The sequence below is a fragment of the Streptomyces canus genome, from assembly GCF_030816965.1.
GTDB classification, from domain to species: domain Bacteria; phylum Actinomycetota; class Actinomycetes; order Streptomycetales; family Streptomycetaceae; genus Streptomyces; species Streptomyces canus_E.
The window spans coordinates 7,533,808-7,590,912 of sequence record NZ_JAUSYQ010000002.1 but is presented as its reverse complement, the minus strand read 5'-3'; the positions used below and the strand labels follow the sequence as shown (position 1 = coordinate 7,590,912).

Sequence of the window (57,105 nt, the reverse complement as noted above, 5' to 3'; positions counted from 1 at the left end):
AAGGGGCTCTACGCCCGGCAGGCCGCTGGGCAGCTGACCGGCCTGACCGGCGTCGACGACCCCTACGAGCCGCCGGCGGACCCCTCACTGGTCCTCAAGACGCAGGACCAGACGCCCCAGGAGTCGGCGGCCACCGTGTACGCGGCGCTGGCGGAACGGGGGCTGGTGTGACCGGATCCGGTCTCTCCCACCCGGACGCACTTCAGTGAGGCGATGCACATCGGCGGCAAGAACTCCATCGTCATGCCGCACCTCGCGGCTGTACGCCCTCAAGTCCCCAGCGTGAGCCGCGGCTTGGGGGCATCGGTGCGTCCGGTCTGCGGTCGGCGGCTGCCCGCGCGGTACGGTTCCGGCCAGACGACGCCGGGACCGTCGTACCCCTGCTCGGCGGCCGCGTGCAGGGTCCAGTGCGGGTCGTAGAGATGCGGGCGGGCCAGCGCGCACAGATCCGTACGCCCGGCCAGGATCAGCGAGTTGACGTCGTCCCAGGAGGAGATGGCGCCGACCGCGATCACCGGGACACCGGCCTCGTGACGGATCCGGTCGGCGTACGGCGTCTGGTAGGACCGCCCGTAGTCCGGGTGTTCCTCGGCCACGACCTGCCCGGTCGACACGTCGATCGCGTCGGCGCCGTGCGCGGCGAAGGCGCGGGCGATCTCGACGGCGTCCTCGGCCGTGTTGCCCCCCTCGGCCCAGTCGGTGGCGGAGATGCGGACGGTCATGGGCCGTTCCTGCGGCCACACTCCCCTGATGGCGTCGAAGACTTCGAGCGGGAAGCGCAGGCGCTTCGCGAGCGAGCCGCCGTAGGCGTCCGTGCGCCGGTTGGTCAGCGGGGAGAGGAAGCCGGAGAGCAGATAGCCGTGCGCGCAGTGCAGTTCGAGGAGGTCGAAGCCGGCCCGGGCGGCACGCCAGGCTGCCGCCGTGAACTGCTCACGGATGTCGGTCAGTTGGGCACGGCCGAGCTCGCGCGGGATCTGGTTGGAGGGCTTGTACGGGATCGGGGACGGCGCCACGACCGGCCAGTTGCCCTCGGCCAGCGGCTCGTCGATGCCCTCCCACATCAGCTTGGTCGAGCCCTTGCGGCCGCTGTGGCCGAGCTGCACGCCGATCGCGGTGCCCGGCGACTGCGCGTGCACGAAGTCGGTGATCCGTTTCCAGGCCGCGGACTGCCTGCCGTTGTAGAGGCCGGTGCAGCCGGGCGTGATGCGTCCCTCGGGCGAGACGCACACCATCTCGGTCATCACCAGCCCGGCGCCGCCGAGAGCCCGGGCGCCCAGGTGGACCAGGTGGAAGTCGCCGGGGATGCCGTCGGTGGCGGAGTACATGTCCATCGGCGACACCACGACCCGGTTGCGCAGGGTCAGACCGCGGAGCCGGAACGGGGTGAACATCGGGGGCGTGCCCGGCGCGCAGCCGAACTCGCGGTCCACTGCGCCGGTGAAGCGTGGGTCGCGCAGGCGCAGGTTGTCGTGGGTGACGCGGCGGCTGCGGGTGAGCAGGTTGAAGGCGAACTGGCGGGGCGGCTGGTCGAGGTAGAGGCCGAGGTTCTCGAACCACTCGAGGCTGGCGCGGGCGGCGCGCTGCGTGGAGGCGACGACGGGTTTGCGCTCCGCCTCGTAGGCCGCCAACGCCCTGTCCAGCGAGGGCTGTTCCTCCAGGCAGGCGGCCAGGGCGAGGGCGTCCTCGACGGCGAGCTTGGTGCCGGAGCCGATGGAGAAGTGGGCGGTGTGGGCCGCGTCGCCGAGCAGCACGGTGTTGCCGTGCGACCAGTGGTCGTTGACCACCGTGCGGAACGTGGTCCACGTGGAGTTGTGGGAGCGCAGGGGGCGGCCGCGGAGGGCTTCGGCGAAGATCTTGGCGCAGCTCTCCGTCGACTCCTGTGGGCTGACCTCGTCGAAGCCGGCCGCCCTCCAGACCTCCTCGCGCATCTCGATGATCACGGTGGACGCATCGGGGGCGTAGGGGTAGCCGTGGAGTTGCATCACGCCGTGTTCGGTCTCGGCGATCTCGAACCGGAAGGCGTCGAAGGGGAAGTCGGCGGCGAGCCAGATGTAGCGGCAGTGGTGCGGAGTCACATGGGGGCGGAACACATGGCTGTGGCGTTCGCGTGTCGTGCTGTTGACTCCGTCGGCGGCGATGACGAGGTCGTGCGTCTCTTCGAGGCCGGCCGGGGCCACCGTACGGAAGCGGAGGTCCACGCCGAGAGCGCGGCAGCGGTCGTGCAGTATGCCGAGGAGTCGTCTGCGGCCGAGTGCGGCGAAGCCGTGGCCTCCGGAGGTGTGCCGTACGCCCCGGTGCACGATGTCGATGTCGTCCCAGCGGATGAAGTCGGACTGCATCGCCTCGTGGACCACCGGGTCCGCGTGCTCGATGCCGCCGAGGGTCTCGTCGGAGAGGACCACGCCGAAGCCGAAGGTGTCGTCGGGGGCGTTGCGCTCCCAGACGGTGACCTCGCGCCCGGGATCAAGTCGCTTCAGCAGAGCTGCCGCGTACAGCCCGCCGGGGCCGCCGCCGATGATCGCGATGCGGGGGACGGAGAGGGACATGATCACCGTCCCTGCCATTTCGGCGGCCGTTTCTCCGTGAACGCGGCGTGGAACTCCCGGTAGTCCTCGCCGTTCATCAGGAGAGCCTGCGTCGAGGCGTCCAGTTCCACCGAAGCGGCCAACGGCATGTCCAGCTCCGCCGTCAGCAAGGCCTTCGTCTGGGCGTACGCCAGTGCCGGCCCGTCGGCCAGACGGCGGGCCAGGCGCGCGGCGGCCTCGTCCGCGCCGCCCTCCTCGGTCAGTTCGCTGATCAGGCCGATGCGCTCGGCCTCGGGAGCGCGGACCGGTTCGCCGAGCATGAGGAGCCGGGTGGCATGGCCGAGGCCGACCACGCGAGGCAGCAGATAGGCCGCGCCCATGTCCCCGCCGGACAGGCCGACCCGGGTGAAGAGGAAGGCGAAGCGGGTCGAGGGGTCCGCGACCCGGAAGTCGGCCGCCAGGGCGAGGACCGCGCCCGCGCCCGCCGCCACCCCGTGCACCGCCGCGATCACCGGGAACGGACACTCCCGTACGGCCCTCACCACCTGGCCCGTCATCCGGTTGAAGTCGAGGAGCTGGGCGGTGTCCATGGCGAGGGTCGCGCCGATGATCTCGTCGACGTCACCGCCGGAGCAGAAACCGCGGCCCTCGCCGGCCAGGACCAGGGCGCGGACGGACCGCTCGCGGGACAGTTCGGCCAGCAGGTCGCGCAGGTCGGCGTAGGCGCCGAAGGTGAGCGCGTTGAGTTTCTCGGGGCGGGCGAGGGTGACGGTGGCGACCCCGTCGGCGAGGTCGACGCGCAGGTGCCGCCAGTCGGAGGTGCGGGCGGCGGAGCCGGTGAAGGGACTCATGGCGTGCGGCCTCCTCGTGCTCGGACGAAGTGCGAGTGGCGAGGTTCCGGCGCATCCAGGTGCGCTCTCCCCTCGAAGCTATCACTCCTCTTTGACTGTCGTCACGAGTGCGCGATAGAGCACCCTGGTGTGACCTGGCCCGGTCACATCCGTCACGGCTCGTCGACAGACCGGCAACGGCGGGATCAGCGGCGGGAGGCAAGCCGTTGCTACGGGTAAGCCGCCTGCCAACGGGGCCGAAGGTCCCGTACGGCGCCCGCCGGACGACTCTGTCGACGGCGCCGTACCATTCATACGGTTGAAAGCAGGACAGCCTGCTCATGAACGGACCCGCCTTGCAAGATCGCCCCCCGGCCTCCGCCTCCTGGCGCATCGCGCTGCCGCACTCCGCCGCGGCCGTGCCCGTGGCGCGCGCTCTGGTCCGCACCGCGCTGGCCGAGCTGGAGCACGGGGCGGACTGCGACACCGCGGAGCTGCTGACAGCCGAGCTGGTGGCGAACGCCGTGGAACACACCTCCGGCGACACCCCGATCGAGCTGGTCGTGGAGTTGCTGCCGACCGGCTGCCAGGTGGAGGTGCACGACCCGGACCCGGCGCCCCCGGGCCATCTGACCCACCCGGACACCAGGGACCCGGATCCCTGGCAGGAGCACGGCCGGGGCCTGCTCCTGATCCGGGCGCTCAGTTCGTCGTGCGGGCACCGCCCGACCGAGACCGGCAAGGCGGTGTGGTTCCGTCTGCCGGTGGTGCCGCCGCAGTGGCACCCGGCGTGACGCTCAGGCCAGTGTCGCCACCAGGACCGCCTTGATCGTGTGCAGCCGGTTCTCCGCCTCGTCGAAGACCACCGAGTGCACCGACTCGAACACCTCGTCCGTGACCTCCAGGGACTCCAGGCCATGGGTCTCGAAGATCTCCTGCCCCACCTTCGTACCGAGGTCGTGGAAGGCGGGCAGACAGTGCAGGAACTTGACGTCCGCGTTCCCGGTGGCCCGCAGCACGTCCGTGGTCACCGCGTACGGCGACAGCGCGGCGATCCGCTCGTCCCACACGTCCTTCGGCTCCCCCATGGAGACCCAGACGTCGGTCGCGACGAAATCCGCCCCCCGCACACCCTCCTCCAGCGACTCGGTGAGGGTGATCCGCGCCCCGCTGTCCACGGCGAGCGCGCGAGCCTGCTCGACGACGTCCTGCGCGGGCCAGTAGGCCTTCGGCGCGACGATCCGTACGTCCATACCCAGCAGCGCACCGGTGATCAGATACGAGTTGCCCATGTTGAACCGCGCGTCACCGAGGTAGGCGAAGACGATCTCCCGGACCGGCTTCGCGGTGTGCTCGGTCATCGTCAGCACGTCGGCCAGCATCTGCGTGGGGTGCCAGTCGTCGGTGAGCCCGTTGTACACCGGCACCCCGGCATACGCGGCCAGCTCCTCCACCTTCTGCTGACTGTCCCCGCGGTACTCGATCCCGTCGTACATACGACCGAGCACGCGCGCGGTGTCCCGTACGGACTCCTTGTGCCCGATCTGCGAGCCGGACGGGTCCAGGTACGTCGTCGAGGCACCCTGGTCCGCCGCCGCGACCTCGAACGCGCAGCGCGTGCGCGTCGAGGTCTTCTCGAAGATCAGCGCGATGTTCTTCCCGTTCAGGTACCGCGTCTCGGCCCCCGCCTTCTTGGCGGCCTTCAGCTCGGCTGCCAGCTCGACCAGCCCGAGGAACTCCTGCTCGCTGAAGTCGAGCTCCTTGAGGAAGTGGCGGCCGGCGAGGGCGGTCGGGACTGTCGCCATGGGGGGCGCTCCAGAGGTGCGTGAACAGACGGACCTTGGAAGTCTATACGACTCTCAGCATTTATATACAGACTGCTGTACGACTATGCGATTGCGCGTTCCACAAGGGATCCCACCTATACGGCCTCCCGCTCCACCGGACAGCTCATGCAGCGGGGCCCGCCCCTTCCCCGCCCCAGCTCGCTGCCCGGGATCTCTATCACCTCGATGCCCTGCTTGCGCAGATGGGTGTTGGTGGTGGCGTTGCGCTCGTAGGCGACGACGACACCCGGCTCGACGGCGAGGACGTTGCAGCCGTCGTCCCACTGCTCGCGCTCGGCGGCGTGCACGTCCTGGGTGGCGGTCAGCACACGGATCTCGCTCAGCCCGAGCGCGGCGGCGATCGCGCGGTGCATGTGCTCCGGCGGGTGGTCGGTGACCTTGAGCTCCTTGTCGCCGACGCCGGGTTCGATGGTGTACGACCTGAGCATGCCGAGTCCGGCGTACTGGGTGAAGGTGTCGCCGTCGACCATCGTCATCACGGTGTCGAGATGCATGAAGGCCCGCCGTTTCGGCATGTCGAGGGCCACGATCGAGTGCGCGGAGCCCTCGGCGAAGAGCTTGTGCGCGAGCATCTCGACGGCCTGGGGCGTGGTGCGCTCGCTCATGCCGATGAGGACGGCGCCGTTGCCGATGACGAGGACGTCCCCGCCCTCGATGGTGGACGGGTAGTCGGCCTGCCCCTCCGACCAGATGTGGAACGTTTCGTCACGGAAGAGCGGGTGGTGGCGGTAGATCGCCTCGAAGTGGACCGTCTCGCGCCGGCGGGCCGGCCAGCGCATGGCGTTCACGGCCACACCGTCGTAGATCCAGGCCGAGGTGTCGCGGGTGAACAGGTGGTTGGGCAGCGGGGCGAGCAGGAAGTCGTCGAGGTCCATGACATGGAAGCGCACGGAGGTCGGTTCCGGGTGCGCCTCCAGGAACTCCCGCTTGGTCATTCCGCCGACGAGGGCCTCCGCGAGTTCCCCGGCGGGCAGCGCCTCGAAGGAGGCCCGGAGGTGGTCGGTGGCCAGCGGGCCGTACTCCTTCTCGTCGAAGACGCGGTCCAGGACGAGCGACCGGGCCGCCGGGGTCTCCAGGGCCTCGGTGAGCAGGTCGCCGAAGAGATGGACGGCGACACCGCGGTCGCGCAGCACGTCGGCGAACCCGTCGTGCTCGGCGCGCGCCCGGCGCACCCACAGCACGTCGTCGAAGAGCAGTGCGTCCTTGTTGCTGGGGGTGAGCCTTTTGAGCTCGAGATCCGGCCGGTGAAGGATGACGCGGCGCAGCCGCCCGGTCTCGGAGTCGACGTGGAATCCCATGCCTCCATCCTGACCAACGGGGGGCGTCTTGACCCCTCCGTTCGCCTTGCTTCTTGTTCTCGTCCCCTTGAGGAAAAGCGCCCCGCGCCGTTATCGTCCAACAGACGAAAAGAGGGGGTTCGATGGCCGACATCACCCGGCGCCTCGGCTGGCGCCATCTGCGCGGCGCGCCCACGGCGCACATCCGGCACCACCGCGGCGGCACACTGCTGCACGACGGTCCGGGGCTCAGCTTCTGGTTCCGCGCACTGACGGCCGCGCTCTCCGAAGTTCCGGTGGACGACCGCGAGTTGGCCATGACGTTCCATGCCCGTACCTCGGACTTCCAGGACGTGGCGGTACAGGCGACCGTGACCTACCGGATCGGCGACCCGGCGCTCGCCGCCGCCCGCCTGGACTTCTCGATCGACCCGGACACCGGGGTGTGGCGGGGCGCGCCCCTGGAGCAACTGGGCACGCTGCTCACGGAGACGGCCCAGCAGCACGCGCTCGACGTACTGACCCGGACGTCCCTGGCCTCCGCCCTGGTCGACGGCGTTTCGGCGGTGCGCGAGCGGATCGCGGCGGGCCTGGGCGCCGAACCACGGCTGCCGGCCACCGGCATCGAGGTGGTGGCCGTACGCGTGATGGCGCTGCGCCCCGAGCCGGAGGTGGAACGGGCGCTGCGCACCCCGGCCCGCGAACAGATCCAGCAGGAGGCCGACCGGGCGACCTACGAACGGCGGGCCGTCGCCGTGGAGCGGGAGCGGGCCATCGCCGAGAACGAACTGGCCAGCCAGATCGAACTCGCCCGCCGCGAGGAGCAGTTGGTGGAGCAGCGCGGTACGAACGCACGCCGGGAGGCGGAGGAGCACGCGGCGGCGGACGCGGTACGGGCCGAGGCGGAGGCGACACGCTCGGTACGGCTCGCTCGCGCGGAGGCCGAAGGAGCGCGCACGGTGGGCGACGCGAAGGCGCAGGCGCAGGCCGCCTGGTTGCGGGTGCACGCGGAGGTCGAGGTCGCCACGCTGCACGCCCTCGCCGGGACCCGGCTCGCGGAGAACCTGCCGAACATCGGCAGCGTGACGATCTCGCCGGACGTGCTGACGGGGCTGCTGGCGAAGCTGGGCGCACGGGAGCCGGAGTGAGTCTCGCACCGCGAGCGGTCCTGGTTCACCGCACCACGGAGTACGAGGAGCTGGTGGCCCACCACGGCACCCACGGCCAGGCCGCCTTCTTCCTCTCCTCCCGGCGCCGGGACATCGCGGAGGTCGCCGAACGCCATGAGCGCACCCGGCGGGCGCTCGCCGAGGTGACCTCCGCGATTCCCCTGACCTGGCGTCAGGCGCGGGTGGAACGAGCCGACCTGGACCGCTTCCTGTTCGCGCCCGAGGACGTCGTGCTCGTGGTCGGGCAGGACGGTCTGGTCGCCAACGTCGCCAAATACCTCTCCGGACAACGCGTGGTGGGCATCGACACCGACCCCGGCCGCAACCCCGGTGTCCTGGTACGCCACCGTCCCGCGCAGGCCGCGGCCCTGCTCCCGGCGGCTCTCGACACCACCGTGGACGAACTCACCATGGTCGAGGCCGTCGCCGACGACACACAACGGCTGGTCGCCCTGAACGAGATCTACCTGGGCGCCGCCGGACACCAGACAGCCAGATACCGCCTGGGCCTGGAGGACGACGGGGGTGTCGTCGAGGCCCAGGCTTCCTCCGGGGTGCTGGTGGGGACGGGCACCGGAGCCACCGGCTGGCTCCGCTCGCTCTGGCAGGAGCGGGGCGGCCGGCTGCGGCTGCCGGGCCCGACGGAGGACCGCCTCCTGTGGTTCGTACGGGAGGCGTGGCCGTCCCCCGCCACCGGAACGTCCCTGATCGCCGGCGAACTCCCCGCCCGCACCCGCCTCCGCCTCACCGTCGAGTCCGAACGGCTGATCGCCTTCGGGGACGGGATGGAGGGGGACGCGGTGGAGCTGACGTGGGGGCAGACGGTGGAGGTGGGGGTGTGCGGGGAGCGGCTGCGGTTGGTGGGGTGAGGGGTGACCGGCAGATCACCCCTCACGCCCGGCCCCGCGGCTCACAGCCGTGGGTCGACCGGCTCCGACTCCAGCGCCAGCACTCCGAACACCGCCTCGTGGACGCGCCACAGCGGCTCGCCCTCCGCCAGCCGGTCCAGGGCCTCCAGGCCGAGGGCGTACTCGCGGACCGCGAGGGAGCGCTTGTGGTTCAGGAACCTCTTGCGCAGCCGGTCGAGGTTCTCCGGGCGGGTGTACTCGGGACCGTAGATGATCCGCAGGTACTCCCGGCCACGGCACTTGATCCCGGGCTGCACCAGGCGGCCCTCCGGGCTGCGGACCACCGCGCCGAGCGGCTTGACGACCATGCCCTCGCCGCCGCGGCCGGTCATCTCCAGCCACCAGTCGACGCCCGCCCGCACCGACTCCGGGTCGCCGGTGTCGACGTAGAGACGCCGGGTGGTCTGGAGCAGGCCGGTGCCGTCGTGCTCCACCAGGCGGTCCAGCAGGGCCAGCTGCTCGTCGTGCGGGAGCGCGGCGAGGCTGCGGCCCTGGACCGCGAGGATCTGGAACGGCGCCAGGCGGACGCCGTCCAGACCTTCGGTGGTCCAGCAGTAGCGCCGGTACGCGTCGGTGAACGCTCCTGCCGCGTCGGCCCGTTCGCGCTGACGGGCCAGCAGGTCCGTCACGTCCACGCCCCGGTCGGCCGCACCCTGGAGCGCTGCCAGCGCACCCGGGAAGACCGCGCCGGACGCGGCGCCGACGGCCGCGTACTGCGACCGCAGCAGCCCGGAGGCCTTCAGCGACCACGGCATCAGCTCGGCGTCCAACAGGAGCCAATCAGTGTCGAGTTCGGACCACAGGCCCGCCTCGCCGATGGCCTCGCGTACGCGGTCCAGGATCGCCTCCGTCACCGACTCGTCGTCGAAGAAGGGGCGGCCGGTGCGCGTGTACAGCGAGCCGGTCGGGCCTCCCCCACTCTCGGCTGCGCTCGAGCGGGAGGTACCCCCACCGCCGAAGCGCCTGCGGGCCGTCTCCGCGTCCCGGCAGACCAGGGCCACCGCCCGCGAGCCCATGTGCTTCTCCTCGCACACGACCCGCTCGACACCGTCCTGCGCGTACTGCGCGAAGGCCTCGGCAGGGTGCTCCAAGTACCCCTCGAGGTGACTGGTGGCCGTCGGTGCCATGGTCGGCGGGAGGTACGGCAGCAGCCGCGGGTCCACCGCGAAGCGGCTCATCACCTCCAGGGCCGCGGCCGCGTTCTCCTCCCGGACGGCGACCCGGCCCGCGTGCCGGGTCTCGACCGCCCGGCGGCCGTGGACGTCGGCGAGGTCCAGCGGCCGGCCGTCCTGCCCGCCGGGCGCCTCCGACTTCAGCGGCTTCGTCGGCTCGTACCAGACGCGCTCCGCCGGTACGTCGACCAGCTCGCGCTCCGGCCAGCGCAGCGCCGTGAGCTTGCCGCCGAAGACGGCTCCGGTGTCCAGGCAGATCGTGTTGTTGAGCCACGTCGCCTCGGGGACCGGGGTGTGGCCGTAGACCACGGCCGCCCGGCCCCGGTAGTCCTCCGCCCACGGGTAGCGCACCGGCAGCCCGAACTCGTCGGTCTCTCCGGTGGTGTCGCCGTACAGGGCATGCGAGCGGACCCGGCCGGAGGTGCGGCCGTGGTACTTCTCCGGCAGACCGGCGTGGCAGACGACCAGGCGGCCCCCGTCGAGGACGTAGTGACTGACCAGGCCGTCGATGAACTCCCTCACCTCGGACCGGAACTCGTCCGAGACGCTCTCCATCTGCTCGATGGTCTCCGCGAGGCCATGGGTGTGCTGGACCTTGCGGCCCTTCAGGTAACGGCCGTACTTGTTCTCGTGGTTGCCCGGCACGCACAGCGCGTTGCCCGACTTGACCATCGACATCACGCGGCGCAGCACGCCGGGGCTGTCCGGGCCGCGGTCGACGAGGTCGCCGACGAAGACCGCGGTACGGCCCTCGGGGTGGACGCCGTCGGCGTAGCCCAACGTGCCGAGCAGCGACTCCAGTTCGGAGGCGCAGCCGTGGATGTCGCCGACGATGTCGAAGGGACCGGTGAGGTGGGTCAGGTCGTTGAAGCGCTTCTCGGTGACGACGGTGGCGTTCTCGACGTCCGCCACGCCGCGCAGGACGTGCACCTTGCGGAAGCCCTCGCGCTCCAGGCGGCGGATCGATCGCCTCAGTTCACGGATGTGGCGCTTGATGACCCGGATCGGCATGTCGGCCCGGTCGGTGCGGGCCGCGTTGCGCTCGGCGCACACCTCCTCCGGCACGTCCAGGACGATGGCGATGGGCAGCACGTCGTACTTCTTCGCCAGCTCGATCAGCTGCCGTCGGCTGTCCTCCTGCACACTCGTCGCGTCGACGACCGTGCGGCGGCCGGCAGCCAGGCGCTTGCCCGCGATGTAGTGCAGGACGTCGAAGGCGTCCTTCGTCGCGCCCTGGTCGTTCTCGTCGTCGGAGACCAGGCCCCGGCAGAAGTCCGAGGAGATCACCTCGGTCGGCTTGAAGTGCCGGCGGGCGAAGGTGGACTTGCCGGAACCCGAGGCGCCGACGAGGACGACGAGGGAGAGGTCGGTGACGGGAAGAGACCGTCCCGTGCGCTGGATCTCGGTCATGCCGCCTTCGCCTCCTTCTCGGTCCTGATCACCGCTGTGCTCAATTCGAAAACGGCCATCTGCGTGGGCGGTCCCACCTCCGGGTCGTCCGGTCCCACCGGCCTGAACTCCACGTCGTAGCCGTGCCGTTCGGCCACCGACGAGGCCCAGGCCCGGAACTCCTGCCGCGTCCACTCGAAGCGGTGGTCGCCGTGCCGGACGTGCCCGGCCGGGAGCGACTCCCAGCGGACGTTGTACTCGACGTTCGGCGTCGTCACGAGGACGGTCCGCGGGCGGGCCGCGCCGAACACCGCGTACTCCAGGGCGGGCAGCCGGGGCAGGTCGAGGTGCTCGATCACCTCGCTGAGCACGGCGGCGTCGTACCCCTTGAGCCGCTTGTCGGTGTACGCAAGGGAGCCCTGGAAGAGCTGGACGCGCGAGGCCATCCGCTCCCCCATGCGGTCCAGCTTCAGCCGCCGGGAGGCGATGGTGAGCGCCCGCACCGACACGTCGACGCCGACGATCTCGGTGAACTTCGGGTCCTTGAGCAGTGCCTGCACCAACTGGCCCTGTCCGCATCCGAGGTCCAGGACGCGGGCGGCGCCGGCCGCGCGCAGCGCCTCCAGGATCGCCTCGCGCCGCTGGACGGCGAGCGGGGTCGGCTTCTCCTCGGTCTCGGTCTCCGCCTCGACGGCGTTGTCGATGTCCTCGACCTCGCTGTCGTCGGCCTCGGCGAGCCGCACCAGCTCCAGGCGTTCCATCGCCTCACGCGTCAGCGACCAGCGGCGGGACAGGTAACGGCTGGTGATCAGTTTCTGCTCCGGGTGCGCGGGCAGCCAGCCCTCACCGGCCCTGAGCAGCTTGTCGACCTCGTCGGAGGCCACCCAGTAGTGCTTGGCGTCGTCGAGGACGGGGAGGAGGACGTACAGATGGCGCAGGGCCTCGGCGACGGTGAGCTGTGCGGACTCCAGTTCGAGGCGGACGTAGCGCGAGTCGCCCCACTCGGGGAACTCGGTGTCCAGCGCGACCGGTTCGGCCGTCACGGTCCAGCCGAGCGGCTCGAACAGACGGCGGACGAGTTCCGGGCCGCCGCGGGCCGCCACGGCGGGCACCTCGATGCGCAACGGCCGTGTCTGCAACGGGAGTTCGGGCTTGGCGCTGCACACCCCGCGCATCGCGCTGGAGAAGACCGCGCTCAGCGCCACCGCGAGCAGCGAAGACGCCGCGTAGGGGCGGTCGTTGACGTACTGTGCGAGCGCCGCGTCCGGGGCGCCGCCGCGCCCCTTGCCCTTGCCGCGCCTGACCAGCGCCACCGCGTCGACCTCCAGCAGCAGCGCCGCCGTGCAGCGCTGATCGTCCGCCTCGGGATACAGGACGTCCGCCCTGCCGTAGGAGGTGGAGAACACCTGCGCCTTCTCGGGATGCTTGTGCAGCAGGAAGCCGAGATCGGTGGCGGGGCGCTCGGGAGTGCCGGTGGTACTGATCGTCAGAAACATGCGAGTGGCCTCTCCGGCCGGTGGACGGGACAGGAACGCCGTACGTGCGAAGGCCCCCGAGGACGGTGATCCCGGGGGGCCGGCAGGACGACGTCCTCAGCTTCGCACGATCCGTCCGACCTGCGCCTTCGATTAATCGAAAGGCGCCGAACCGGTCACGACAACTGCGACTGGACCTGCGCGGAGATCAGCTCCAGGTGGTCCAGGTCGTCGAGGTCGAGGACCTGGAGGTAGATCCGGCGCGAGCCCACTGCGGCAAAGCGGCCGATCTTGTCGACGACCTCGGCGGGGGTGCCGGCCAGGCCGTTGGTCTTGAGCTCCTCGACCTCGCGGCCGATCGCGGCGGCACGGCGGGCGACCTCCTGGTCGTCCTTGCCGACGCAGACGACGAGCGCGTTGGAGAAGGTGATCGCGTCGGCCGCGCGGCCCGCCTCCTGGGCGGCGGCACGGACCCGGCCGAACTGCGTCTCGCTGTCCTCGGGCGAGCCGAACGGCATGTTGAACTCATCGGCGTAGCGGGCGGCCAGACGCGGGGTGCGGGTCGTGCCGTGACCGCCGATCAGCACGGGGATCCTGCTCTGGGCGGGCTTGGGCAGCGCGGGCGACTTCGTGAGGTCGTAGTGCTCGCCGTGGAAGTCGAAGGTCTTGCCGGGCTCGGTGGCCCACAGGCCGGTGACGATCTCCAGCTGCTCCTCCAGGCGGGGGAACTTCTCCTTCGGGAACGGGATGCCGTACGCCGCGTGCTCCTCCTCGAACCAGCCGGCGCCCAGGCCCAGTTCGACGCGGCCGCCGGACATCTGGTCGACCTGGGCGACCTGGATGGCGAGGACGCCGGGAAGCCGGAAGGTGGCCGCCGTCATCAGGGTGCCGAGGCGTATGCGCTTGGTCTCACGGGCGAGGCCGGCGAGGGTGATCCAGGCGTCGGTGGGGCCGGGGAGGCCGTCGGCGTCGCCCATCTTGAGGTAATGATCAGAGCGGAAAAAGGCGTCGAAGCCGAGGTCCTCGGTGGCCTTGGCGACGGTGAGGAGGGTGTCGTAGCTCGCGCCCTGCTGGGGCTCGGTGAAGATGCGGAGATCCATGGCTCCATCCTGCACGCAGGGGTTCGCCTTGGTCCCATCGGTCCCCGGGAGCTCACTCGTCCCCGAGCGGGTGGAATCCGTCGACGGTGTGCGCGAGGGATTGCTGCAGCAGATGGTTGATGGCGGCGCCGAACGCGGATCTGTCGGCGCTGGATGCCGATCTTCAGGCGGCCGGGGGTGCGGGGCGGGGAGTCGGTGAGGAGGAGGCCGGCTGAGGGTTGTCCGGCGGCGCAGGCCGGTGGGGGCTGGTCGCGCCCCGCGGCGGAGCCGCTGATGTCACAGCCCGCGCCCCTGAGTGGGTGCAGTCGAAGCAGGCCCAGCTGTACCCAGCCAGGGGCGCGGGGAACTGCGCGACCAGCCGCGACGAATCCGCTGCCGAAGAACTCACCCCGCCTCCGGCAACTCCTCCCCCCGATCCGCCAGTCTTCGCAGCATCTGCAGCACCCGGTCCCGCGACTCGTCCGCCGCGTCGATCGCTTCCATGCACTGCCAGTACGTCGTCTCGTCGTCCGCCGCGGACGCGAGGCCGACCAGGGCTATGCCCACCTCGCCGAGGAGACCTCCGAGGTAGAGGAGGGCCTGGCGGGCGTCGCCGAGCTCGGTGAGCTGGGCGGCCCGCAACTCCGCCATGGCGATGTCGGGGCGGTCGAGGACACCGCAACCGCGGCCCGCCAGCTCGGTCAACCCCAAGGCCTCGCCCCGGAGTTCGGGAGGCCCGGCGACCGCGAGGCGGCTCCCTATCGCCTGGGCCAGGGCCTGTGCCTGCCACACCTCCGCCATGACCTGAGGCGCCTCGCCGCCCCCGGCCAGGGCACGCCTGCTCGTCACGATGAGCCGCACCGCGTCCATCGGCTGCCCCCGTCCGTCCCGGCGTACCCCCGGGCACGTCCGCCCGAATCTGCTTGTTCACTACCCAGAGTGAGCTCGCTCGGAACGAAAAACCAGAGGTAGACGGAAATCTGTGGACAACAAATCGGTTTCGGACCACCATTTCATCACGGAGAGTGAAAGAGGACTGAACCCTTCCTTACGGCGCCGGAAACCTCCGCTCGTTCCGGTCGATCTTCGCGTCCAGCGCGGCCAGTGGATCGACGCCGAGCACCTCGCACAACTGGAGCAGATAGGCGAGCACATCGGCGATCTCGTCCGTGACACGGTGCGCGGTGTCGGGGTCGTCCATGACCCGTGCCGACTCCTCGGGCGTCAACCACTGGAAGATCTCGACCAGTTCGGAGGCCTCCACACTGAGCGCGGCGACGAGGTTCTTGGGCGTGTGGTAGGGCTGCCAGTCGCGGGCGGCCGCGAACTCGGCCAGCCGGCGCTGCAGTTTCGCCACGTCGAGGGGTTCTGTCACGGCTCCAGGTGTACCACCGTGACCCCTTCGATCCCGGCGACCCAGGAGGCGTCGCTCACCGCGCCGACGAGCCGGATGTGTCCGCGCTCGCACATCCGCACGGCCAGCCGCAGCAGTTCGGCGCGCTGCCGTGGGTCCAGGCTCCGGTCGAGGTTGTCGGCGAGCACGGTGAGCGTCTGCATGGCCGCGGGCACCTCACCGACCGGGTCGACCTCCAGCACTCCGGGCCCGGTGAGCAGCACCAGCGCGAGCGCGAGGTACCTCAACTCGCCGTCGCCCAGCCGCCCGAGCGCCGTCCGGCTGCCGTCCCCGCGGTCGAGCAGGGCCCGGACCGTCCCGGTGGGAAGGGTCTCGGCGAGGACGTCGGTGACGGGGCCCGCGCATCCGGCGCGCACCGCGGCGACGAGCTGCGCGTGGCGCCGGCCGCACTCCGTGCGCGTGCGCCACAGGACGTCGGCGAGGTTGCCGCAGCCGCCGAGGAGCCGTCCGGTACCGGTCGGGACGGGCAGGCGCATGCGGCCGGGCCGTGGGTCGCAGCCGAAGACGGAGCGCAGGGCGACGACCATCTGCTCGGCGGCGGCGAGGACGCGCCGCTGTCCGTCCGTCTTGCCGGCCACGCGCAGCGGCAACAGGGCGGTGCCGAGCCGGTCGTCCGGGAGCGGGGCACGGGTGACCGGCGCGGTCCCTGCCGTGTGCCAGGCGGCCTGTACGGTCCGGCGGGAGGGGTCGCGCAGGGCGGTCTCCAGCAGGACGAGCCCGCCGGAGGTCAACCGCTCCCCCACGATGCGCAGTTCGGGCTCGGCCTGGACCGCGACGTCGAGCCGGACCGGTCCCTCGGGTCCGTCGGCCGTGCAGCCGATCCGGAAGCCGCGGCGGCGCTGGGCGTCGGGGCGCGCTCGGTCGGGGACGCACGAGAGGGGGCGCGGGAACACCTCACCGAGGCTCGCGCCGCCACCGAGCCGAGCGAGTGCCTCGTACGCTCTGAGGGCGCTCGTCTTGCCGCTCCCGCTGGGGCCGGCGATCAGGGTCAGCGGTGCGAGCGGGAACCCGGCCCGCCGGTGGACGGCGTACGAGGACAGCCGCAGTTCGGTGAGACACGGCCGGTCGGGGCGGCGCCCACCGCCTTGCGACCGCTCCGCGCGCGGAGGAGCGGACTGAGCGGGCACGACAGAGGATGTGGGGGAGACAGGCATATCCGGACCGTAGGACTCCGCCACCGGCCGAACCGTTCCTCCGCAGCGCCCTTCCTACGAACGAGCGAACCGGTCCGAGGCTCACGATGCCGGCATGCCCGCGCCCTCCATCAAGCCCGTGACCTCGGTCCCGGCCGGTGTCAGCAGGAACACGTTGCGGTCCACGCGGTGCATTCCGCTCGCCAGGCCGAAGACGACGCCGGTGCTGAAGTCGAGGACCCGCTTGGCTACTTCCGGCTCCGCGCTGGTGAGGTCGAGCAGGACGGGTATGCCCGCCATCAGGGTCTCGGCGACCTCACGGGCGTCCGCGAAGACGTTGATCCGCAGGACGACGAAGCGGCGCCGGGCCTCGGTCTCGGCCTCCGGCATGGACCGGTGGCCGACCGCGGACGGCCATGCGTCCCGCCCGCGCAACGGAACGACCTGGGCGAGCCCCTCCCACTGTTCATCGGTGACGTCGTACCTGTTCACCGGTTGCCCCCGCTCCGACTCGCCTTCAATGCCTGCACCAGCCAATTCTTACGCCAAGTCACCCGTTCGGCCCAACAGCGACACGGTGCGCGACCGCGTGGGTCGCCCATCCCACCGCCGTCCGCCGTGCCGAAATGGGGTCTTACCCGCCTCACACCGGACTCTTGGCCTCCGTCGGCACCTCGCTCACCAGGTCCGATTAGCGTCCGATGTCGTGCTCCTGGCAGATACTCAGCTGTCGGCACCCGGCCGGCCGACCCAGCCGGCGGTGTCCACCGCCCCCGAACCGCCCACGCAGTGGCATCGCGTCCTGACGCTGCTCGCGGACGTCAGCCTTTTCATCGGCACGCGCGAGGTGTGGACACAGGCGGCCGTCCACCGGCCGGCCGTGGCCGCGGTCATCTCGGTCTGCTACGCCTCGATCCTCGTCTGCGGCGTCCTGGCCCTGGTCGTGCGCGGTCGGCGGTCCCTCGCACGCGTGGACCTGTGCGTGCTGGTGACCGGTCTGACGCTCGCTCTGTGCGCGTTCGCCCTGTTCCACCGCGGCACCGACGAGTCCGTCCTCACCGCCCAGGCGGCGCGCGAACTGGTCGCCGGGCACGGCGTCTACGGCCGTCCCTGGCCCTGGCTCTTCGGCGGCAACGGCATCGCGCTCACCCCGACCGTCACGGGCGGCTACGACTACACGTACGGCTATCCCCCGCTCGCGCCGTTGCTGACCGCGCCCCTGCTGTGGCTCGGCCACGGCGGGCTGCCGGCCATGGCGATGACCACGGGCGCGCTGCTCGTCGGCACGGTCGTGCTGTGGCGGCTGCTGCCCACGCCGTGGCGGCCGGCGGCGACCATGGCGTGCCTGGGGTTCTCGATGGTTTCCATGTACGGCCGTCTCGGCTACCCGGCGATCCTGGCACTGGCCCTGCTGGTGCCGGTGGTGGTGCGCTGGCCCCGGATCGGCAGGGGCGGGCGGCTGGGTCCTGCCGGGCTGGCACAGGCGGCCTGCCTGGGCGCGGCGTGCGCGGCGCAGCAACTGCCGTGGTTCCTCACGCCGTTCCTGCTCGCCGGGATCTACGCCGTACGGCGTGGGGAGCTCGGCGCACGGGCGGCGGGCCTGGTGGTGCTACGGCTCGCGGGGGTCGCCGCCACCGCATGGCTGCTGATCAACACGTACTTCGTCGTCAGCCAGCCGGTTGCATGGCTGAAGGGGATCGCGCTGCCGCTGCTCCAGGGTGCGGTGCTGCACGGCCAGGGCCTGGTGGGCGTGTCGCTGTACCTCACGAACGGCAGCGACCGGCTCGACTGGTACGGGTACGGGAGTCTGCTGCTGTTCGCCGGTCTGCTGGCGTTGTTCGTGCTGTTCGTGCGCCGCCTGGGCCCGGCGGCGACCGTGCTGCCGTGGCTGGCCTTCTGGCTGGCGACACGTTCGCAGGACGGCTACTACCTGATGATGACCCCGCTGTGGCTGGCGGCGGCGGTCACCGCGCCCGCGGCGGAGTTCGCGGGGGCCTGGCAGCCGTTCGCGCGTCGGCTCGCCGGCCCGTACCGGCGTCCGGCGCGGATCGCCGCGGCCGTCCTGATGCTGAGCCCGGCTCTGGCGAGCGCGGCGCTGGCGGCCACCGGCTCACCGCCCCTGCGCATGGAGGTCACCTCCGTACGCCACGACGCCCGCGCGCTCTCCCGGCTGACCCTGCGGGTGACCAACACGGGAGATCACGCGCTCACGCCGCACTTCACGCTGACCCGGGGCCAGGGCATGTACCCGTACTTCTCGGTCCTGCGGGGGCCTGCCACGCTGCCCGGCCACGCGACGGCGACGTATGCCCTCCGGCCGCCCGAGGGCACGTACGCCCTGCCGAGGCCGGGTCAGCGGATCCGGCTCCGGGTGTTCACGCCCTCGCCGCAGACGCTGTCGAGCGCTGACGTCACGCTGCCGACCGCGTGAAGCGGAGCGTGGCGGTGACCGTGGTCAGGCCGCGGATCATGCCCATCTGATTCCAGCCAAGGCCGAAGTGTTCGCGGTCCACCGAGAACTCGGCGGTCAGCGTGACCGCGTCGGCACTCGCGTCGTCGAGATGTGCGGTGAAGGACTGGGGGCGGCTGATGCCGCGCGCGGTCAGCTGGCCGATCACATGCACCTGGTCGGCGTCGCGCAGCTCGGCGCTGCGCACCGCGAAGGTGATCTCGGGGTGGTTCGCGACGTCGAAGAAGTCGGCCCCGCGCAGGTGCTCGTCACGCTTGGCGTTCTTGGTGTCGAGCGAGGCGGCGTCGAGCGTCACGGTGCCGACGGCCGACCCGTCGGCCCGCACCTCGCCCTGGCCGTCCACGGTGGCGAAGGCGCCCTTCACGGTGACCAGGCCCCACATCGTCCTGTGCTTCAGGGCGACGGTGGTGGCGGTCCGGTCGAGCTGCCAGGTTCCGGTTTCGACGGCGACGGTCATGATTCCTCACTCAGGTGGTCCAAATTTGGATGACATCAGGCTAGCCGATACTTCAAATTTGGACAATGGCTACACTTGTATCCATGGCCGACCCGTCCGAATGTCCCTCCGTGTCCGAAGGGCTCCTGCCGCCCGAGCTGCACGCCTGGATGCTGCTGCTGGCCGCGACGGGAGCCGTGGAGCAGGAGCTGCGCTCCGCCGTCAAGGACGGTCTGGACGTCTCGCACGACGAGTTCCTGGTGCTGTGCCTGCTGGGCGCGCGCCCCGCCGAAGGGGTGCGGATGACGAAGATCGCGGAACTCCTCGGCCGCCCCAAGACCCGGCTCACCTACCAGATCGCCTGTCTCCAGCACGCCGGTCTGGTCACCCGCAAGTCGGTGTGCGGCGACAAGCGGGGTGTCGAGGTGGCCCTCACCGAGAAGGGCAGGCGCCTGCTGGCGGAGTCCTCCGGCGGTCTCGCCGAGACGGTCAAGGAGGCGTTGACCCGGTTCATGGGCGCCGACCAGCGCGAGGCGCTGCGCGCACTGCTGCCCGATCTCGCCGTGGAGGCGAGGCCGGAGTAGTCGTCGGTGCGGTTGCGGGTACCCGGCCGGTGCCCGCGCAGACACCGAAGGAGGAGTTCATGGCGACCTCCGAGCTGCCCGTTCCTGTCGTACGACGGCCTGGCGCACCCCCGCCGGACACGTCGGCCCTGGAGCGCGCACTGCGCGAGCGGGTCGACGGCGAGGTCCGCTTCGACGCGGGGAGCCGGGCCGCCTACTCGACGGACGCCTCGAACTTCCGTCAGACCCCGATCGGCGTGGTAGTGCCCCGGACGCCCGAGGCGGCCGCGGAGGCGGTGGCCGTGGCCCGCGAGCACGACGCGCCGGTGCTGTCCCGGGGCGGCGGGACCAGCCTCGCCGGGCAGTGCACCAACACCGCCGTGGTGATCGACTGGTCGAAGTACTGCGACCGTCTGGAGTCCGTGGACCCGGACGCCCGCACCTGTGTCGTCCAGCCCGGCATCGTCCTCGACGAGCTCAACCGCCGACTCGCCCCGACCGGGCTGCGGTTCGGCCCCGAGCCGGCCACCCACGCCAACTGCACGATCGGCGGAATGATCGGCAACAACTCCTGCGGGGCCACCGCTCAGGCCTACGGCAAGGTCGTCGACAACATCGCCCGCCTGGAAGTGCAGTTGTACGACGGCACCCGGTTCTGGTGCGGGGAGACCAGCGACGAGGAGTACGCCGAGATCGAGCGGCACGGAGATCTGCGGGCCTCCCTGTACCGGCAGTTGCGCGCTCTGCGCGACACCTACGCCGACGAGATCCGCGCCCGCTTCCCGGACATCCCACGCCGGGTCTCCGGCTACAACCTCGACTCGCTGCTCCCGGAGCACGGTTTCGACGTCGCCGGGCTGCTGGTCGGCAGCGAGTCGACCCTGGTCACGGTGTTGCGCGCGGAGCTGGAACTGGCGCCGGTGGTCAAGGAACGCACCCTGGTCGTCCTCGGGTTCCCCGACATCGAGACGGCCGCCGACGCCGTACCGGCGATCCTGCCGTACGAGCCCATCGCGCTGGAGGGCATCGACTCGCGACTGCTCCGGGACGAGCGGATCAAGCACCTCAACCCGAAGGCCCGCGCCGAACTCCCCGAGGGGAACGCCTTCTTGATGGTGCAGTTCGGCGGGGAGACCCTCCAGGACGCCGACGAACACGCCCACCGCATGCTGGACGGCCTGCACGAGTCCGAGCACGACCCCGAGGTCGCCTTCCTCGACGACCCGTCCCACGAGCAGGAGTTGTGGCAGGTCCGCGAGGCCGGACTCGGCGCCACCGCGCACGTCCCTGGACGCCCCGACACCTTCGAGGGCTGGGAGGACTCGGCGGTCGCGCCCGAGCGGCTGGGCGACTATCTGCGCCGACTGCGCGGGCTGTACGACGAGTTCGGCTATCTCAGTGACACCGGGCCCAGTCTCTACGGCCACTTCGGGCACGGTTGTGTGCACACCCGCATCCCCTTCGACCTGTACTCCGCCGACGGGGTGGCCGCCTACCGGCGGTTCATGGAGCGGGCGGCCGACCTGGTCGCCGAGTTCGGCGGCTCGTTCTCGGGCGAGCACGGCGACGGGCAGAGCCGGGGGGAGCTGCTGCCGCGGATGTTCGGGGACCGACTCGTCACCGCGTTCGAGCAGTTGAAGGCCGTCTTCGACCCGCTCGACCGGATGAACCCCGGGAAGGTCGTGGCGCCGTACAAGCTGGACGAGAACCTGCGTATCGGCGGTGACTGGGCCCCGTACGACCCCCGCGACCTGCACTTCCGCTTCCCGCACGACGGCGGTTCCTTCGCCGAGGCCGCCAACCGCTGTGTGGGCGTGGGGAAATGCCGTCAGCACACCACCGAGGGCGGTGCGGTGATGTGCCCGTCCTACCAGGTCACGCACGAGGAGGAGCACTCCACGCGCGGGCGGGCCCGGCTGCTGTTCGAGATGCTCGACGGGCACGGCGACAGCGCGCTGCGGGACGGCTGGCGGTCCGAGGCGGTCCGGGACGCCCTCGACCTGTGTCTGGCCTGCAAGGGCTGCAAGAAGGACTGTCCTGCGGACGTCGACATGGCCACGTACAAGGCGGAGTTCCTGTCCCACCACTACGAGGGCCGCTGGTGGCGCAGGCCCCGGGCCCATCTCTCCATGGGCTGGCTGCCCGCCGTGGCGCAGGTGGTCGGACGCACCCGACTCGGGCCCGTGGTCAACGCGTTGACCCACACCCCGCCTCTGTCCAGGGCCGCCGTGGCGATCGCGGGCGTGGAGAACCGCGACGTCCCGCTGTTCGCCGACGAGACGTTGCAGCAGTGGTTCGCCCGGCACGAGCCGTACGGCGACGGGGCGCGCGGCAGCGTCCTGCTCTGGCCGGACACCTTCACCAACCACTTCCACCCGCACATCGGCCGGGCGGCCGTGACTCTCATGGAGCACGCGGGCTGGCGGGTGGTGTTGCCCCAGCAGCCGCTGTGCTGCGGGCTGACCTGGATCTCGACGGGACAACTCGCCACTGCCGAACGAGTGTTGGGCCGGACCGTGCGCCGTCTCGCCGAGCACGTCCGGGCGGGCGGTCTGGTGGTCGGACTGGAGCCCAGCTGCACGGCGGTCTTCCGGTCGGACGCGCCCGAGCTGTTCCCCGGCGACCGTGACGTACGGCGGCTGCGCGATCAGACGGTCACGCTCGCCGAACTGCTCACCGAGCACTCCCCCGGCTACGAACCCCCGCGCGTCCCGGAACGCTCCGCGAAGGCTCTCGCCCAGGTGCACTGCCACCAGCACGCGGTCCTGGACTGGCAGGCCGACCAGGAACTCCTGCACCGCGCCGGCGTCGACGCCGAGCGACTGGACTCCGGCTGCTGCGGTCTCGCCGGCAACTTCGGCTTCGAGCCGGGCCACTTGGAGGTCAGCGAGGCATGCGCGGAACGCGTACTGCTCCCGCGCCTGCGCGACGAGCCCTCCGAGACGGTGGTCCTGGCGGACGGTTTCAGCTGCCGCACCCAGATCCACGAACTCGACAGCGGCGGCCACGAGGCGGTGCACCTGGCGGAACTGCTGGCGTCCGCCCTGCCAGGGGCACCGGGCAGCGCGTACGGCGTGGCGCCGGGCGCGAGGCCGGCCACCCCGAGCCGAAGGGCCAGGGCACTGACCTTGACCGGAACCGGCTTGGCGGGCCTGGCGGCAGCGGCCACGGCAGCCCGGCTCCTCCGAAGCAAACGGTGAGTGGACCAGGGGCGCGGGGCTGTACTGAACCAACACATCGGCGCACCCCCAGAGGCGCGCTCAGCCCACCAGCTCCACCAGCACCGCCCTGGCCCGCGCCACGCGAGACCGGACAGTGCCCACAGGACACCCGCTCACCAGAGCCGCCTCCTCGTACGACAGCCCCAGCATCTGCGTGAGAACGAACGCCTCACGCCGCTCGTCGGGCAACGTGGCCAACAGGTCGAGCAGCACTATCCCGTCGTCGAAGCCGGGCACGCCCCGCGGCTGAGCGCGCTCGGCCGCGGCCTGCCAGTCCGAGCCGTCATACCGGCGGGGCCGAGCCGCGGCATACCGGAAACCGTCGATCACCGCACGGCGGGCGATGGACAGCAGCCAGGCCCGCGCCGAGGACCGCCCCTCGAACCGGTGCAGACTGCCGAGCGCCCGCAGAAACGTGTCCTGGGCGAGGTCGTCCACGGCCTGGGGGTCGGCGCACAGATAGGAGACATAGCGCAGCACGTCATGGTGCAGCGCGCGTACGAAGTGGTCGACGGCCTCGGCGTCACCGGCACGGGCGGCGAGCGCCCAGGCGGTGGTGGAGGCATCGGCGGACTCCCGTTGCGTGCGGAGATCGGCCGGGGCGGGCGGGGCGGAAGTGATCACCAGGTGTCCTTCTCGGGTCAGCCGTGATCCGGGCCACCGCTGTCATCGCGGTGCACAGGGGTGCGCGGCGGTCCGGTGAGGGGATGTGGCCGTACGGCGCCACATGTGCGGGAAGCACATATGTGGGTGCACGACCGAGCCCGAGGCGCACAGGGGCTTCCTCGGGGTGCCGTCTGTCGTCAGGCGACAGCGGTCCCCAGGGGCGGCCCCCGGTGGGTGATCGCGTGGACGAGAAGGAGAAGCCGGGGCTCCCGCTCCGAGCGGGGCCGGCGCGCCCGCAGCAGCGGGCGGTGCGGGGTGGCGGGCAGGGCGAGCAACAGCCGCAGCGGGGCCGCGAGCCGTCCTGCGACGGCCCGCAGGACACGGAACGCGGCCCTCTCGCCGTAAGCCAGCCAGAGGCCGGTCAGAAGCGCGGCGAGCAGGTGGGCGGCGTACATCCCGAAGGGCATCCAGAACGAGAGAGCACCGACGCCGTCCGACGTCCCCATGGGGGACACGCCAATGGAGTCCATGCCGCTCGTGTGCATGGACTCCATGTGCATCGCGCCGATGTCCTGCGCCGCCGGGGCGGGCTGCGCGAGGGAGAACGCCGAGTGCAGGACCGTCTGGGCAGCGACCACGACGGCCACGATCAGCGGCAGCCCGCGTTCACGGCCGGTCAGACACCAGCCCGCGCACCCGGTCACGACCAGGCCCGCAGCCAGGGTCCACCCGGGCACATGGGTGCCGGACATGAGGACGTGGCCCAGGGCGGCGAGCAGCACACAGACGGCCGCGAACACCGCGGCCCGTACCGTGCGAGAACACCACCCTGCCGTCATGGCGCCTCATCCTTCCATCCGGGCACCGATCACCACCTGTGGGTACGGAAAGCCACAGGCTCCCGCTCACTGCGTACGGCGGCTCCGTACGACGCCGAAGGCCCCGGCCGCGAGCCCCAGCACGCCGACGACCAGCCCGGCGACACCGAGACCACGGGCGGTGGAGTCGCTCGCCGAGGCCTGCGACGCCTTGGACGCGACCGCGGAGGTCTGCGACGCGGTGGCCGACGTGGTCCCGCCCGCCGTCAGCTTGAGGACCGGCGCCGGGTTCTCCGGCTCCTCGTCGCCCTGGGCGGCCTCCTCGATCCAGCGGACGACCTTCCCGTCGGAGTAGGTCTGGAGGGTCTTGAAGGTCAGCTGCGCGGTGTCGTCGGGGAGTTGACCGAAGGCGACGTCGAAGTCCTCGTACTGTCCTGGGCCGATCTTCCCGCCGGTCCAGGTGATCTCGGAGACCGCGTCGGTGATCGTGCCGTCGTCCGTCTTGACCGGTGTCTTGAGCCTGGTGTCGGTGACCTTCGCGGTCCACCCGTCGTGCGGGGAGACGAGCACGCCGAGCAACGGGTGGTCGGTGGGCAGGAACAGCTGGACCTTCGTGGTGCTCGCGGTGTCGCTCTCGCCGGGCACCCGGAAGGTCAGGGCTCCGTCGGTGGCGCCCTTGGCGTAGCTGTCGGGGTGGACGGTGACGTGCGCGGAGGCGGCGCCGGCGGCGGTCAGTACCGCGGCGGCGGCGAGGGCGCCGCCGAGGCCGATGCGACGCAGGGAGGTGCGTGCTGAGGACATGGGTGAGGGATCTCCGTACCGTCAGGAAAAGGGGAAAGGTCAGATCGCGTACGGGATCGTGGTGGGCGGTCCACGCCGGTGGACGGTGTGGCGGAGCAGGAGGGGACGAGGTGCGCACGGACCGTCCACGGGCGGGCGTACCGGGTCCGGGACGACCGGTTCGCCGTACCCCCGCCACCAGGCCGCGAGGCCCGGTACGAGCGTGACCGCTCGCCGCAGCAGGGACCACAAGGCCACCTCGCCGCGTCGGAGCCACCAGGTCAGCAGGAGAGCGGCCGAGACATGAGCGGCGGTGGCGTGCGGGGTCAGGGCGTGGGAGTGCGGTGCCGCCGTATGCGCCATGCGTACGCCGTGCATGGTCATCGTGTGCGTCGCCGACATGTGGTGCATCGCCATGCCGTACGGCGTTCCCATGGAGCGCGGGCGTGCCGCGCCGAAGGCCAGATGCAGTCCGCCCTGGGATGTGAGTGTGGCCCCGCCGATGGCCCCGAGCGACCGCTCCCGGCCGCCGAGCAGCCAGCCGGTCACGAACATCGGCACGAACCCGGCCGCCTGCGCCCACACCGGCGGCGCCATCCCGGTCGCCAGTGCGTGACCCCCGGTGGCCAGCAGCACGCACAGCGCGGCGAAGACCGCCGCGCGCAGGCTCCGGACCGCTGGGGACGCCTTCATGGCGACCGATACTCCCACGTGTGGTCGGCGCACCGCCCACGGGGCCGGGTCAGTAGATGTCACGCACATAGCGCTTGTCCGCGGCGAGTTGCTTCACATAGGCCGCCGCGCCCGCCTCGTCCAAGCCGCCGTGGAGGACCGCGATGTCCCTGAGCGCCCGGTCGACGTCCTTCGCCATGCGGGAGGCGTCGCCGCACACATAGAAGTGGGCGCCGTCCTGGAGCCAGGACCACAGCAGCGGGCCGTGTTCGCGCATCCGGTCCTGGACGTAGACCTTTGCGCGCTGGTCACGGGAGAAGGCGGTGTCGAGGCGGGCGAGGGTGCCGTCCGCGAGGAAACCGGTCAGCTCGTCCTCGTAGTAGAAGTCGGTCGCCTTGTGCTGTTCGCCGAAGAACAGCCAGTTCGGGCCCCGGTGGCCGAGGGCGCGGCGCTGCTCCAGGAAGCCGACGAAGGGGGCGACGCCGGTGCCGGGGCCGACCATGACCATGGGCGTGCCGGAGTCGGCCGGCGGGCGGAAGTGCGGGGAGCGCTGGACGTGCACGGGCACCGGGGTGTCCGCGGCGGCATCGGCGAGGAAGGGCGAGCAGACACCCTGGCGGGGCCTGCCGTGCAGGTTCTCGTAGCGCACGACGGAGACGGTCAGCGAGACGAGGTGCGGGTCGGTCAGCGGGCTGGACGATATGGAGTACAGACGCGGCTGGAGGCGTCCGAGGGTCTGCGTCCACTCCTGCGGGCCGGCCGTCACGCCGTACTCCGTGATCACGTCCACGGCCTGGCGGCCCCAGCCCCACTTGGCGAGCTCGTCCTTGTTGTCCGGACGCAGGAGCTTCTTCAACTCCCGTGGGTCCCGGGTGCGTTCGGCGACGAACCGGAGCAGGCCGGGGGTGATCCTGGTGATGTCGAGGTGCCGCAGGAACGCCTCGCCGAGCGGGACCTCTCCCACGCCGTTCAGGTCCACCGCGGCCCCGGCGTCCAGACCGGTGACCGCCAGCCACTCCTCGACCAGGTCCGCCGAGTTGAGCGGCCGGATGCCGAGGGCGTCCCCGGCGTCGTAGAGGAGCGGGCTCTCGCTGTCGCGGGTGTCGAAGGTGAACCTGCGGACCTCCTTGCCGGCGCCGGGCAGGCTCAGGAGGCGGTTGCCGGTGAGGCGGGCGAGGACGGGGACGGGCTTCTTCGAGCGGGACGAGGCGGCGGGGGCCGTCCGGGGGGCGGCCGGGACTGCCTGGATCAGCGTGGGGGCCGAGGGCACGGTGTCGGCCGCCGGGGTGTCGGACAGCGCCGTCAGAACCTGGTCCAGCCAGCCGTGCGCCGCGTCCTCGAAGTCCGGTTCGCAGTCCGTGCGCGGGGCCAGCCGCAGCGCGCCCAGTTCGTCGAGCCGCTGGTCCAGACGGCGGCCGTGCCCGCAGAAGTCGTCGTACGACGAGTCGCCGAAGGCCAGCACCGCGTACCGGCGACCCTCCAGGCGGGGCGTGCCGGGGTCGGCCAGGGTCTCCCAGAAGCCGCTGCCGTTGTCGGGGGCGTCGCCGTCACCGAAGGTGCTGGTGATGAGCAACAGGTCGGCGCCGGGCGGCAGTTCGCCGAGGTCTGCCTGGTCCATGCCGACCATGGAGGTGCTGTGGCCGGAGGTGGTGAGCCGCTCGGCGGTGGCGGCCGCGAACTCCTCGGCGTTGCCGGTCTGCGAGGCCCACAGGATGACGACCTCACGGCGCAGGACCGTGACCGAGGACTGTGTGGCCGAGACCTGTGTGGGCGCGAACTGTGGGGGCGCGAACTGTGTGGCCGCCGCCCGTGAGTACATCCCGGCGAGTGTGCCGTTCACCCAGAGGGCGTGCTCGGGGCTGAAGGGCGCGTCGGGCGGCAGGACCGGCACGCCAGGGGCGCCCGTCGAGATGCCCGCGAGAAAGCCGACCAGGTACTGGCGTTCCTGTGCGGTGAGCACGGGCGGCGGGGCGGGAGCGAGCCCGAAGACACCCGCGGCGGCCGCGGCGACGGAAGCGTGGGCGTGGGTGCCCTCCGGGACCGCCGGTGCCGAGGCGGGCATGGCCACCGCGCTCGGGGCGCCCCCGCCGTGTCCCACCGCGCCGCCCGACCCACCGGCCGAGCCCGCCGCAGGCGTCCGCACCGTCACCGGCACAGCCACCTTCGTCAGCGACACCGCGCACACCTTGAACTCCGGCTGGAACGACAGCGGGTCCACCGCGTCACTCGTCACCGCGTTGACGCTCAGGTACTCCCCGAACAGGTCGTTCCAGTGGAAGGGCGCGAAGCAGCACCCCGGCCGCACCCGGTCCGTCACCACGGCCGGCAGCACGGCCCGGCCGCGTCGGGAGGCCACCTCGACGGAGTCACCGTCGGCCACACCCAGGGCCGACGCGTCCTGAGGATGCAGTTCCACGAAGGGCCCGGGGTTCAGCTTGTTCAGCTTCGCCACCTTCGCCGTCTTGGTCAGCGTGTGCCACTGGTGCTGGAGGCGCCCGGTGTTCAGGACGAAGGGGTAGTCGTCGTCCGGCATCTCGGCCGGCGGGATGTGCGGCCGGGCGTAGAAGATGCCCCGCCCGCTCGCGGTGGGGAACGTCAGCGAACCGTCCTCCCCCACGTACCGGATCGGGTTCCGGTCCGGCCCGTCCGGACTCGCTGCGGGCCACTGCACCGGCGTCTCCCGCAGCCGCTCGTACGAGACCCCGCGCAGATCCCAGCCCGTCTTCGGGTTCCAGGCCTGCTTGATCTCCTCGAAGACGTCCTCCGCGCTGTCGTAGGAGAACCCCTTCTCGTACCCCATCTCGCACGCGACGGCCGCGATGATCCGCCAGTCCGCCATCGCCTCGCCGGGCGGGTCGGCCACCGCCGGGGTCAGCGTGAGGTTGCGCTCGCTGTTGACGAAGACACCCTCGCCCTCCGTCCACAGCGCGCCGGGCAGCACGACGTCGGCGTAGGCGTTGGTCTCGGTGTCGGCGAAGACGTCCTGCGTGACGACGAACTCGGCGGCCTCCAGGCCCTCGATGACCGTGCGACGGTTGGCGACGGAGGCGACCGGGTTGGTGCAGATGATCCAGCAGGCCTTGATCTCGCCGTCGGCCATCTTCTGGAACATCTCGACCGTGCCCCTGCCGACGCCGTCGGCGCGCAGGGTGTCCGGGGGCAGCTCCCAGAGCTCCTCCATGAAGGCCCGCTCGTCGTCGACGAGGACGGACCGCTGGCCGGGCAGGCCCGGGCCCATGTAGCCCATCTCACGGCCGCCCATGGCGTTGGGCTGGCCGGTGAGGGAGAAGGGGCCGCTGCCGGGGCGGCAGATGGCGCCCGTGGCGAGATGGAGGTTGACCAGGGCGTTGGTGTTCCAGGTGCCGTGGGTGGACTGGTTGAGTCCCATGGTCCACAGGCTCATCCACTCACCGGCCGATCCGATGAGCCGCGCCGCCTCCCGGATGTCCGCCTCGGCGAGGCCCGTCATCTCGGCCACCGCGGCGGGCGAGTAGTCCGCGAGGAACTCCGGCATCGCCTCCCAGCCCTCGGTGTGGGCGGCGACGAACTCGGGGTCGATGTGGCCCTCGGCGTGCAGCAGGTGCAGCAGGCCGTTCAGCAGCGCGAGGTCGGCACCCGGCTTGATCTGCAGGAACAGGTCCGCCTTCGCGGCTGTGGCGGTGCGCCGCGGATCGACGACGATCACCTTCGCGCCCGCCGACTTCACCCGCTCCATCATCCTGAGGAACAGGATGGGATGGCAGTCGGCCATGTTGGAGCCGATGACGAAGAACAGGTCGGCCTTCTCGAAGTCCTGGTACGAGCCGGGCGGGCCGTCCGCCCCGAGCGACAGCTTGTAGCCGGTGCCGGCGCTGGCCATGCACAGCCGGGAGTTCGACTCGATCTGGTTGGTCCGCACGAACCCCTTGGCCAGCTTGTTCGCCAGGTACTGCGCCTCCAGGCTCATCTGGCCGGAGACGTAGAGCGAGACCGCGTCGGGGCCGTGCTCGTCGATGATCTCCCGCAGCCGCCGGGCCGTCTCGGTGATGGCCACGCCGACGGCTTCCGGCACCGGCTCCTCGCCCCGCTCGGGCCGGACCAGGGCCGTGGTCAGCCGCCCGGGCGCGGCGAGCAGGTCGGCGGTGGTGGCGCCCTTGGTGCAGAGCTTGCCGAAGTTGGCGGGGTGCTCCTTGTCTCCGGACGCCTTCAGGACCGTACGCCGTCCGTCCGGGCCGGTGCCGATGTCGAGGACCAGGCCGCAGCCCACACCGCAGTACGAGCAGACCGTCCGCACCACGGGCACGCCTCCCTGAGCTCAACCGATTCGATCTCCTACGACCGTACGAAATGCCCATTACGCAGATGTCTCCCGAGCCGTTCATCAGGGGTTACACCGCCCGCACACCTCACCGGCCAGTGTTGTGAGCGCTTTCGTGCACCGGAGGAGCCCCGAACTGAGGCGACACAGATTTGGAACGGTTCCATTTCTTGAACCATTCGTGTTTATGGGGGTAGGTTGGTCGCATGACCGCCCCCCGGCTTCCGAACACCGCCGACGAGCTGCGCGGTGCCGGCCTGCGGGTGACGGCCGCGCGCGTCGCCCTGCTCGAGACCGTCCGGGCCGGTGACCACCTCGCGGCCGACGCGATCGCCACGGGAGTGCGCGACCGTCTCGGCCACATATCCCTCCAGGCCGTGTACGAGGCCCTGCACTCGCTCACGGCGGCGGGTCTCGTGCGTCGCCTCGAGCCGCCCGGCAGCCCGGCGCGGTTCGAGGGACGGGTCGGGGACAACCACCATCACCTGGTCTGCCGGTCGTGCGGGGCCGTCGTCGACGTCGACTGTGCCGTCGGTCACGCGCCCTGCCTGACAGCTTCCGACGACCGCGGCTTCTCGATCGACGAGGCCGAGGTCATCTACTGGGGCCTGTGCCCCGACTGTTCCCCCCAAAGGCTTACTTCAGCACCGTGATCCACCCAGTTCGGAAGGACTGAAATGTCTGAGAACCCCGATGCAATCGTCACCGACCCCAAGGCTGAGGGCGCCGGTGGCTGCCCGGTCGCGCACGGGCGCGCCCCGCACCCCACCCAGGGCGGCGGCAACCGCCAGTGGTGGCCGGAGCGACTGAACCTGAAGATCCTCGCCAAGGACCCGGTCGTGGCGAACCCGCTCGGTGCGGACTTCGACTACGCCGAGGCCTTCCAGGCCCTCGACCTGGACGCCGTGAAACGGGACATCGCCGAGGTGCTGACCACCTCGCAGGACTGGTGGCCCGCGGACTTCGGCAACTACGGCCCGCTGATGATCCGGATGGCCTGGCACAGCGCCGGCACCTACCGCATCAGCGACGGCCGCGGCGGTGGCGGCCGTGGCCAGCAGCGCTTCGCGCCGCTGAACAGCTGGCCGGACAACGGCAACCTCGACAAGGCCCGCCGTCTGCTGTGGCCGGTGAAGAAGAAGTACGGCCAGTCCATCTCCTGGGCCGACCTCATGATCCTCACCGGCAACGTCGCCCTGGAGACCATGGGCTTCGAGACCTTCGGCTTCGGCGGCGGCCGCGCCGACGTCTGGGAGGCCGACGAGGACGTCTACTGGGGTCCCGAGACCACCTGGCTCGACGACCAGCGCTACACCGGTGACCGTGACCTGGAGAACCCGCTCGCCGCCGTCCAGATGGGCCTCATCTACGTCAACCCCGAGGGCCCCAACGGCAACCCGGACCCGCTGGCCGCGGCCCGCGACATCCGCGAGACGTTCCGCCGCATGGCGATGAACGACGAGGAGACCGTCGCCCTCATCGCCGGTGGCCACACCTTCGGCAAGACCCACGGCGCGGGCCCGGCCGACGCGGTCGGCAACGACCCCGAGGCCGCCTCCATGGAGGAGCAGGGCCTGGGCTGGAAGTCCACCCACGGCACCGGCAAGGGCGGCGACGCCATCACCTCCGGTCTCGAGGTCACCTGGACCACCAAGCCCACCCAGTGGAGCAACGACTTCTTCGACATCCTCTTCGGCTACGAGTGGGAGCTCACCCAGAGCCCCGCCGGTGCCAACCAGTGGGTGGCCAAGGACTCCCAGGAGATCATCCCGGACGCCCACGACCCGTCGAAGAAGCGTCGGCCCACGATGCTCACCACCGACCTCTCGCTGCGCTTCGACCCGATCTACGGCGAGATCTCCAAGCGCTTCCACGAGAACCCGGACCAGTTCGCGGACGCCTTCGCCCGCGCCTGGTACAAGCTGACCCACCGTGACCTGGGCCCGAAGTCCCTGTACCTCGGCCCGGAGGTCCCGGCGGAGACGATGCTGTGGCAGGACCCGCTGCCGCAGACCGAGGGCGAGACCATCGACGCCGGCGACATCGCGTCGCTCAAGGCCAAGGTCCTGGAGACGGGCCTGACCGTCTCGCAGCTGGTGTCCACGGCGTGGGCCTCGGCGTCCACCTTCCGCGGCAGCGACAAGCGCGGCGGCGCCAACGGCGCCCGCATCCGTCTGGAGCCGCAGCGCGGCTGGGAGGTCAACGACCCCGAGCAGCTCGCCCAGGTCCTGCGCGTCCTGGAGGGCGTCCAGGCCGAGTTCAACACCGGTGCCAAGAAGGTCTCCCTGGCCGACCTGATCGTCCTCGCGGGTGCCGCGGCGGTCGAGCAGGCCGCCAAGGACGCGGGCTACTACGTGGAGGTCCCCTTCACGCCGGGCCGCGTGGACGCCACCGAGGAGCACACCGACGTCGAGTCCTTCGCGGCGCTGGAGCCGGTCGCGGACGGCTTCCGCAACTACCTCGGCAAGGGCAACCGCCTGCCGGCCGAGTACCTGCTGCTCGACAAGGCGAACCTGCTCACCCTGAGCGCCCCCGAGATGACCGTCCTCGTCGGTGGTCTGCGGGTCCTGGGCGCCAACCAGGGCGGCACGGCGCACGGCGTCTTCACCGACCGTCCGGGTGTCCTGACCAACGACTTCTTCGTCAACCTGCTCGACCTGGGCACGACGTGGAAGTCCACCTCCGAGGACCAGAGCGCCTTCGAGGGCCGCGACGCGGAGACGGGCAAGCTGAAGTGGACCGGCACCCGTGCCGACCTGGTCTTCGGCTCCAACTCCGAGCTGCGCGCCCTCGCGGAGGTCTACGCGAGCGACGACGCGAAGGAGAAGTTCGTGAGGGACTTCGTCGACGCGTGGGTCAAGGTCTCGAACCTGGACCGCTTCGACCTGGTCTGATCGACTGAACGACGCAGGGGCCGGTCCACACGGACCGGCCCCTGTGTCATGTCCGGGCGAGCGTGGCCACGAACTTCCCGAGCCGCGCGATCCCCTCGCGCAGTTCGTCGGCCGAGGCCGCGTAGGACAGCCGTACATGGGTCTCGGCGGTCCCCACTCCGAAGTCCCGCCCCGGTGTGAGGGCCACGTGCGCCTCCTGGAGCGCCCTCCCGCAGAACTCCCACGAGCTGAGCCCGGTGCCGCTGACGTCGAAGTACACGTAGAACGCGCCGTCGGGCGGCACGGGCACCGGCAGCCCGATCTGCGCGAGCCCGTCGAGGACGAGGGCCCGGCGTCGCCCGAACTCGGCCCGCCGCTCCTCGCACACGGCGAGCGACTCGGGCGTGAAGCAGGCGAGCGCGGCGTGCTGGGCGGGGGTGGAGGCACAGATCATGTAGTTCTGGGCCAGCCGCTCCAGCGCGGGCACCAGCGCCTCGGGCACGACACACCAGCCCAGCCGCCAGCCGGTCATCCCGAAGTACTTGGAGAAGCTGTTGATGACGACGGCTTCCTGGTCGTACGACAGCACACTGCGCGGCGGCCGCCCCTGCGCGTCGTGATCACCGAGGTCGAGGTAGATCTCGTCGACGATCCGCCAGGCGTCCCGCTCCCGGGCGAGCTCGCAGATGGCCGCCAGCTCGTCGGCCGGGACGGAGGTGCCGGTCGGGTTGGAGGGACTCGCGACCATGATCCCGCGGGTGCGGTCCGTCCAGTACGACCGCACCGCGGCCGTGTCCAACTGGTACCGCGACCCGGCGCTGGTGGGGACGAGGGTGACCCGCGCCCCGAAGCTCTCGGCGATCTGCCGGTTGCAGGGGTAGGACGGGTCGGCGATGAGCACCTCGTCCCCCGGGTCGACGAGGGCGGCGGCGCCCAGCACCAGTGCCGCCGACGCCCCCGCGGTCACGACGACCCGGCCCGGATCGACGTCGACGCCGTGCTGATCGCCGTAGAACCGCGCTATGGCCTGCCGCAGTTCGGGCAGCCCGAGCGCCCCCGTGTACGTCATGGGCCTGCTGCCCACGGCCTCCCGCAGCGCGTCCAGCACGGCCGGCGGCGCCCCGAAGTCCGGTTCTCCGAGACTGAGCTTGACGACGCGGTGCCCCGCGGCCTCCAGCGCCGCGGCGTGCTTGCCGAACTCCATGGCGTAGAACGGCGCGACGGACTGGGCGCGCTGCGAGATCCTCATGCGGGAATCATGCCAAAGTCGACGAAGGCCGGAGAACCCGCAGGTCAGACCTGTTCGGAGAGCTTCGGCTCGGTCCGGGCGGCCCGGCGTTGGCGTATCACCGCGTAGACCACCACGGCCAGGGCGACCAGGGTGGACAGGACGACCTGGTCGCGGCCGCCGCCGTCCGCGGTGTCGGTGAGCATGTAGCCCAGGACGAAGGTGATCAGGGCGATGGTGGCCCAGGTGAGGTAGGGGTAGAGCCACATCCGGACGACCAGCTTCTCCGGCGACTCCCGCTGGATGATCTTTCGCATCCGCAGCTGGGAGAAGCAGATCACCAGCCAGACGAACAGGGCGATCGCACCGGAGGCGTTGAGCAGGAACTGGAAGACCGTGTCGGGCCACAGGTAGTTGAAGGCGACCGCGACGAAGCCGAAGACCACCGAGGCCAGGATGGCCGCCTGCGGCACGCCGCGGCCCGTGGTCCGCCCGAACGCGGCCGGGGCGTCGCTGCGGCGGCCGAGCGAGAAGGCCATGCGCGAGGCCGTGTACAGACCGGAGTTGAGGCAGGACAGCACGGAGGTCAGCACGATGGCGTTCATGATCTGGGCGGCGTGCGGGATGCCGATGGAGCTGAGGGCGGCGACGTACGAGCCGTCCTTGAGGATGGCCGGGTCGTCCCAGCGCAGCAGCGACACCACGATCAGGATCGAGCCCAGGTAGAACACCGCGATCCGCCAGATCACGCTGTTGGTGGCCTTGGTGACGGCGGCCCGCGGGTCGGCGGTCTCACCCGCGGCGAGGGTGACGATCTCGCTGCCCATGAAGGAGAAGACCACCATCAGGACGCCGGTGAGGATCGCTCCGGGGCCGTTGGGCAGGAAGCCGCCGTGCGCGGTGAGGTTGGAGAAACCGGAGGCCGGGTGGTCCGAACCCGGCAGCAGCCCGAAGATCGCGAGCCCCCCGACCACGATGAACGCGGCGATCGCGACGACCTTGATGCCGGCGAACCAGAACTCGAACTCGCCGTAGGAGCTCACCGAGACCAGGTTGGTGGCGGTCAGGACGACCATGACGATCAGGGCCCAGCCCCACTGCGGGACCGCCGGCATCCAGCCGGCCAGGATCTTGGCCCCGGCGGTCGCCTCGACGGCGAGCACCACGACCCAGAAGAACCAGTACAGCCAGCCGATGGTGAAGCCGGCCCAGCGGCCCAGCGCACGGTCGGCGTAGGCGGAGAACGAGCCCGAGGTGGGGTTGGCCGCGGCCATCTCGCCGAGCATGCGCATCACGAGGACGACGAGGACGCCGACGAGGGCGTACGAGACGAGGATGCCGGGGCCGGCGGCGGCGATGCCGGAGCCGGAGCCGACGAACAGGCCGGCGCCGATGACGCCGCCGATCGCGATCATCGACAGGTGGCGGTTCTTGAGTCCGGCCTGCAGGCCACCGGACTGAGCGGGAGGGGTTTCGGGGAGGGTTGCGGTCATGGACCGGGAAATTAGTTCAGCACGATCAAAAAAAACAGTCTTGTTTAACTGTTCAGGTTGCTCTATTTTCCGTACATGCAGAGCACGCCGTGCCGCCGTCCCCCGTAACGTCGCTCAGCAGGCCGTTAGGGTGGCGTCGTGGTGAACGCAGCGGGCAAGTTCGGGCCCTACAACCAGGCGGCGCCCGCGCAGGTCGGCGGGGTGTGGGACACCCGCGTCCTGGCCGGCCGGGGCACCACGGGAGCCGAACTCGTCCGGTCCAGGATCGCCCTGCGGATACGGCTGAGGTCCGTGGCGCCGGGCGACCGGCTGCCGGACGCGGGCGTCCTCGCCGAGGAACTGGGAATCAGCGAGATCACTGTGCGCCGCGCGCTGGAGGCCATGTGCCAGGACGGCCTGCTCGACCGCCGTCGGGGCCGGTCGGGCGGCACCTTCGTCGCGGCCGACTGGGACGCGGTCGTCGCCGTGCTGCACGACGCCGACGAGACGGCCTCGCTGGAGTCCTTCCATCTGCTGCTCGAATGCGGCCTCGTGGCGCACGGTGCGGGTGAGGTCCCGGACGGACGGCTCGACGGACTGCACACCCTGGTCGAGGAGCTGGACCTGGCCGAGGACCCGGCCCGGCTGCTCGAACTGGAGACCCGCTTCCACCTCGACCTGGCCGAGGCGCTCGGCGGCGTCGGGATCCGTGAGTTCGCCGCCGACCTGCTCGGCCGCCAGTGCCTGCTGGGGCCCGCGCCGGCCGCTTCGGTCGTACGGGCCCGCAACCGCTGCCACGCCGAGCTGCTCGACGAACTCACCCGCGGCGCGATGGACCCGGCGGTACGCGCGGTGAAGGCGCACCGGCACGCCGGCCTGAACTGACCACTTCTCCCCTTTCCTGTGCCGCCGACCTCGCTGAAGGAGCTGTCCCATGCCGGTACCCGGACCTGTCGGCCGCTCGTCGGCATCGGGCCCCGCCGGCGGCGCGCCGCAGCGGCTGCGCGGCGGTGTCCTCGGCATGGCGGACATCGCCGCCGCCACGATGGCCAACGTCGGTCCGGCGATGAGCTTCTTCTTCGGCTTCGCCTTCCTCGCCACCACCGCGGGGATCGCGTCCCCGCTGACCATCGTGGCGGCGGGGGTGGCGGTCGCGCTGCTCGGCAACACACTGGCCGAGTTCTCCCGGGCCCACCCCTCGGCGGGCAGCTTCACCACCTTCGTCGGCAAGACCTTCGGTCCGGTCAGCGCGGTGACCACGGCCCTGCTGGCCGGACTCGGCTACATCATCGCGATGGCCTCGGTGATCGCGATCTCGGGTGGCTTCGTACAGATCACCCTGCACCACTACACGGGCGTCGACGTGCCGTGGATCGTCTGGACGCTGCTGCTCACCGGTCTTTCGGTGGTGCTGATGCTGCGCGGGATCGTCGTCTCCACCAAGTGGGCCGGCTACTTCTTCGGCGTGGAGATGCTGGTGCTCGTCGTGGTCTCGGTCGCGGCGATCATCGAGCATCGCGGCGCCCTGTCCGCCGCCCCGTTCCTGCCCGGCCATCTCACCCACGGCCTCAAGGGGCTGGCGGCCGGATTCCCTCTGGCGGTGTACCTGTTCATCGGCTGGGAGAACTCGGCGGCCCTCGCCGAGGAGACGGAGAACCCACGGCGCAACGTCGGCCGCGCCGTGTTCTCCTCGGTCGCGATCATGACGGTGAGCTACATCCTCTTCTCCTACGCCACGGTGACCGGCTTCGGCTACGACCTGGACCGGCTCGGCGCCTCCCCCATCCCGTTCATCGACGTCGCCCAGCACACCCTCGGCGCGCTGGCGTTCCTCGCCTACGTCGGCGGCCTGACCTCCACCCTCGGCGTACTGATCGCGGGCATCAACTCCCAGGCTCGCCTGGTCTTCAACGCGGGGCGCGAGGGACTGCTGCCGTCCTTCTTCGGCTACGTCCATCCCACGCGCCGTACGCCGAACAACGCGATCGTCGCCTTCGCCGTCATCGCGCTGCTGATCATCGGCGGCTGGGGCCTGGGCCATCTGCTCGGATCCGGCGGCGGTTCGATGAACCCCGTGGTCTTCTTCACGGAGTCCTCCAGCCTGGGCGCCATCCTGATCCTGCTGGTCTACCTGGCGTCCAACATCGCCCTTCCCCTCTACTACCGCCGATACCGCCCCCAGGAGTTCCGGCCCGTCCGCCACCTCGTCCTGCCCGCGATCGGCGCCTTCGCCATCCTGGTCCCCCTCTACTACCTGGCCAAGCCCGGCCAGCCGGCCCCGTACAGCTGGTTCCCGTACGCCGCCCTGGTCACGTTGCTCGCGGCCATCGGCTACGCGACCCTCCTGGTCCGCCGGGACCCGAGCCTCGCGGAGCGCGTGGGATCGGTGGTGGCGGACGCGGAGTGAGCCGGGGTCACCGGCCGAGCCGGCCGTCGAGTTCTCCTCGAGCAGTTCCCCGAGATGCCCTGGCCGGGACTCTCAGCTCGTCACCCTCGGCGCCCGGTGGATCGGGCCGGTGGTCCGGGTCAGGGATCGGCCCGTGCCCCGGTGGGCTTGGGCGATGATCTCCGCGGTGATGGAGACGGCCGTCTCCTCGGGCGTGCGGGCTCCGAGGTCGAGGCCGATCGGGGAACGCAGCCGGGCCAGGTCGCCGTCCGTGACGCCCTGCTCGCGCAGGAGGCGCAGGCGCTCGTCATGGGTGCGGCGGGAGCCCATGGCCCCCACGTAGGCGACGGGCAGGTCGAGTGCCAGGCGCAGCAGGGGGATGTCGAACTTGGCGTCGTGGGTGAGGACGCAGACGGCGGTTCTCTCATCCACCTCGGTGCGTTCCAGGTAGCGGTGGGGCCAGTCGACGACCACTTCGTGCGCGTGCGGGAAGCGTGCCCCGGTGGCGAAGACGGAGCGGGCGTCGCAGACGGTGACCCGGTAACCGAGAAAGCGGCCGGCCTGACTGAGGGCGGCGGCGAAGTCGACCGCGCCGAAGATCAGCATGCGGGGGCGGGCGGCCGCCACGTGCACCAGGACGGACAGGTGCTCGGGGCATCCGTCCCCTGTCCCCCCGACATCGACGCGGGCGGTGCGGCCGGCCCGCAGCAGAGCCCTGGCCCGGTCGGCCACCGCCCGGTCCGCCGGCCCGCCGTCCACCCGCCCGTGGGCGGAATGGTCGTCACCGAAGACGCTGAGGGTTGAGCCGAGGAACACGTCAGGGCCGTCGACGACCTGAGCCACGGCAGCCGGTCGGCTGTGGACGACCTCGGTGAGGGCGTCGACGAGGTGCGGCCGGGCCGTGGGGTCGATGCGCTGGACGAGGACGTCGAGTTCGCCGCCGCAGGTCAGTCCGACGGCGAAGGCGTCGTCATCGGAGTAGCTGAACGAGGCGCGCTGGGGGGCACCTCGGTCATGCAGCACCTGCCGGCACAGTTCGTAGACCGCGCCCTCCACGCAGCCACCGGAGATGCTGCCGACCGCGTCGCCTTCGTCGCCCACGGCGACCGACGTACCGACCGGCAGCGGGGCGCTGCCGCGCACGGCGACGACGGTGGCCAGGGCGAAGGGGCGTGCCTCGCGGCACCAGCGGTGCAGTGTGTCCGCGATGTTCAGCATGGTTCTCCACGGCAGGACCAGGACGGTAGGTGAGCGGGCCGCCGCCACGACGCGGGGAAACGTCACGCGACGGCGGCCCTGAGAGGTCCGGCAGCCGGGCGGGTGAGGCTGCCGGACGAGCGGTGTGCGCCCCGCCGGACCGAAGTCCGCGGATCAGAGCAACGCCTCCGCGGTGATGGGAAGTTCACGGATGCGGCGGCCGGTGGCGTTGAAGACCGCGTTGGCGATGGCGGGCGCCACGCCGATCATCACGAGCTCTCCGAGGCCCTTGACGCCGAGCGGGTCGGCCTCGCGGTCCTCGCCATCCAGGTAGACCGCCTTGAGGTCGGGGATGTCGGCGTTGACGGGCACGAGGTAGTCGGCGAGGTTGGCGTTGACGATCCGGCCGTCGCGATGGTCGGTGGCCGTGTGCTCCAGCAGGGCCGTGCCGATGCCGCCGACCATGCCGCCGAGGGCCTGGCTGTCGGCGAGCTTGGGGCTGATGATGCGTCCCGCGTCGTAGACGCCGAGGACCCGCCGCACCCGCACCAGGCCGAGCGTCGCGTCGACGGCCACTTCGGCGAAGGTGGCGTTGTAGCCGTAGAAGGAGTGTCGTTCCGGGCCCGTCGGCGGCGCGAAGGAGCCGTCCGCGTCGAGGTGGGTGCGGTCGTTTCGGGCGAGCAGGCTCTTGTACGTCTCCCCGCGCGTGGGATCGTTCTTCACGTGCAGTCGGCCGCCCCGGACCACCACATCGTCGGCCGGCACGCCGTACAGCGGTGACTCGCGGTCCTCGACCGCCAGTCTGATCGCCTGGCGGCGGACCTTGTTGCAGGCGTCGAGGGTGGCGGAGCCGACGCTGGCCATGGTCATCGAGCCGCCGTGCGGTGGGGTCGGCGGATAGAGGGAGTCCCCCAGCCGGAAGGTGACCGTGCGCACGGTCAGCCCGAGGGCGTCGGCGGCGACCTGGGTCTGCGAGGTGTACGTACCCGGGCCCATGTCGGTGGCGGCGGCCTCGACCAGCGCGGTGCCGTCGGCGTCCAGTCGGGCCCGGGCCTGGGCCGGCGCGCGTGCGGTGTCGTAGACGCCGGCGGCCATGCCCCTGCCGATCAGCCAGTCCCCCTCACGCGTGGAGCGAGGCTCGGGATTGCGGCGGTGCCAGCCGAACTCGCGGGCGCCCACCGTGTAGCACTCGCGCAGCCGGCGGGTGGAGAACGGCAGCCCACTCGACTCGTCCTCGTTCGGTTCGTTGCGCCGGCGCAGCTCGATCGGGTCGACGCCGAGCTGGTGGGCGAGTTCGTCCATGGCCGACTCGATGACGAAGGAGGCCGTCTGGAAGCCGGGGCCGCGCATGTACAGCGGCGTGGGCAGATCCAGGGGCACCGTCCGGTACCTCTGGCTCACGTTGGGCATGCTGTAGAGCATCTGCCCGGCCGCCAGGATGGACTCGGTGAACGTCTCGTACGACGACGTCTCGGCGTCCAGCTCGTGGACCGCGGCGGACAGCCGGCCGCGCCGGTCGCTGCCCAGTCGCAGGTGGTACTCGTAGGAGGGCCGGAAACCGGTACCGAGGTACATCTGCTTGCGACTGAGGACCAGTTTGACCGGACGCTTCGTCTCGCGGGCGGCCAGCGCGGCGACGACCACGTGCGGCCAGCAGCGCAGGGCCGTGCCGAAACCGCCGCCGACGAACGGTGAGATGACGCGCACCGCGTCCGTCTCCAGGCCGAACACCGCCGCGAGTTCGGTCTGCGTGCCCACCACCCATTGGGTCTTGTCCCACACGGTGAGCCTGTCGCCGTTCCAGCGGGCGATGGTGGCGTGCGGCTCCATCGGGTTGTGGTGGTTGCGCGCCGTGCGGTACGTCAGGTCCAACCGTACGGCCGCCGAGCGCAGGGCCGCTTCGGCGTCACCGCGCGCGTAACGGGTCGGCTCGTCCGGCTCTGCCTGGGCAAGATCGGTCGAGGGCTGTTCGGCGTCGTAGCCGACCTTGACCAGACTCGCACCGTGCTGCGCGGCTTCCAGGGTGGCGGCCACCACGACGGCGACCGGCTGGCCGTGGAAGCGGACGCGGTCGTCCTGGAAGACGCGGAGTCGCCGGCCGGGCGGATTGTTCGACCCGGAGTTGTCGCGGTACGGCAGCTTCGGCGCGTTGCGGTGGTGGAGCACCTTCAGTACGCCCGGAAGGGCTTCGGCGGCGCCGCTGTCGATCGACGTGATGCGACCGCGGCCGATGGCCGCGTCGACGATGACGGCGTGCACGGACCCGTCGACGTCGTGCTCGGCGGCGTACAGCGCCTGGCCGGTGACCTTGAGCCGGCCGTCCACCCGGGACAGCGGCGCACCCACGGCTGCCTGCGGCTGGGGGCTCACTTGGTACCTCCTACGACGCGCAGCTGGCGTGCGACAGTGCGCTTGAGCAGCTCGACCTTGAAGCGGTTGTGCTGCAGGGGACGGGCGCCGTCCGCCGCCTTCGCGGCAGCGGCCGACCAGAGGGCCCCCGAGGGGCGTTCACCGAGGAGGTGCTGCTCGACGGCGGGCAGCTTCCAGGGCACCGTGCCCACGCCCCCGGCGGCGACCTTGGCCTCGCGGATCACCCCACCGCGTACGTGCAGCGCGACGGCCGCCGACGTCAGGGCGAACTCGTAGGACTGCCGGTCCCGCACCTTCAGGTAGCCGGACCTGAGCGGACGCGGAAGAGCGGGGATCTCGACCGCCGTGATCAACTCGCCTTTACGCAGGGCCTGTTCGCGTTGTGGGGTACTGCCGGGCCGCAACAGGAAGTCGGAGAAGGGGATGTGGCGTGCCCCGTCCGGACCCAGCAGGTGCACCCGGGCCTCCAGGGCGGCGAAGGCCACGGCGGCATCGGACGGGTGCGTGGCCACGCAATCGTCGGAGGTCCCGAGGATGGCGTGCGTGCGGTTGACGCCCTGCAGCGCGGCGCAACCGGAGCCGGGCTCGCGCTTGTTGCAGTCGGCGGTGACGTCCCGGAAGTACGTGCAGCGGGTGCGCTGCATGATGTTGCCGCCGATGGTCGCCATGTTCCGCAGCTGGGCCGACGCGCTCAGCTCCAGCGCCTCGGAGACGACGGGATACAGGGTGCGCACCTTCGCGTGGGCGGCGGCCTCGGACATGGTCACCAGGGCGCCGACGCGCAGGCCCCCGCGCTCGGTGACGGTGATCTCGCTCAGCGGCAGGCCGCTGATGTCGACGAGCGTCTCGGGGCGTTCGACGGTCTCACGCATGAGGTCGACCAAGGTGGTGCCCCCGGCGATGTAACGCCCGCCCCGGCGACCGGCGTTGAGGGCTTCACGGGTGTCGGAAGCCCGGGTGTAGGAGAAGGGATGCATGGCGGCCGATCCTCACTTCCGGCCCGCGGTCTGCTCCACCGCGCGCACGATCTTGACGTAGCAGCCGCAGCGGCAGATGTTGCCGCTCATCCACTCCCGGATCTCCTCCGGCGAGTCGGTGTGGCCCTCCTGGATGCAGCCGACACCGGAGACGATCTGTCCGGGGGTGCAGTAGCCGCACTGGAAGGCGTCCTGATCGATGAACGCCTGTTGCAGCGGGTGAAGTCGATCGCCCTCGGCCAGGCCCTCGATCGTGGTGACGTCGGCCCCCTCCAGACGCACCGCGAGCGTCAGGCAGGCGTTGTGCCGCTGCCCGTCGACCAGGACCGTGCACGCCCCGCAGGCCCCGGCGTTGCAGCCCTTCTTGGAGCCCGTGAGGCCGAGGTGCTCGCGGAGCAGGTCCAGCAGTGAGGTGCGGTTGTCGACCGTCACGGTATGGCGGGTGCCGTTGACCGTCAGGGAGACACGACTGGACGGCGGCCTCTCGGCGGCCGTCGCTTCCTCCGGGTCGGCGAGGAAGGTGCCTCCGATCACGCCGCCCGCGACGACGGCACCACCGACCGCGGTGCTGGTGGCGATGAACGTGCGCCGGGTGGGCGCCGGGGAGGACTCGTCGGCTCCGGTGGGGGGTGGAGCGGCAGGTTCGGGGAGTTCGGTTGACATACGTACGCCTTCGTATCGCTGACGGATCGGCCGTACACAACAGCGGGACGGGAGTCTGGATCGTCGTCACCGCGGGGAATCGGGCAACCGCGCGCTTCGGCGGCGGCGATCGCTCACCCCGGGAGTCTCGCACCACCGGCAACGCTCGTGGCAGGGAGACTTTCCTCCCCCTTTACGCTCCGTCAGGAGCGAGTGGCCGACGTCATCGGGGGCACTTTCGCGCGGGATGCGGCAGGGCGGAGCCGCGTCGCCCCGGTCGTGGACACGTCCGGGGCCCGCGACGTCCTGAGTCGGCCTGGCCTGCGTGATCGGGGGGCCGGGACTACCGGTTGCGGGTGCGGGAGCCGGTGTACTGCTGGTCGGTGACCGGCTCGGCCCAGGCGGTCTCGGGGGTGCCGTCGTCCGTGCCCTCCCACAGGGCGATGTGTTCCATGAACCGGTCGGGGGCGGCGCCGTGCCAGTGCTCCTCGTTCGGCGGGCAGGCGACGGTCTCGCCGGGGTGGGCCTCGAAGACGGTGCCGTCCCGGGTACCGATCAGGGCGATGCCGGAAACGACGTGCAGGGTCTGGCCCACAGCGTGGGAGTGCCAGTTGGTGCGGGCGCCCGGCGAGAAGCGGACCAGGTTGGCGCGCATCCTGGACGGGGCCTGTCCGGCCACGATGACGTCCCACCACACGTCGCCGGTGAACCAGTCCGCCGGGGCCTTGCTGCTGGGCTGCTGCTTGATGAATTCCATGATCTCTCTCTGCTCTCTTTCGTGGGGGGCTGTTTCTAGCGGGCGACGTAGCCGCCGTCCACGGGGAGGGCGACGCCGATGACGAAGCCCGCTCCGGGGCTGCACAGCCACAGGACCGCCTGGGCGATCTCCTCGGCGGTGCCGAGCCGGTTGACGGGCTGGTCGGCCTCGGCCTCGGCGCGGTCGAGTTCTCCCTTGGCGATCATGTCGCTGACCATGGGGGTGTCGATGGTGCCGGGACAGACGGCGTTGATGCGGATGCCGCGCGGGGCGTATTCAAGGGCGGCGCTGGTGGTCAGGCCGATCACGCCGTGTTTGGAGGCGTGGTAGGAGGCGCGGCCGGGGAGACCGACCAGGCCGCCCAGGGAGGAGCAGTTGACGATCGCGCCGCTGTCCTGTGCGCGCATGTGCCGCAGTTCGTGCTTCATGCAGGCCCACACGCCGCGGAGGTTGACGGCGTTGACGCGGTCGAACCTCTCGGCGGGTTCGTCGGCGGCGTCGCTGGGCGGGATCTGGATGCCGGCGTTGTTGTAGGCCATGTCGAGGCGGCCGAAGGTCTCCACGGTCCGGTCGACGGCGGCGGCGACCTGGTCCTCGTCGCTGACGTCACACGTGAGGGCGAGGGCCTGGTGGCCGGCGTCGGTGAGTTCCTTCGCGGCCGCGTTCAGGGCCGCCTCGTCGATGTCGGTGAGGGCGACGGCGGCTCCGGAGGCGGCGAACGCGCGGGCGGTCGCCAGGCCCATACCGGCGCCGGCGCCGGTGACGAAGGCGACCTGGCCGGTGAATTCGTATGTGGGGTTCATGTGGTGTTGTCCCTTCGAGTACGGCGGTGTCGCGGTGCGACTGTGTCGGGGCCGCCTGGACGGGCTCGCGGCAGGGCGTCGCCGGTCCGCGGTCGGACGGTCTGGCCGCCGTCGACGACCAGGGCGTGGCCGGCGGCGAAGGACGCGGCGTCCGAGCAGAGCCAGAGCACGGCGGCGGCGATCTCGTCCGGCGTGCCGAGGCGTCCGATGGGCTCTTCCGCGATCAGGGCGTCCCGTCCTCCGGGTGTGCTTGCGGCGAAGCGCTGGATCATCTCGGTGTCGATGATGCCGGGGCACACGGCGTTGACGCGGATGTTGGATGCCGCGTGGTCGAGGGCGATGGAGCGGGTCGGGCCGATGACGCCGTGCTTGGCCGCGGCGTAGGCCGCCTGTCCCTTGAAACCCTTGACGCCGGCGCCTGACGAGGCGTTGACGATCGCGCCGCCCCCCTGCCGGAGCATGAGGGGGATCTGATGCTTCATACAGAGGAACATCCCGGTCAGGCTGACCCCGACGACACGGTCCCACTCGTCCTTCGCGATGTCCGGGGCCGGCGTGACCGGCTGCTCGACGCCGGCGTTGTTGAACGCCGCGTCCAGTCGTCCGAACGCCTGGACGGTGTCGCCCAGGGCCGACGTGACGTCGTCTTCACTGGTGACGTCGCAGGTGAGGGCCAGTGCCCGGCCGCCCGCTTCCTCGACGACCGTGCGGTCTCCCGCAGTCCGTCCGCGGAGAGGTCGGCGAGGGCGACGCGGGCGCCCGCGCGGGCGAAGGCGACGGCGGTGGTGCGGCCGATGCCGGAGCCGGCTCCGGTCACGAAGGCCACCTTGCCGGTGCAGGTCGCGTTGCTCACGGTCATGGGCAGAGTCCTCTCGCTTGCCGGTACGTGGCCGGGTATGTCCGCCGTACGCTGCTCCGGGCTCGAGTCAGAGCTGCGACGGCTCCTGCGCGGGCTCCTCGCGTCGGGCGGGGGCGGTGCGCCGGGCGACGATCCGCGTCCTGCGTGATGCGTCGCTGACGGCGAGAGCGATCAGCGGGACGAGGGTCAGGGCGGCGATGACGGTGCCGACCAGGGGCGGGCCGGTCAGGCCGAGGGAGGAGTCCAGGGCCGTACCGGCGATCAGCGAACCGGCGGCGATACCCGTGTTGAAGGCGGACGTGGTCAACGCCGAGGTGAGGGTGGGCGCGTCGCCGGCGAAGCGCATGGCGAGGGCGGTGACCACCGGGTTGACGGTGAATCCGGTCAGGCCCATGAGGAAGACGAGGAGGGTGGCCGTCACCGGGTTTCCGGACAGCGGGATCATCAGCAGCAGGACCAGAGCGGTGGCCGCCGCGGCGGTGAGGGTGGTGACCATCGGACGCCGGTCGCCCAGGCGGCCTCCCGTGGTGGTGCCCCCCAGGGCGCCGAATCCGAAGGCGATGAGGACGAGCGGTACGGCACCTGCGGGGATCCCTGCGCGGTCGGTCAGCAGCGGCGTGACATAGGTGTACGTCGCCAGGACACCACCCATGATCAGCATCGCGGCGCCGAGCGCCAGCCACAGCCGGCCCTGCCGCAGAGCCCGGACCTCGGCCCGGAGGGACACCTCGACGCGCTGCTCCCGGGCCGGGATGAAGCGGCCGATGAAGACGGCGGCAAGTCCGGAGAGGACGGCCAGGGCCCAGAAGGGGCCGCGCCAGCCGATGAACTGGCCGGCGAAGGAGCCGATCGGCACGCCGACGACGTTGGCCAGGGTCAGGCCCCCGATCATGACGCCGGTGGCGCGGGTGGCGTTGCCCCGTCCGGCAGCGGTGGTGGCGACGACGAAGCCGACGGACCAGAACGCTCCGGTGGCCAGGGCCGTGACGACGCGGGCCATGAGAACGACGGTGAAGGACGTGCTGAGGGCGGCCACCAGATGTCCGAGGCAGAACACGGACAGGGCCAGGATGAGCGTCTGGCGCTGAGGAAGACGCAGCGTCGCCATGGCCATGGTGGGCGCGCCGATGATCATGCCGATGGCGAAGGCGGTGATCAGCAGCCCGGCGTGGGAGACGCTGACTCCGAGGTCAGCGGCCAGCTCCGGCAGCAGGCCGGCGACGACGAACTCGGTGGTCCCCATCAGGAACGTGCCGGCGGCGAGCACCCAGACGACGAAGGGAAGCCTGCCGGGGGTGGTCCCGGACGCGGAAGGCATGGGTGTGGTCTCTCCTTGCATGGAAATCGGGGGAACGTGGTATCCCGTGTGGCGAGCCCGGCCGGCTCAGCGCCCTGAGCGGTGGCCCTCGCCCGGCGCGACGTCGATGGTGATCTCGTCGGCGGTGGCGAGCTGCTCGACGCCGCCCTGGGCCATGCGCCCGAGGGGGACCAGTCCGGCCGCGTAGGGGGCCTCGCGGTAGTAGGTGGCGAGCTGGTTCCAGGGCGCGTAGTACGCCAGGTCACCGACTTCGGGGTCAGCGCCCTCCGGGGCTCCGGAGATGGACAGCTTTCGCGGCAGGTCGGCGATCTTCTCGGCCTGGTGGAAGTCGCGCAGCGACAAGGTGAGCGGGAGCTGGGCGGCGAAGTCCCGGGCGGTGGCGCTGTCGTTCAGCGTGGCGGCGATGGTGTGGCCGTTGAGCGTGAGCCGGATGTTCATGGCGGTTGTCCTGGCGGGTGATGTGGTGGCGGCCGGAGATGTCGAAGCCTGTGGCGACGCGGAGCCGGAGGCGGCCGGGGAATGGCTCGTGCAGGCGGTGACCACGAGCAGCAGGGCGGCGGCCGGGACTCCACGGGTGAAGGCGCGAAGGGGTACGGGATTCACAGGTCGCCCAGTGGCTGGTCGGGCAGGGGCTCGGAGTAGTGGCGGAAGCCGTCCCGCTGCTGGTGGATGTCGTAGAGCCGCTGCGCCAGCACATCGGGGCTGCTGTGCTCGGCGTCGGGCCGGATGGCGCCGGGGATGATCAGCTGGGCGGCGTGGATGTTCTCCGGGGCGAGCGTGTCGTGGAGCATGCGGGCGTAGGCGCTTTCGGCGGCGAAGGCGATCGAGGTGCCGGCGACGTTCGGGTTGGGGCGTACGGCGCTGCCGCCGTTGACGAACAGCAGAGTGCCGCGGCCGAGTTCGCGCATGCCGGGCAGGACGGCGTTCACCGCGGTGACCGGGCCCTTGACGGAGAAGGCGAGCGGCGCGTCGAGGTCGTCGGCGCCGGTGTCGAGAACCTGCTTCATGAAGTCGGCGCGGGGCACCGGGCTGTACTGGAGGATCTCGATGGGCCCCAGGGCGGCCGCGGCCGCGTACAGGGCCGCGGTCAGCGACTCGATGTCGAGGACGTCGGCGGTGAAGCCGCGGGCCCGGATGCCGTCGCGGGCCAGCTCGGTGGTCATCTCCTCCAGGCGCTCGGCGTTGCGTGCGATGAGGGCGACGGCGTGGCCGGCGGTTCCGAAGCGGCGGGCGGTGGCCAGCCCGAGTCCGGGGCCGGCGCCGATGAGTGCGAAGGTCGTCATGGGGGTTCGTCGTTCCTTGTGTGAGGCGTTCCTTGCCTGCGATCAGGCCGAGTGTGTGGACTGCCTCCCGCTCACTGTCCAGGAACGGTCAGGGCTTGAGGAGGGTCTTGATGGCGCGGCGTTCGTCCATGGCCTTGTAGCCTTCGGCGACCTGGTCCAGGGGCAGGGTGAGGTCGAAGACCTTGCCCGGGTTGATCCGGCCGGTGAGCACGCGGTCGATGAGGTCGGGCAGGTAGCGGCGTACGGGCGCGGGGCCGCCGCGCAGCCCCACGTGGGAGAAGAACAGTTCCTGGCCGTCGACCGCCACCTCGTGCGGGACCCCGACGAAGCCGACGTTGCCGCCGGGCCGGGCGGAGCTCAGGGCCTGCCGCATGGACTCGGCGGTGCCGACGCACTCCAGCACGGAGTCGGCGCCGATCCCTTCGGTGAGGTCCTTGACGCGGGCGATGCCTTCGTCGCCGCGCTCGGCGACGATGTCGGTGGCGCCGAACTCCAGGGCGAGCCTCTGCCGGGAGGCGTGGCGGCTCATGGCGATGATCTGTTCGGCCCCCAGCTCCTTGGCGGCGATGACGCCGCACAGGCCGACCGCTCCGTCGCCGACGACCACGGCGGTGGATCCGGGCTTGACCTCGGCGGCCAGGGCGGCGTACCAGCCGGTACCCATCACGTCGGAGACGGCGAGCAGGCTCGGCACGAGTTCGCCGGCCGGGTGCTCATCGGTGGCGACGAGGGTGCCGTGGGCGTTGGGGATGCGCACGTAGTCGGCCTGACAGGTGCTCATGAACTCGCGGTGCAGGCAGTTGGACTGCCAGCCGTTACGGCAGTTGGCGCAGGTGTTGTCCGAGGTGGCGAACGACCCGACGACGAACTGGCCCGGCTTGACGTTGGCGACCTCGCTGCCAACCTCCTCGACGATGCCGACGTACTCGTGCCCCATCGGGTGCGGGTCGCCGATGGGTTCCGCGCCGCGGTAGGGCCACAGGTCCGAGCCGCACACGCAGGTGGCGACCGTGCGGATCACCGCGTCGGTCGGGTTGATGATCTTCGGGGCGTCGAGCTCCTCGAGGCGCACGTCGCCGGGGGCGTAGATGACTGCTCCGCGCATGGGGATGCTTCCTTCGGTGCGAGGGTCGGTGAGCCGCAGCCGGTGATCGCAATCGGCTGCTCGATATCGAGCCTCACACGCGAGGGCAGGTGCGAAAAGCGGAGAGATTCATCCTGGGAGAGGAACATCCTGGGAGGAAATTCTCCCCCCTTTCCCGAGTGGAATCGGTGTCATGCTGGGAAGCATGACCGCCAACGTCCCCCTCAATGAGCTGGGAGAATTCCTCAAGAAGCGCCGTTCCGAGCTGAGCCCGCGCACGGTCGGACTGCCCGAGACCGGCAGGCCCCGCCGGGTGGCCGGGCTGCGCCGCGAGGAGGTCGCCCAGCTCGCCAGCATCAGCACCGACTACTACACCCGTCTCGAACAGGGCCGTATGCAGGCGTCGGCACCCGTGCTGGACGTTCTCGCCCAGGTACTGCATCTGGATGACGACGAGCGCGGCTACCTCTTCCAGCTCGCCGGCAAGACCACCAGCCGCACCCGGCGGCGAGGCCGGCAGAAGGTCCAGCCACAGCTGCAGCGCGTCCTGGACGACCTCACCGCCACCCCGGCCATCGTGCAGGGCCGGCGCGGGGACATTCTGGCCTGGAACGCGCTGGCGGCCGCACTGGTCACCGACTTCTCCCAGATCCCGGAAAAGCACCGCAATTACCCGCGGATCATCTTCACGGATCCGGCCATGCGCACCCTGTACGCGGACTGGAAGACCTCGGCGCACATCGCCGTGGCACAGCTGCGGATGGAAGCGGCGAAGTATCCCGAGGATCCTCGCCTGATCGAGCTGGTCGGCGAACTGTCCATGCGGGACAAGCAGTTCGCCCAATGGTGGGGCGATCACCGCGTCGCCGCGCGCACGGTGGGCACGAAGACCCTGAACCATCCAGGGGTCGGCGAACTCGTCCTGGACTGGGACACCCTGACCGCCAACACCGACCCCGACCAGCACCTGACCGTCTGGACGGCCGCACCCGGCTCCCCCACCCACGAGCGGCTGCGCATCCTCGCCTCCTGGGCCGCCGACCAGAACCTGCCGGCCTCCTCCCCTCTCAGCTGACCACGACGGACCGCCGTTCCCGGCGCCGCAGGTACGGCCGACGCGTCTGCTGGTGGCCTGGAGTCCTGGGCTGCGCGCGCACGGGGAGCAAGGCCGATCGGCGAGCACCGTGCCGGCGGCACCGCCCAACGGAAGACGGATGCGCTCCTCCGCTGTGCCTTCAGGCAACAGCCACCGTGCCCACCAGCGGCGGCCCTGCCCGACCCAGTGATGAGGCCAGGGCGATGCCCGCCACTCCGGAGCCGATGGTGACCCCCACGTTGGCCGCCGAACTGCCCGGCGCGGAACCGGCGAAGCGCATGACCAGCGTGCTCGCGGCGGCGTCCCGACGACCCGTCAGAACATGAGGGCGTGCAGGTCAGGCCCCCTTCGTCACAGGCTCCAACACCGCCACGCACTCCACATGATGCGTCATCGGAAAGAGGTCGAACACCCGCAGCATCCGCACCCGGTAGCCCCCGTCCCGGAAGTACCCCAAGTCCCGCGCCAGCGCGGCCGGATCGCAGGCGACGTACGCGATGCGCCGCGCGCCCAGGGACGACAGGTGCTCCACCGTCTTGCGCCCCGCCCCGGCCCGCGGCGGGTCCAGCACGATCAGGTCGACCTCCGTGATCCCGGTGCGCGGCAGCACGGCCTCCACCTTGCCCTGCTCGATCCGCACCCGGTCGAAGGCGGCGAGGTTGTGCCGGGCGTCCTCGACCGCGCGCTTGCCCGACTCGATGCCGAGGACCGCGCCCTTGTCGCCGAGGCGGTCGGCCAGCGCCCCCGCGAACAGCCCCACACCGCAGTACAGGTCGAGCGCCATCTCGCCCTTGCGCGGCAGCAGGCCCTGCATGACCGCCTTCACCAGCGTGTCGGCCGCCTGCGGGTGGACCTGCCAGAAGCCGCCGCTGCCCACCCGGTGGGTGCGGCCGTCGGCCCGCTCGCGCACGAAGGCGCGGCCGTGCACGCGGTGGATGCCGCCGTCCTTCTCCTCGACGCGCATCACGGAGACAGGCTTGTCGAGCTCCACGAGGGGCAGTCGGGCGCCCGGCCGGGGCTCCAGGATGACCATGCGGTCCTGGGAGCCGGTCGCCGCGATCGCCTCCACGGACGCCATCCCGGACCAGTCGCGCTCCTCGATGCCCAGCTCGCTCACACCCGGCGCGGCGATCATGCAGTGCTCGATCGGCTCCACCTCGTGCGAACGGTGGCGGCGCAGCCCGGCGTTGCCGTCGGCATCCACGGCGTACTGCACGCGGGTGCGCCAGGCAGGCACCTCGCCCGCCGGCAGCTTGTCGCCCTCGGCCGGCATCACCGTGCCGTCCCAGCCTGCCTCCTCGGGGGTGAGGCCCGCGAGCCGCTTCAGCTGCTCGGCGACGACCTCGCCCTTGAGACGCCGCTGGGCACCGGGCTTGGCGTGCTGCCAGTCGCAGCCGCCGCAGCGGCCGGGACCGGCGTAGGGGCAGGGCGCCTCGATGCGGTCCTTGGACGGCTCCAGAACCGAAACCGCGTCCGCGCGCATGAAACGCGCTCCCTCCTCGCCCTCCGTCACCCGGGCCACGACCCGCTCACCGGGCAGCGTGTGCCGGACGAACAGCACCTGGCCGTCCTCCGTGCGGGCGATGCAGTGCCCGCCGTGTGCGACGGGGCCGACCTCGACTTCGAACTCCAGCCCCACCAGCGATTTCTTCGGTTCTGCCTGCATGGCGGGGTGACTCCACAACGTCAAGGGGAAAGGGGGACGCGGCCGGCCACGAAACGGCCGGACACAAAAGCAGGGCGGCCGAGACGACAGCCATCCAGTCTACTTCGGCGCCGGCGTCTCCTTCGCCCGCTGCTCGGCCGGACCGCGCCGCACCGCGCCGGGCGCGTTCCACTCCTGGCGCCTGCGAGCACGGTTCTTCGCCGCCTCCGAGGACTGGAGCTGATAGGGCACCGAGGTCACCATGACCCCCGGCGTGAACAGCAGCCGGCCCTTGAGCCGGAGCGCGCTCTGGTTGTGCAGCAGATGCTCGTACCAATGGCCGACCACGTACTCGGGGATGATCACGGACACCGCGTCACGCGGCGACTCCTTCCGCAGCCCCTTCACGTAGTCGATGATCGGTCGCGTGATCTCGCGGTACGGCGAGTCCAGGACCTTCAGCGGTACGTCGATCCCACGCCGTTCCCACTCGGCGCGCAGTGCCTTGGTCTCGGCCGGGTCGACGTTGACGCTCAACGCCTCCAACGAGTCCGAGCGCATCAGCTTGGCGTACGCCAGCGCCCGCAGCGCCGGGCGGTGGATCTTGGAGATCAGAACGACGGAGTGGACGCGGGACGGCCGCAGGCTGTCTTCGCTCGGGCCCTCGGGCGCCGCGAGTTCCTCGGAGACGCGGTCGTAGTGCTTCCGGATCGCCGTCATCGTCGCGTAGAAGATGCACATCCCGAGCAGCGCCACCCAGGCACCGTGGGTGAACTTGGTGACCAGGACGACGACCAGGACGAGCCCGGTGAAGAAGGCGCCGAAGGCGTTGATCGCGCGGGAGCGGATCATGTGGCTGCGCGTCGCGGCGTCCTTCTCGGTCGCCAGGTGGCGGTTCCAGTGCCGGACCATGCCGGTCTGGCTGAGCGTGAAGGACACGAACACGCCGACGATGTAGAGCTGGATCAGCCGGGTCGAGTCGGCGCCGTAGATCCACACCAGGAGTCCGGCCGCGCCGGCCAGCAGCACGATGCCGTTGGAGAAGGCGAGGCGGTCGCCGCGGGTGTGCAGCTGACGCGGGAGGTAGCGGTCCTGGGCGAGGATCGAGCCGAGCAGCGGGAAGCCGTTGTAGGCGGTGTTCGCGGCGAGGAACAGCACCAGCGCGGTGGCCGCGGCCAGCACGATGAACAGGAAGCTGCCCTTGCCGAAGACGGCCTCGGCGACCTGGGAGATCACCGGGTTCTGCACATAGCCGGAGCCGAGGGCGACACCGTTGTGGATCAGGTCGACGGCCGGGTTCTCCGCCATGCGGACCTTGGTCACCATGGCCAGCACGATGATCCCGCAGAACATGGTGACGGCCAGCAGGCCCATCATCGCGAGCGTGGTCGCCGCGTTCTTCGACTTGGGCTTGCGGAAGGCCGGCACGCCGTTGGAGATGGCCTCGACGCCGGTGAGCGCGGCGCAGCCGGAGGAGAAGGCGCGCAGCAACAGGAAGACAAGGGCGAATCCGGCCAGGCCCTGGTGCTCGGCCTTGATGTGGTAGTCCGCCGTCGGTGCCCGCATGGTGTCGCCGAGAACCAGCCCGCGGAACGCACCCCACGCGATCATGATGAAGACGCCCGTGACGAAGACATACGTCGGAATCGCGAACAGCGACCCGGACTCCTTCATGCCGCGCAGGTTCATCAGCGTGAGCAGGATGATCACGGCGATCGCGCAGAAGACCTTGTGCTCGACGACGAACGGGATCGCGGAGCCGAGGTTCTCGATGCCGGAGGCGATGGAGACGGCGACCGTGAGGACGTAGTCGACGAGCAGGGCGCTGGCGACCGTGAGGCCGGCCTTGGGGCCGAGGTTGGTGTTGGCCACCTCGTAGTCGCCGCCGCCGCTCGGGTACGCGTGCACGTTCTGCCGGTAGGAGGCGACCACCGTGAACATCAGCACGACGACCGCGAGCGCGATCCAGGGGCTGAAGTGGTAGGCCGACACGCCCGCGATGGACAGGACCAGCAGCACCTCGCCGGGCGCGTACGCCACGGAGGACAGCGGGTCGGAGGCGAAGACAGGGAGGGCGATGCGCTTCGGCAGGAGCGTTTCGCCGAGCCGATCACTGCGCAGTGCGCGCCCGATCAGGATCCGCTTGGGCACGTCGGTCAGTTTGGACACAACAGAGAAGCGTAAGCGTTCGAACGGGCGAACAACCACCCGGCACCCCGCATCTGCTCTCCGGGTGAAATCCGGACACGCTCCGGCTACGGATTCCGCAGGTGAGCGAAGCGACATGCCTATATGACAAAACCCCGCCCCGCACTGTCCCCGGAGGTTCCATGCACACGACCGCAGAGCTGATCGGCGCCGCGGCCACCCTCGTCGGCCTCGGCATCCTGACGCTCGCAAGCGTCCGCAGCATCAGCCGCCGCTGACCGACACGGAGTCGGGGCAACCGTGCACAGGGGTGCCGTCGTCCTACCGCCCGTGTGTAGCTTGGGCGTCGGTCTGAGACCCTGATGTGGCTGAGCAGTACTTATTGACACCGGAAGGACGGTCGTGCACATCGTCATCATGGGCTGCGGAAGAGTGGGTTCCGCTCTCGCCCAGACCCTGGAGCAACAGGGGCACACGGTCGCCGTGATCGACCAGGACCCCACCGCCTTCCGACGACTGGGCTCCGGTTTCGGCGGTCGCCGTGTCACCGGGGTCGGCTTCGATCAGGACACCCTGCGCGAGGCGGGCATCGAGGAAGCCGGCGCCTTCGCCGCGGTCTCCAGCGGCGACAACTCCAACATCATCGCCGCGCGCGTGGCCCGCGAGATGTTCGGCATCGAGAACGTCGCGGCCCGGATCTACGACCCCCGGCGCGCCGAGGTCTACCAGCGCCTGGGTATCCCGACGGTGGCCACGGTCCGCTGGACCGCCGACCAGATGCTGCGTCGGCTGCTGCCGTCCGGCGCGGAGCCGCTGTGGCGTGATCCCACCGGCGGGGTCCAGCTGGCCGAGGTGCACGCCTCGACCGCCTGGGTCGGCCACAAGATCAGCAAGATGCAGGAGGAGACGGGCGTCCGCGTGGCGTTCCTGACCCGCCTCGGCGAGGCGATCCTGCCCACCTCGCAGACGGTGCTGCAGGAGGGCGACCTGGTGCACGTGATGATGCGCACGGACGACATCGAGAAGGTCGAGGCGTCCTTCGCCGAGGGCCCCGAAGAGGAGAGCGGTCACTGATGAGGGTCGCCATTGCCGGTGCCGGTGCGGTCGGCCGCTCGATCGCGGGCGAACTGCTGGAGAACGGCCACGAGGTCCTTCTCGTCGACAAGGCGCCGACCGCCATCTCGGTCGAGCGCGTCCCGCAGGCGGAGTGGCTGCTCGCCGACGCCTGCGAGATCACCTCCCTGGACGAGGCCGCGCTCCAGCGCTGCAACGTGGTGATCGCCGCGACGGGCGACGACAAGGTCAATCTGGTCGTCTCCCTGCTGGCGAAGACGGAGTACGGCGTCCCGCGGGTCGTCGCCCGTGTGAACAACCCGAAGAACGAGTGGCTCTTCAACGAGTCCTGGGGCGTGGACGTCGCCGTCTCCACCCCGCGCCTGATGTCCGCCCTGGTCGAGGAGGCGGTGAGCGTCGGCGACCTGGTCCGCCTGCTCCGCTTCAGCCACGGCGACGCCAACCTGGTCGAGCTGACCCTGCCGGAGGAGTCGGCCCTGGCCGGCACGACGGTCGGCGACGTCGAGTGGCCCGAGGACACCTCCCTGGTCACCATCATCCGAGGCACCCGCGTCCTCACCCCGTCGCGGGAGGACTCCCTGGAGGCGGGCGACGAACTCCTCTTCGTGGCCGCCCAGGCCCGCGAGGAACAACTGGAGGACCTGCTGTCGGTGCGCCGCGAGGACGCGACGGGCTGAGGTCTTGGAGGGTTACGACGACGGAGGGCGCCCCGCACACGCGGGGCGCCCTCCGTCGCCGTAACGGAAGTACCGGGAACTACGCCTCGCGCCGGTGCCGCCCGGCCGTGGCCTCCGTGTCCCCACGCTCCGCGGCCTGCGCCGCCTTGCGCTCCTCCTCGGCCTTCTCCTCCGCCTCCATCTCCGCGAACACGTCGATCGGAGCCGGTGCCTTCGCGAGGAAGACCCAGGTCAGCCAGACGGCCAGCAGGAAGGGCGGGATCTTGAGGGCGACCAGGACCCAGCCGAGCTGCGCGGTGTCGGCCCACCAGTACAGCGGGAAGAGGATCGCGCACTTGGCGAGCAGGATCGCGCCCCAGGCGTAACTGGCCTTGGAGTACGCCTTCTTGCGGCCCGGGTTGCGGGTCCGCCAGGAGAGGTTCTCCTTGAAGACCGGGCCGAGGATGAGCCCCATCAGCGGCACGCCCGCGAGCGTCGTGATGACGTACGCCAGGCCGAGGCCCAGCGTGTACAGCATGCCCGGCAGATAGAAGTTCTTGGCGTTGCCCGTCATCATCGCGAAGACGACACCGAAGGCGACGCCGAAGACACCGCTGAAAGCGTGCTTGACGGTGTCGCGCATCACCAGACGGACCACGACCAGCAGCAGCGACACCGCCAGCGCGGCGATCGCCGACAGGTGCAGATCCTTGTTGATCGTGAAGATCGTGACGAAGAGCAGGCCCGGCAGAACCGTCTCGACCATGCCCCGGACGCCGCCGAACGCCTCGAACAGGGCCGCCTCGGTCACCGCCCGTGCGTCATCGGCCTGAGTGTCTTCGGTCGGCTTGTCGAGAGACGTCACCGGCTACTCCCGTCCCACGGGTCGGAGTTCGTATTTCGGATTGAACAGCACCCGGCGGCCCCGGCTCATCGAGATCCGCCCGGACACGATCAGCTTGCGCCCCGGCTCTATCCCGACGATGGAGCGCCTGCCGAGCCACACCACGTCCAGGGCGGCGGACCCGTCGAACAGCTCGGCTTCAAGGGCCGGGACGCCCGCGCGCGGCCGCAGGGTGACCGTGCGCAAGGTACCAGTAACGGTCACGATCTGGCGGTCGTGACAGTCGCCTATACGAGTGCAGCCGGCGGTCTC

48 protein-coding genes and 1 pseudogene (2 of these 49 cut by a window edge) are annotated in these 57,105 nt (G+C 71.0%); 15 read left to right on the top strand and 34 right to left on the bottom strand.

The features are described from left to right. Positions 1–171 carry the final stretch of an adenylyl-sulfate kinase gene (gene cysC, locus QF027_RS35895; RefSeq protein WP_306975268.1) on the top strand. Its footprint begins 381 nt before the window's first position, so 171 of the gene's 552 nt are visible here — the last part of the coding sequence; its start codon lies off the left edge, out of view; it ends in the stop codon at positions 169–171. A gap of 98 nt (positions 172–269) precedes the next feature. Here the strand turns inward: cysC and QF027_RS35890 are convergent, their stop codons facing one another. Both QF027_RS35890 and QF027_RS35885 read right to left on the bottom strand, forming a co-directional pair. Next, positions 270–2,546, bottom strand: a complete 2,277-nt coding sequence (locus tag QF027_RS35890) for a bifunctional salicylyl-CoA 5-hydroxylase/oxidoreductase (protein ID WP_307079277.1) — start codon at positions 2,544–2,546, stop codon at positions 270–272. Between the two features lie 2 nt (positions 2,547–2,548). After that, on the bottom strand, positions 2,549–3,376 hold the full coding sequence (locus QF027_RS35885) for an enoyl-CoA hydratase family protein (RefSeq protein WP_306975272.1): 828 nt from the start codon (positions 3,374–3,376) through the stop codon (positions 2,549–2,551). A 320-nt stretch (positions 3,377–3,696) separates the two neighbouring features. Between QF027_RS35885 and QF027_RS35880 the strand changes: the two genes are divergently transcribed. Then, positions 3,697–4,149 carry an ATP-binding protein gene (locus QF027_RS35880; RefSeq protein ID WP_306975275.1) on the top strand — a complete coding sequence of 151 codons (453 nt, stop codon included), beginning with the start codon at positions 3,697–3,699 and terminating at the stop codon, positions 4,147–4,149. Between the two features lie 3 nt (positions 4,150–4,152). Here the strand turns inward: QF027_RS35880 and argF are convergent, their stop codons facing one another. Next, positions 4,153–5,160 carry an ornithine carbamoyltransferase gene (argF, locus tag QF027_RS35875; protein WP_307079275.1) on the bottom strand — a complete coding sequence of 336 codons (1,008 nt, stop codon included), beginning with the start codon at positions 5,158–5,160 and terminating at the stop codon, positions 4,153–4,155. 116 nt (positions 5,161–5,276) lie between these two features. Beyond that, positions 5,277–6,500 (bottom strand): arginine deiminase, encoded by a 1,224-nt coding sequence (locus QF027_RS35870; protein ID WP_306975279.1) that lies wholly within the window; start codon positions 6,498–6,500, stop codon positions 5,277–5,279. A 122-nt stretch (positions 6,501–6,622) separates the two neighbouring features. Between QF027_RS35870 and QF027_RS35865 the strand changes: the two genes are divergently transcribed. After that, positions 6,623–7,627, top strand: a complete 1,005-nt coding sequence (locus QF027_RS35865; protein WP_306975282.1) for an SPFH domain-containing protein — start codon at positions 6,623–6,625, stop codon at positions 7,625–7,627. Continuing rightward, complete coding sequence (locus tag QF027_RS35860; RefSeq protein ID WP_307079273.1) at positions 7,624–8,517, top strand: hypothetical protein; 894 nt, start codon at positions 7,624–7,626, stop codon at positions 8,515–8,517. Before QF027_RS35865 ends, QF027_RS35860 begins: the two co-directional genes overlap by 4 nt. Positions 8,518–8,558: 41 nt before the next feature. Here QF027_RS35860 and QF027_RS35855 read toward each other — a convergent pair whose 3' ends face one another. The 7 genes from QF027_RS35855 to QF027_RS35825 all read right to left on the bottom strand — a co-directional run bounded on the left by QF027_RS35855 (position 8,559) and on the right by QF027_RS35825 (position 16,710). After that, the gene (locus QF027_RS35855; RefSeq protein ID WP_306975286.1) at positions 8,559–11,138 is read right to left on the bottom strand and encodes a polynucleotide kinase-phosphatase; all 2,580 of its coding nucleotides are present in this window, start codon (positions 11,136–11,138) and stop codon (positions 8,559–8,561) included. Further along, positions 11,135–12,613, bottom strand: a complete 1,479-nt coding sequence (locus tag QF027_RS35850; RefSeq protein WP_307079271.1) for a 3' terminal RNA ribose 2'-O-methyltransferase Hen1 — start codon at positions 12,611–12,613, stop codon at positions 11,135–11,137. Before QF027_RS35850 ends, QF027_RS35855 begins: the two co-directional genes overlap by 4 nt. Positions 12,614–12,768: 155 nt before the next feature. After that, positions 12,769–13,692: an LLM class F420-dependent oxidoreductase gene (locus QF027_RS35845; protein WP_307079269.1), complete on the bottom strand. Its 924-nt coding sequence runs from the start codon at positions 13,690–13,692 to the stop codon at positions 12,769–12,771. Positions 13,693–14,076: 384 nt separating this feature from the next. Beyond that, positions 14,077–14,541 carry a DUF6099 family protein gene (locus QF027_RS35840; protein WP_306975291.1) on the bottom strand — a complete coding sequence of 155 codons (465 nt, stop codon included), beginning with the start codon at positions 14,539–14,541 and terminating at the stop codon, positions 14,077–14,079. Between the two features lie 178 nt (positions 14,542–14,719). Beyond that, on the bottom strand, positions 14,720–15,046 hold the full coding sequence (locus QF027_RS35835) for a nucleotide pyrophosphohydrolase (RefSeq protein WP_266509161.1): 327 nt from the start codon (positions 15,044–15,046) through the stop codon (positions 14,720–14,722). Beyond that, positions 15,043–16,239 (bottom strand): AAA family ATPase, encoded by a 1,197-nt coding sequence (locus QF027_RS35830; RefSeq protein WP_306975294.1) that lies wholly within the window; start codon positions 16,237–16,239, stop codon positions 15,043–15,045. The genes QF027_RS35835 and QF027_RS35830 overlap by 4 nt, the downstream gene beginning before the upstream one ends. Positions 16,240–16,320: 81 nt before the next feature. Beyond that, positions 16,321–16,710, bottom strand: coding sequence for a cell division protein SepF (locus QF027_RS35825; RefSeq protein ID WP_306975296.1), 390 nt, complete (start codon positions 16,708–16,710; stop codon positions 16,321–16,323). A gap of 214 nt (positions 16,711–16,924) precedes the next feature. Between QF027_RS35825 and QF027_RS35820 the strand changes: the two genes are divergently transcribed. Then, a complete protein-coding gene (locus tag QF027_RS35820; protein WP_373430937.1) occupies positions 16,925–18,649 on the top strand; it encodes a hypothetical protein in 1,725 nt (574 codons plus the stop codon). On the opposite strand, the gene QF027_RS35815 is transcribed toward QF027_RS35820, so the two are convergent. Then, on the bottom strand, positions 18,630–19,145 hold the full coding sequence (locus QF027_RS35815) for a YceI family protein (protein WP_306975298.1): 516 nt from the start codon (positions 19,143–19,145) through the stop codon (positions 18,630–18,632). The two genes, QF027_RS35820 and QF027_RS35815, sit on opposite strands and share 20 nt — an antisense overlap. Before the next feature lie 83 nt (positions 19,146–19,228). On the opposite strand from QF027_RS35815, the gene QF027_RS35810 reads away from it, so the two are divergent. Together QF027_RS35810 and QF027_RS35805 are read left to right on the top strand one after the other, a co-directional pair. Continuing rightward, entirely contained in the window at positions 19,229–19,708 is a 480-nt protein-coding gene (locus tag QF027_RS35810; protein WP_306975300.1) for a MarR family winged helix-turn-helix transcriptional regulator, read from the top strand. Between the two features lie 59 nt (positions 19,709–19,767). Continuing rightward, positions 19,768–22,887, top strand: a complete 3,120-nt coding sequence (locus QF027_RS35805) for an FAD-binding and (Fe-S)-binding domain-containing protein (RefSeq protein ID WP_307079268.1) — start codon at positions 19,768–19,770, stop codon at positions 22,885–22,887. Between the two features lie 60 nt (positions 22,888–22,947). Here QF027_RS35805 and QF027_RS35800 read toward each other — a convergent pair whose 3' ends face one another. The 5 genes from QF027_RS35800 to QF027_RS35780 all read right to left on the bottom strand — a co-directional run bounded on the left by QF027_RS35800 (position 22,948) and on the right by QF027_RS35780 (position 30,060). Then, positions 22,948–23,532 (bottom strand): sigma-70 family RNA polymerase sigma factor, encoded by a 585-nt coding sequence (locus QF027_RS35800; RefSeq protein ID WP_307079266.1) that lies wholly within the window; start codon positions 23,530–23,532, stop codon positions 22,948–22,950. 179 nt (positions 23,533–23,711) lie between these two features. After that, entirely contained in the window at positions 23,712–24,353 is a 642-nt protein-coding gene (locus tag QF027_RS35795) for a hypothetical protein (protein WP_307079264.1), read from the bottom strand. Positions 24,354–24,419: 66 nt separating this feature from the next. Continuing rightward, entirely contained in the window at positions 24,420–25,133 is a 714-nt protein-coding gene (locus QF027_RS35790; protein ID WP_307079262.1) for a YcnI family protein, read from the bottom strand. 39 nt (positions 25,134–25,172) lie between these two features. Beyond that, positions 25,173–25,805, bottom strand: a complete 633-nt coding sequence (locus QF027_RS35785; protein ID WP_307079260.1) for a hypothetical protein — start codon at positions 25,803–25,805, stop codon at positions 25,173–25,175. A gap of 49 nt (positions 25,806–25,854) precedes the next feature. Next, positions 25,855–30,060 carry a bifunctional nitrate reductase/sulfite reductase flavoprotein subunit alpha gene (locus tag QF027_RS35780; RefSeq protein ID WP_307082621.1) on the bottom strand — a complete coding sequence of 1,402 codons (4,206 nt, stop codon included), beginning with the start codon at positions 30,058–30,060 and terminating at the stop codon, positions 25,855–25,857. Between the two features lie 227 nt (positions 30,061–30,287). On the opposite strand from QF027_RS35780, the gene QF027_RS35775 reads away from it, so the two are divergent. Then, on the top strand, positions 30,288–30,734 hold the full coding sequence (locus tag QF027_RS35775) for a Fur family transcriptional regulator (RefSeq protein ID WP_306975313.1): 447 nt from the start codon (positions 30,288–30,290) through the stop codon (positions 30,732–30,734). A gap of 24 nt (positions 30,735–30,758) precedes the next feature. Beyond that, positions 30,759–32,975 (top strand): catalase/peroxidase HPI, encoded by a 2,217-nt coding sequence (gene katG / locus QF027_RS35770; protein WP_307079258.1) that lies wholly within the window; start codon positions 30,759–30,761, stop codon positions 32,973–32,975. Between the two features lie 46 nt (positions 32,976–33,021). On the opposite strand, the gene QF027_RS35765 is transcribed toward katG, so the two are convergent. Next, positions 33,022–34,203 (bottom strand): pyridoxal phosphate-dependent aminotransferase, encoded by a 1,182-nt coding sequence (locus tag QF027_RS35765; protein WP_307079256.1) that lies wholly within the window; start codon positions 34,201–34,203, stop codon positions 33,022–33,024. Between the two features lie 44 nt (positions 34,204–34,247). Further along, positions 34,248–35,675 carry an amino acid permease gene (locus QF027_RS35760; RefSeq protein WP_306975319.1) on the bottom strand — a complete coding sequence of 476 codons (1,428 nt, stop codon included), beginning with the start codon at positions 35,673–35,675 and terminating at the stop codon, positions 34,248–34,250. 138 nt (positions 35,676–35,813) lie between these two features. On the opposite strand from QF027_RS35760, the gene QF027_RS35755 reads away from it, so the two are divergent. Together QF027_RS35755 and QF027_RS35750 are read left to right on the top strand one after the other, a co-directional pair. After that, on the top strand, positions 35,814–36,539 hold the full coding sequence (locus QF027_RS35755; protein WP_306975321.1) for a FadR/GntR family transcriptional regulator: 726 nt from the start codon (positions 35,814–35,816) through the stop codon (positions 36,537–36,539). A gap of 49 nt (positions 36,540–36,588) precedes the next feature. Beyond that, positions 36,589–38,061 (top strand): APC family permease, encoded by a 1,473-nt coding sequence (locus tag QF027_RS35750; RefSeq protein WP_306975323.1) that lies wholly within the window; start codon positions 36,589–36,591, stop codon positions 38,059–38,061. A 72-nt stretch (positions 38,062–38,133) separates the two neighbouring features. Here QF027_RS35750 and QF027_RS35745 read toward each other — a convergent pair whose 3' ends face one another. The 11 genes and pseudogenes from QF027_RS35745 to QF027_RS35695 form a co-directional block, all read right to left on the bottom strand. Further along, on the bottom strand, positions 38,134–39,258 hold the full coding sequence (locus QF027_RS35745) for an XdhC family protein (RefSeq protein WP_307082618.1): 1,125 nt from the start codon (positions 39,256–39,258) through the stop codon (positions 38,134–38,136). 153 nt (positions 39,259–39,411) lie between these two features. Then, positions 39,412–41,607: a xanthine dehydrogenase family protein molybdopterin-binding subunit gene (locus QF027_RS35740; RefSeq protein WP_307079253.1), complete on the bottom strand. Its 2,196-nt coding sequence runs from the start codon at positions 41,605–41,607 to the stop codon at positions 39,412–39,414. Further along, positions 41,604–42,584, bottom strand: a complete 981-nt coding sequence (locus tag QF027_RS35735; protein WP_306975327.1) for an FAD binding domain-containing protein — start codon at positions 42,582–42,584, stop codon at positions 41,604–41,606. Before QF027_RS35735 ends, QF027_RS35740 begins: the two co-directional genes overlap by 4 nt. A gap of 12 nt (positions 42,585–42,596) precedes the next feature. Further along, positions 42,597–43,247: a (2Fe-2S)-binding protein gene (locus QF027_RS35730; protein ID WP_306975330.1), complete on the bottom strand. Its 651-nt coding sequence runs from the start codon at positions 43,245–43,247 to the stop codon at positions 42,597–42,599. 322 nt (positions 43,248–43,569) lie between these two features. Continuing rightward, positions 43,570–43,983, bottom strand: coding sequence for a (R)-mandelonitrile lyase (locus QF027_RS35725; RefSeq protein ID WP_307079251.1), 414 nt, complete (start codon positions 43,981–43,983; stop codon positions 43,570–43,572). A 35-nt stretch (positions 43,984–44,018) separates the two neighbouring features. Continuing rightward, positions 44,019–44,786, bottom strand: a complete 768-nt coding sequence (locus QF027_RS35720; protein WP_307079249.1) for a glucose 1-dehydrogenase — start codon at positions 44,784–44,786, stop codon at positions 44,019–44,021. Between the two features lie 95 nt (positions 44,787–44,881). After that, positions 44,882–45,645, bottom strand: a pseudogene (locus QF027_RS35715) (glucose 1-dehydrogenase); the annotation flags it as partial. Positions 45,646–45,712: 67 nt separating this feature from the next. Further along, on the bottom strand, positions 45,713–46,963 hold the full coding sequence (locus QF027_RS35710) for an MFS transporter (protein ID WP_307079246.1): 1,251 nt from the start codon (positions 46,961–46,963) through the stop codon (positions 45,713–45,715). Between the two features lie 66 nt (positions 46,964–47,029). Beyond that, positions 47,030–47,401: a cyclophilin-like fold protein gene (locus tag QF027_RS35705; RefSeq protein WP_306975339.1), complete on the bottom strand. Its 372-nt coding sequence runs from the start codon at positions 47,399–47,401 to the stop codon at positions 47,030–47,032. Between the two features lie 161 nt (positions 47,402–47,562). Next, on the bottom strand, positions 47,563–48,246 hold the full coding sequence (locus tag QF027_RS35700) for an SDR family NAD(P)-dependent oxidoreductase (RefSeq protein WP_306975340.1): 684 nt from the start codon (positions 48,244–48,246) through the stop codon (positions 47,563–47,565). Positions 48,247–48,334: 88 nt separating this feature from the next. Further along, positions 48,335–49,351, bottom strand: a complete 1,017-nt coding sequence (locus QF027_RS35695; protein ID WP_306975342.1) for a zinc-dependent alcohol dehydrogenase family protein — start codon at positions 49,349–49,351, stop codon at positions 48,335–48,337. A 172-nt stretch (positions 49,352–49,523) separates the two neighbouring features. Here QF027_RS35695 and QF027_RS35690 point away from each other — a divergent pair, with 172 nt between their 5' ends. Then, complete coding sequence (locus QF027_RS35690) at positions 49,524–50,405, top strand: helix-turn-helix domain-containing protein (RefSeq protein ID WP_306975345.1); 882 nt, start codon at positions 49,524–49,526, stop codon at positions 50,403–50,405. Between the two features lie 224 nt (positions 50,406–50,629). Next, entirely contained in the window at positions 50,630–50,752 is a 123-nt protein-coding gene (locus QF027_RS35685; RefSeq protein ID WP_307079244.1) for a hypothetical protein, read from the top strand. An 11-nt stretch (positions 50,753–50,763) separates the two neighbouring features. Here QF027_RS35685 and QF027_RS35680 read toward each other — a convergent pair whose 3' ends face one another. After that, positions 50,764–52,092, bottom strand: coding sequence for a class I SAM-dependent RNA methyltransferase (locus QF027_RS35680; RefSeq protein ID WP_307079243.1), 1,329 nt, complete (start codon positions 52,090–52,092; stop codon positions 50,764–50,766). Positions 52,093–52,191: 99 nt separating this feature from the next. Further along, a complete protein-coding gene (locus QF027_RS35675; protein ID WP_306975351.1) occupies positions 52,192–54,240 on the bottom strand; it encodes an APC family permease in 2,049 nt (682 codons plus the stop codon). A gap of 381 nt (positions 54,241–54,621) precedes the next feature. On the opposite strand from QF027_RS35675, the gene QF027_RS35670 reads away from it, so the two are divergent. Further along, a complete protein-coding gene (locus QF027_RS35670; RefSeq protein WP_057611263.1) occupies positions 54,622–55,293 on the top strand; it encodes a potassium channel family protein in 672 nt (223 codons plus the stop codon). Then, complete coding sequence (locus tag QF027_RS35665; RefSeq protein ID WP_266558486.1) at positions 55,293–55,970, top strand: potassium channel family protein; 678 nt, start codon at positions 55,293–55,295, stop codon at positions 55,968–55,970. Before QF027_RS35670 ends, QF027_RS35665 begins: the two co-directional genes overlap by 1 nt. 79 nt (positions 55,971–56,049) lie before the next feature. Here the strand turns inward: QF027_RS35665 and QF027_RS35660 are convergent, their stop codons facing one another. Together QF027_RS35660 and QF027_RS35655 are read right to left on the bottom strand one after the other, a co-directional pair. Then, complete coding sequence (locus QF027_RS35660) at positions 56,050–56,814, bottom strand: DUF3159 domain-containing protein (protein ID WP_307079240.1); 765 nt, start codon at positions 56,812–56,814, stop codon at positions 56,050–56,052. Positions 56,815–56,817: 3 nt separating this feature from the next. Further along, positions 56,818–57,105: the 3' portion of an OB-fold nucleic acid binding domain-containing protein gene (locus QF027_RS35655; RefSeq protein ID WP_306975357.1), read on the bottom strand. 111 nt of this gene lie beyond the right edge of the window; the window shows 288 of its 399 coding nt (coding positions 112–399); its start codon lies off the right edge, out of view; the stop codon is at positions 56,818–56,820.

Excerpts from the sequence above, each read along its gene's own strand:
- QF027_RS35890 (WP_307079277.1), bottom strand. The coding sequence starts at position 2,546 with ATGTCCCTCTCCGTCCCCCGCATCGCGATCATCGGCGGCGGCCCCGGC.
- QF027_RS35885 (WP_306975272.1), bottom strand. The coding sequence starts at position 3,376 with ATGAGTCCCTTCACCGGCTCCGCCGCCCGCACCTCCGACTGGCGGCAC.
- QF027_RS35880 (WP_306975275.1), top strand. The coding sequence starts at position 3,697 with ATGAACGGACCCGCCTTGCAAGATCGCCCCCCGGCCTCCGCCTCCTGG.
- argF (WP_307079275.1), bottom strand. The coding sequence starts at position 5,160 with ATGGCGACAGTCCCGACCGCCCTCGCCGGCCGCCACTTCCTCAAGGAG.
- QF027_RS35870 (WP_306975279.1), bottom strand. The coding sequence starts at position 6,500 with ATGGGATTCCACGTCGACTCCGAGACCGGGCGGCTGCGCCGCGTCATC.
- QF027_RS35865 (WP_306975282.1), top strand. The coding sequence starts at position 6,623 with ATGGCCGACATCACCCGGCGCCTCGGCTGGCGCCATCTGCGCGGCGCG.
- QF027_RS35855 (WP_306975286.1), bottom strand. The coding sequence starts at position 11,138 with ATGACCGAGATCCAGCGCACGGGACGGTCTCTTCCCGTCACCGACCTC.
- QF027_RS35850 (WP_307079271.1), bottom strand. The coding sequence starts at position 12,613 with ATGTTTCTGACGATCAGTACCACCGGCACTCCCGAGCGCCCCGCCACC.
- QF027_RS35845 (WP_307079269.1), bottom strand. The coding sequence starts at position 13,692 with ATGGATCTCCGCATCTTCACCGAGCCCCAGCAGGGCGCGAGCTACGAC.
- QF027_RS35840 (WP_306975291.1), bottom strand. The coding sequence starts at position 14,541 with ATGGACGCGGTGCGGCTCATCGTGACGAGCAGGCGTGCCCTGGCCGGG.
- QF027_RS35830 (WP_306975294.1), bottom strand. The coding sequence starts at position 16,239 with ATGCCTGTCTCCCCCACATCCTCTGTCGTGCCCGCTCAGTCCGCTCCT.
- QF027_RS35815 (WP_306975298.1), bottom strand. The coding sequence starts at position 19,145 with ATGACCGTCGCCGTCGAAACCGGAACCTGGCAGCTCGACCGGACCGCC.
- QF027_RS35810 (WP_306975300.1), top strand. The coding sequence starts at position 19,229 with ATGGCCGACCCGTCCGAATGTCCCTCCGTGTCCGAAGGGCTCCTGCCG.
- QF027_RS35805 (WP_307079268.1), top strand. The coding sequence starts at position 19,768 with ATGGCGACCTCCGAGCTGCCCGTTCCTGTCGTACGACGGCCTGGCGCA.
- QF027_RS35795 (WP_307079264.1), bottom strand. The coding sequence starts at position 24,353 with ATGACGGCAGGGTGGTGTTCTCGCACGGTACGGGCCGCGGTGTTCGCG.
- QF027_RS35790 (WP_307079262.1), bottom strand. The coding sequence starts at position 25,133 with ATGTCCTCAGCACGCACCTCCCTGCGTCGCATCGGCCTCGGCGGCGCC.
- QF027_RS35785 (WP_307079260.1), bottom strand. The coding sequence starts at position 25,805 with ATGAAGGCGTCCCCAGCGGTCCGGAGCCTGCGCGCGGCGGTCTTCGCC.
- QF027_RS35775 (WP_306975313.1), top strand. The coding sequence starts at position 30,288 with ATGACCGCCCCCCGGCTTCCGAACACCGCCGACGAGCTGCGCGGTGCC.
- katG (WP_307079258.1), top strand. The coding sequence starts at position 30,759 with ATGTCTGAGAACCCCGATGCAATCGTCACCGACCCCAAGGCTGAGGGC.
- QF027_RS35765 (WP_307079256.1), bottom strand. The coding sequence starts at position 34,203 with ATGAGGATCTCGCAGCGCGCCCAGTCCGTCGCGCCGTTCTACGCCATG.
- QF027_RS35760 (WP_306975319.1), bottom strand. The coding sequence starts at position 35,675 with ATGACCGCAACCCTCCCCGAAACCCCTCCCGCTCAGTCCGGTGGCCTG.
- QF027_RS35750 (WP_306975323.1), top strand. The coding sequence starts at position 36,589 with ATGCCGGTACCCGGACCTGTCGGCCGCTCGTCGGCATCGGGCCCCGCC.
- QF027_RS35745 (WP_307082618.1), bottom strand. The coding sequence starts at position 39,258 with ATGCTGAACATCGCGGACACACTGCACCGCTGGTGCCGCGAGGCACGC.
- QF027_RS35735 (WP_306975327.1), bottom strand. The coding sequence starts at position 42,584 with ATGCATCCCTTCTCCTACACCCGGGCTTCCGACACCCGTGAAGCCCTC.
- QF027_RS35730 (WP_306975330.1), bottom strand. The coding sequence starts at position 43,247 with ATGTCAACCGAACTCCCCGAACCTGCCGCTCCACCCCCCACCGGAGCC.
- QF027_RS35725 (WP_307079251.1), bottom strand. The coding sequence starts at position 43,983 with ATGGAATTCATCAAGCAGCAGCCCAGCAGCAAGGCCCCGGCGGACTGG.
- QF027_RS35720 (WP_307079249.1), bottom strand. The coding sequence starts at position 44,786 with ATGAACCCCACATACGAATTCACCGGCCAGGTCGCCTTCGTCACCGGC.
- QF027_RS35710 (WP_307079246.1), bottom strand. The coding sequence starts at position 46,963 with ATGCCTTCCGCGTCCGGGACCACCCCCGGCAGGCTTCCCTTCGTCGTC.
- QF027_RS35705 (WP_306975339.1), bottom strand. The coding sequence starts at position 47,401 with ATGAACATCCGGCTCACGCTCAACGGCCACACCATCGCCGCCACGCTG.
- QF027_RS35700 (WP_306975340.1), bottom strand. The coding sequence starts at position 48,246 with ATGACGACCTTCGCACTCATCGGCGCCGGCCCCGGACTCGGGCTGGCC.
- QF027_RS35695 (WP_306975342.1), bottom strand. The coding sequence starts at position 49,351 with ATGCGCGGAGCAGTCATCTACGCCCCCGGCGACGTGCGCCTCGAGGAG.
- QF027_RS35690 (WP_306975345.1), top strand. The coding sequence starts at position 49,524 with ATGCTGGGAAGCATGACCGCCAACGTCCCCCTCAATGAGCTGGGAGAA.
- QF027_RS35685 (WP_307079244.1), top strand. The coding sequence starts at position 50,630 with ATGCCCGCCACTCCGGAGCCGATGGTGACCCCCACGTTGGCCGCCGAA.
- QF027_RS35680 (WP_307079243.1), bottom strand. The coding sequence starts at position 52,092 with ATGCAGGCAGAACCGAAGAAATCGCTGGTGGGGCTGGAGTTCGAAGTC.
- QF027_RS35665 (WP_266558486.1), top strand. The coding sequence starts at position 55,293 with ATGAGGGTCGCCATTGCCGGTGCCGGTGCGGTCGGCCGCTCGATCGCG.